At 63.3% G+C, this 56,600-nt stretch carries 52 protein-coding genes and 1 riboswitch (2 of these 53 cut by a window edge); of the genes, 42 read left to right on the top strand and 10 right to left on the bottom strand.

Annotated elements, in window-relative coordinates:
- A protein-coding gene (locus ACXZ1M_RS05650; RefSeq protein ID WP_459052209.1) for a universal stress protein crosses the window boundary here: on the bottom strand, nt 1–131 show its 5' portion. The gene continues 337 nt to the left of window position 1, outside the view; the window shows 131 of its 468 coding nt (coding positions 1–131); it begins with the start codon at nt 129–131; its stop codon lies off the left edge, out of view.
- Nucleotides 132–399: 268 nt separating this feature from the next.
- On the opposite strand from ACXZ1M_RS05650, the gene ACXZ1M_RS05645 reads away from it, so the two are divergent.
- The 12 genes from ACXZ1M_RS05645 (at nt 400) to trpA (ending at nt 14,349) form a co-directional block, all read left to right on the top strand.
- Nucleotides 400–1,236 (top strand): protein phosphatase CheZ, encoded by an 837-nt coding sequence (locus tag ACXZ1M_RS05645; protein ID WP_459052208.1) that lies wholly within the window; start codon nt 400–402, stop codon nt 1,234–1,236.
- Nucleotides 1,236–3,143 (top strand): chemotaxis protein CheA, encoded by a 1,908-nt coding sequence (locus ACXZ1M_RS05640; protein ID WP_459052207.1) that lies wholly within the window; start codon nt 1,236–1,238, stop codon nt 3,141–3,143. The genes ACXZ1M_RS05645 and ACXZ1M_RS05640 overlap by 1 nt, the downstream gene beginning before the upstream one ends.
- Before the next feature lie 197 nt (nt 3,144–3,340).
- Nucleotides 3,341–4,744: a 3-isopropylmalate dehydratase large subunit gene (gene leuC, locus ACXZ1M_RS05635; RefSeq protein ID WP_459053978.1), complete on the top strand. Its 1,404-nt coding sequence runs from the start codon at nt 3,341–3,343 to the stop codon at nt 4,742–4,744.
- 25 nt (nt 4,745–4,769) lie between these two features.
- Nucleotides 4,770–4,892 carry an entericidin A/B family lipoprotein gene (locus ACXZ1M_RS05630; RefSeq protein WP_160991549.1) on the top strand — a complete coding sequence of 41 codons (123 nt, stop codon included), beginning with the start codon at nt 4,770–4,772 and terminating at the stop codon, nt 4,890–4,892.
- Nucleotides 4,893–4,942: 50 nt separating this feature from the next.
- On the top strand, nt 4,943–5,590 hold the full coding sequence (leuD, locus tag ACXZ1M_RS05625) for a 3-isopropylmalate dehydratase small subunit (protein WP_459052206.1): 648 nt from the start codon (nt 4,943–4,945) through the stop codon (nt 5,588–5,590).
- A 10-nt stretch (nt 5,591–5,600) separates the two neighbouring features.
- Complete coding sequence (gene leuB / locus ACXZ1M_RS05620) at nt 5,601–6,671, top strand: 3-isopropylmalate dehydrogenase (RefSeq protein ID WP_459052204.1); 1,071 nt, start codon at nt 5,601–5,603, stop codon at nt 6,669–6,671.
- 26 nt (nt 6,672–6,697) lie between these two features.
- A complete protein-coding gene (gene asd / locus ACXZ1M_RS05615; RefSeq protein ID WP_459052203.1) occupies nt 6,698–7,825 on the top strand; it encodes an aspartate-semialdehyde dehydrogenase in 1,128 nt (375 codons plus the stop codon).
- A gap of 167 nt (nt 7,826–7,992) precedes the next feature.
- The gene (locus ACXZ1M_RS05610; RefSeq protein ID WP_459052202.1) at nt 7,993–10,782 is read left to right on the top strand and encodes a FimV/HubP family polar landmark protein; all 2,790 of its coding nucleotides are present in this window, start codon (nt 7,993–7,995) and stop codon (nt 10,780–10,782) included.
- A gap of 49 nt (nt 10,783–10,831) precedes the next feature.
- Nucleotides 10,832–11,635 (top strand): tRNA pseudouridine(38-40) synthase TruA, encoded by an 804-nt coding sequence (gene truA / locus ACXZ1M_RS05605; protein WP_459052201.1) that lies wholly within the window; start codon nt 10,832–10,834, stop codon nt 11,633–11,635.
- A 12-nt stretch (nt 11,636–11,647) separates the two neighbouring features.
- A complete protein-coding gene (locus tag ACXZ1M_RS05600) occupies nt 11,648–12,361 on the top strand; it encodes a phosphoribosylanthranilate isomerase (RefSeq protein WP_459052200.1) in 714 nt (237 codons plus the stop codon).
- Complete coding sequence (gene trpB / locus ACXZ1M_RS05595) at nt 12,321–13,541, top strand: tryptophan synthase subunit beta (protein WP_459052199.1); 1,221 nt, start codon at nt 12,321–12,323, stop codon at nt 13,539–13,541. Before ACXZ1M_RS05600 ends, trpB begins: the two co-directional genes overlap by 41 nt.
- Before the next feature lie 10 nt (nt 13,542–13,551).
- Nucleotides 13,552–14,349 carry a tryptophan synthase subunit alpha gene (gene trpA, locus ACXZ1M_RS05590; RefSeq protein ID WP_459052198.1) on the top strand — a complete coding sequence of 266 codons (798 nt, stop codon included), beginning with the start codon at nt 13,552–13,554 and terminating at the stop codon, nt 14,347–14,349.
- 49 nt (nt 14,350–14,398) lie between these two features.
- Here trpA and ACXZ1M_RS05585 read toward each other — a convergent pair whose 3' ends face one another.
- Complete coding sequence (locus ACXZ1M_RS05585) at nt 14,399–15,049, bottom strand: PEP-CTERM sorting domain-containing protein (RefSeq protein WP_459052197.1); 651 nt, start codon at nt 15,047–15,049, stop codon at nt 14,399–14,401.
- A gap of 247 nt (nt 15,050–15,296) precedes the next feature.
- Here ACXZ1M_RS05585 and accD point away from each other — a divergent pair, with 247 nt between their 5' ends.
- The 7 genes from accD (at nt 15,297) to ACXZ1M_RS05550 (ending at nt 22,434) form a co-directional block, all read left to right on the top strand.
- Nucleotides 15,297–16,169, top strand: a complete 873-nt coding sequence (gene accD / locus ACXZ1M_RS05580) for an acetyl-CoA carboxylase, carboxyltransferase subunit beta (RefSeq protein WP_373988325.1) — start codon at nt 15,297–15,299, stop codon at nt 16,167–16,169.
- Between the two features lie 150 nt (nt 16,170–16,319).
- Nucleotides 16,320–17,609, top strand: coding sequence for a bifunctional tetrahydrofolate synthase/dihydrofolate synthase (gene folC / locus ACXZ1M_RS05575; protein WP_459052196.1), 1,290 nt, complete (start codon nt 16,320–16,322; stop codon nt 17,607–17,609).
- 22 nt (nt 17,610–17,631) lie between these two features.
- A complete protein-coding gene (locus ACXZ1M_RS05570) occupies nt 17,632–18,651 on the top strand; it encodes an SPOR domain-containing protein (protein WP_459052195.1) in 1,020 nt (339 codons plus the stop codon).
- Nucleotides 18,652–18,664: 13 nt separating this feature from the next.
- A complete protein-coding gene (locus tag ACXZ1M_RS05565) occupies nt 18,665–19,153 on the top strand; it encodes a CvpA family protein (protein ID WP_459052194.1) in 489 nt (162 codons plus the stop codon).
- 38 nt (nt 19,154–19,191) lie between these two features.
- On the top strand, nt 19,192–20,718 hold the full coding sequence (gene purF, locus ACXZ1M_RS05560) for an amidophosphoribosyltransferase (protein WP_459052193.1): 1,527 nt from the start codon (nt 19,192–19,194) through the stop codon (nt 20,716–20,718).
- A 19-nt stretch (nt 20,719–20,737) separates the two neighbouring features.
- The gene (locus tag ACXZ1M_RS05555; RefSeq protein WP_459052192.1) at nt 20,738–21,982 is read left to right on the top strand and encodes a cystathionine gamma-synthase family protein; all 1,245 of its coding nucleotides are present in this window, start codon (nt 20,738–20,740) and stop codon (nt 21,980–21,982) included.
- 2 nt (nt 21,983–21,984) lie between these two features.
- The gene (locus ACXZ1M_RS05550) at nt 21,985–22,434 is read left to right on the top strand and encodes a hypothetical protein (RefSeq protein WP_459052191.1); all 450 of its coding nucleotides are present in this window, start codon (nt 21,985–21,987) and stop codon (nt 22,432–22,434) included.
- Here ACXZ1M_RS05550 and lexA read toward each other — a convergent pair.
- Together lexA and ACXZ1M_RS05540 are read right to left on the bottom strand one after the other, a co-directional pair.
- The gene (gene lexA, locus ACXZ1M_RS05545) at nt 22,361–22,999 is read right to left on the bottom strand and encodes a transcriptional repressor LexA (RefSeq protein ID WP_459052190.1); all 639 of its coding nucleotides are present in this window, start codon (nt 22,997–22,999) and stop codon (nt 22,361–22,363) included. The two genes, ACXZ1M_RS05550 and lexA, sit on opposite strands and share 74 nt — an antisense overlap.
- A gap of 110 nt (nt 23,000–23,109) precedes the next feature.
- A complete protein-coding gene (locus ACXZ1M_RS05540) occupies nt 23,110–23,859 on the bottom strand; it encodes a DUF5695 domain-containing protein (protein WP_459052189.1) in 750 nt (249 codons plus the stop codon).
- 161 nt (nt 23,860–24,020) lie between these two features.
- On the opposite strand from ACXZ1M_RS05540, the gene rpsF reads away from it, so the two are divergent.
- The 7 genes from rpsF to ACXZ1M_RS05505 all read left to right on the top strand — a co-directional run bounded on the left by rpsF (nt 24,021) and on the right by ACXZ1M_RS05505 (nt 28,747).
- A complete protein-coding gene (gene rpsF, locus ACXZ1M_RS05535) occupies nt 24,021–24,401 on the top strand; it encodes a 30S ribosomal protein S6 (RefSeq protein WP_459052188.1) in 381 nt (126 codons plus the stop codon).
- A 21-nt stretch (nt 24,402–24,422) separates the two neighbouring features.
- Complete coding sequence (gene priB, locus ACXZ1M_RS05530) at nt 24,423–24,728, top strand: primosomal replication protein N (protein ID WP_373992155.1); 306 nt, start codon at nt 24,423–24,425, stop codon at nt 24,726–24,728.
- 15 nt (nt 24,729–24,743) lie between these two features.
- Complete coding sequence (gene rpsR / locus ACXZ1M_RS05525; protein WP_154373712.1) at nt 24,744–25,034, top strand: 30S ribosomal protein S18; 291 nt, start codon at nt 24,744–24,746, stop codon at nt 25,032–25,034.
- Nucleotides 25,035–25,061: 27 nt separating this feature from the next.
- On the top strand, nt 25,062–25,514 hold the full coding sequence (gene rplI, locus ACXZ1M_RS05520; protein ID WP_373988316.1) for a 50S ribosomal protein L9: 453 nt from the start codon (nt 25,062–25,064) through the stop codon (nt 25,512–25,514).
- 124 nt (nt 25,515–25,638) lie between these two features.
- Nucleotides 25,639–27,024 carry a replicative DNA helicase gene (locus ACXZ1M_RS05515; protein ID WP_459052187.1) on the top strand — a complete coding sequence of 462 codons (1,386 nt, stop codon included), beginning with the start codon at nt 25,639–25,641 and terminating at the stop codon, nt 27,022–27,024.
- A 61-nt stretch (nt 27,025–27,085) separates the two neighbouring features.
- The gene (locus ACXZ1M_RS05510) at nt 27,086–27,712 is read left to right on the top strand and encodes a DUF47 domain-containing protein (protein ID WP_161075949.1); all 627 of its coding nucleotides are present in this window, start codon (nt 27,086–27,088) and stop codon (nt 27,710–27,712) included.
- A 21-nt stretch (nt 27,713–27,733) separates the two neighbouring features.
- Nucleotides 27,734–28,747 (top strand): inorganic phosphate transporter, encoded by a 1,014-nt coding sequence (locus ACXZ1M_RS05505; RefSeq protein ID WP_459052186.1) that lies wholly within the window; start codon nt 27,734–27,736, stop codon nt 28,745–28,747.
- A gap of 27 nt (nt 28,748–28,774) precedes the next feature.
- On the opposite strand, the gene ACXZ1M_RS05500 is transcribed toward ACXZ1M_RS05505, so the two are convergent.
- Entirely contained in the window at nt 28,775–29,224 is a 450-nt protein-coding gene (locus tag ACXZ1M_RS05500) for an AbrB/MazE/SpoVT family DNA-binding domain-containing protein (RefSeq protein WP_459052185.1), read from the bottom strand.
- Nucleotides 29,221–29,640 carry a hypothetical protein gene (locus tag ACXZ1M_RS05495; protein ID WP_459052184.1) on the bottom strand — a complete coding sequence of 140 codons (420 nt, stop codon included), beginning with the start codon at nt 29,638–29,640 and terminating at the stop codon, nt 29,221–29,223. The genes ACXZ1M_RS05500 and ACXZ1M_RS05495 overlap by 4 nt, the downstream gene beginning before the upstream one ends.
- A 105-nt stretch (nt 29,641–29,745) precedes the next feature.
- Between ACXZ1M_RS05495 and ACXZ1M_RS05490 the strand changes: the two genes are divergently transcribed.
- The 6 genes from ACXZ1M_RS05490 to ACXZ1M_RS05465 all read left to right on the top strand — a co-directional run bounded on the left by ACXZ1M_RS05490 (nt 29,746) and on the right by ACXZ1M_RS05465 (nt 34,601).
- Entirely contained in the window at nt 29,746–30,129 is a 384-nt protein-coding gene (locus ACXZ1M_RS05490; protein ID WP_459052183.1) for a hypothetical protein, read from the top strand.
- Between the two features lie 117 nt (nt 30,130–30,246).
- Nucleotides 30,247–30,975: a Crp/Fnr family transcriptional regulator gene (locus tag ACXZ1M_RS05485; RefSeq protein WP_459052182.1), complete on the top strand. Its 729-nt coding sequence runs from the start codon at nt 30,247–30,249 to the stop codon at nt 30,973–30,975.
- The gene (locus ACXZ1M_RS05480) at nt 30,972–32,669 is read left to right on the top strand and encodes an ATP-binding response regulator (RefSeq protein WP_459052181.1); all 1,698 of its coding nucleotides are present in this window, start codon (nt 30,972–30,974) and stop codon (nt 32,667–32,669) included. The genes ACXZ1M_RS05485 and ACXZ1M_RS05480 overlap by 4 nt, the downstream gene beginning before the upstream one ends.
- The gene (locus ACXZ1M_RS05475) at nt 32,666–33,490 is read left to right on the top strand and encodes a response regulator (protein WP_459052180.1); all 825 of its coding nucleotides are present in this window, start codon (nt 32,666–32,668) and stop codon (nt 33,488–33,490) included. The genes ACXZ1M_RS05480 and ACXZ1M_RS05475 overlap by 4 nt, the downstream gene beginning before the upstream one ends.
- A 24-nt stretch (nt 33,491–33,514) precedes the next feature.
- Nucleotides 33,515–33,973 carry a GNAT family N-acetyltransferase gene (locus ACXZ1M_RS05470; RefSeq protein WP_459052179.1) on the top strand — a complete coding sequence of 153 codons (459 nt, stop codon included), beginning with the start codon at nt 33,515–33,517 and terminating at the stop codon, nt 33,971–33,973.
- 70 nt (nt 33,974–34,043) lie between these two features.
- On the top strand, nt 34,044–34,601 hold the full coding sequence (locus ACXZ1M_RS05465) for a hypothetical protein (protein ID WP_459052178.1): 558 nt from the start codon (nt 34,044–34,046) through the stop codon (nt 34,599–34,601).
- On the opposite strand, the gene ACXZ1M_RS05460 is transcribed toward ACXZ1M_RS05465, so the two are convergent.
- The 4 genes from ACXZ1M_RS05460 to ACXZ1M_RS05445 form a co-directional block, all read right to left on the bottom strand.
- The gene (locus ACXZ1M_RS05460; RefSeq protein WP_459052177.1) at nt 34,590–35,045 is read right to left on the bottom strand and encodes a hypothetical protein; all 456 of its coding nucleotides are present in this window, start codon (nt 35,043–35,045) and stop codon (nt 34,590–34,592) included. The genes ACXZ1M_RS05465 and ACXZ1M_RS05460 overlap by 12 nt on opposite strands.
- Nucleotides 34,978–35,604 (bottom strand): nucleotidyltransferase family protein, encoded by a 627-nt coding sequence (locus ACXZ1M_RS05455; protein WP_459052176.1) that lies wholly within the window; start codon nt 35,602–35,604, stop codon nt 34,978–34,980. The genes ACXZ1M_RS05460 and ACXZ1M_RS05455 overlap by 68 nt, the downstream gene beginning before the upstream one ends.
- 64 nt (nt 35,605–35,668) lie before the next feature.
- On the bottom strand, nt 35,669–37,984 hold the full coding sequence (locus tag ACXZ1M_RS05450) for an ATPase, T2SS/T4P/T4SS family (protein ID WP_459052175.1): 2,316 nt from the start codon (nt 37,982–37,984) through the stop codon (nt 35,669–35,671).
- A gap of 19 nt (nt 37,985–38,003) precedes the next feature.
- Entirely contained in the window at nt 38,004–38,900 is an 897-nt protein-coding gene (locus ACXZ1M_RS05445; RefSeq protein ID WP_459052174.1) for an MBL fold metallo-hydrolase, read from the bottom strand.
- 232 nt (nt 38,901–39,132) lie between these two features.
- Here ACXZ1M_RS05445 and ACXZ1M_RS05440 point away from each other — a divergent pair, with 232 nt between their 5' ends.
- The 10 genes from ACXZ1M_RS05440 to ACXZ1M_RS05395 form a co-directional block, all read left to right on the top strand.
- The gene (locus ACXZ1M_RS05440) at nt 39,133–40,749 is read left to right on the top strand and encodes an HD domain-containing phosphohydrolase (protein WP_459052173.1); all 1,617 of its coding nucleotides are present in this window, start codon (nt 39,133–39,135) and stop codon (nt 40,747–40,749) included.
- Nucleotides 40,749–43,028 (top strand): CHASE2 domain-containing protein, encoded by a 2,280-nt coding sequence (locus tag ACXZ1M_RS05435; RefSeq protein ID WP_459052172.1) that lies wholly within the window; start codon nt 40,749–40,751, stop codon nt 43,026–43,028. The genes ACXZ1M_RS05440 and ACXZ1M_RS05435 overlap by 1 nt, the downstream gene beginning before the upstream one ends.
- A 175-nt stretch (nt 43,029–43,203) precedes the next feature.
- Nucleotides 43,204–44,784 (top strand): ShlB/FhaC/HecB family hemolysin secretion/activation protein, encoded by a 1,581-nt coding sequence (locus ACXZ1M_RS05430; RefSeq protein WP_459052171.1) that lies wholly within the window; start codon nt 43,204–43,206, stop codon nt 44,782–44,784.
- A gap of 14 nt (nt 44,785–44,798) precedes the next feature.
- Nucleotides 44,799–50,198 carry a beta strand repeat-containing protein gene (locus ACXZ1M_RS05425; protein ID WP_459052170.1) on the top strand — a complete coding sequence of 1,800 codons (5,400 nt, stop codon included), beginning with the start codon at nt 44,799–44,801 and terminating at the stop codon, nt 50,196–50,198.
- Nucleotides 50,167–51,012: a FecR family protein gene (locus tag ACXZ1M_RS05420; protein WP_459052169.1), complete on the top strand. Its 846-nt coding sequence runs from the start codon at nt 50,167–50,169 to the stop codon at nt 51,010–51,012. The genes ACXZ1M_RS05425 and ACXZ1M_RS05420 overlap by 32 nt, the downstream gene beginning before the upstream one ends.
- Nucleotides 51,013–51,080: 68 nt before the next feature.
- Nucleotides 51,081–53,468: a heavy metal translocating P-type ATPase gene (locus tag ACXZ1M_RS05415; RefSeq protein WP_459052168.1), complete on the top strand. Its 2,388-nt coding sequence runs from the start codon at nt 51,081–51,083 to the stop codon at nt 53,466–53,468.
- A complete protein-coding gene (cueR, locus tag ACXZ1M_RS05410; protein WP_459052167.1) occupies nt 53,465–53,851 on the top strand; it encodes a Cu(I)-responsive transcriptional regulator in 387 nt (128 codons plus the stop codon). The genes ACXZ1M_RS05415 and cueR overlap by 4 nt, the downstream gene beginning before the upstream one ends.
- Nucleotides 53,852–53,855: 4 nt before the next feature.
- Nucleotides 53,856–54,071: riboswitch (cobalamin riboswitch) on the top strand.
- Between the two features lie 138 nt (nt 54,072–54,209).
- Nucleotides 54,210–54,776 (top strand): MotA/TolQ/ExbB proton channel family protein, encoded by a 567-nt coding sequence (locus ACXZ1M_RS05405; protein ID WP_459052166.1) that lies wholly within the window; start codon nt 54,210–54,212, stop codon nt 54,774–54,776.
- A gap of 1 nt (nt 54,777) precedes the next feature.
- Nucleotides 54,778–55,113 carry a DUF2149 domain-containing protein gene (locus tag ACXZ1M_RS05400; protein ID WP_373988295.1) on the top strand — a complete coding sequence of 112 codons (336 nt, stop codon included), beginning with the start codon at nt 54,778–54,780 and terminating at the stop codon, nt 55,111–55,113.
- A protein-coding gene (locus ACXZ1M_RS05395) for a cobaltochelatase subunit CobN (RefSeq protein WP_459052165.1) crosses the window boundary here: on the top strand, nt 55,100–56,600 show its beginning. The gene runs 2,525 nt beyond the window's last position; the window shows 1,501 of its 4,026 coding nt (coding positions 1–1,501); the start codon lies at nt 55,100–55,102; the stop codon falls past the right edge of the window. The genes ACXZ1M_RS05400 and ACXZ1M_RS05395 overlap by 14 nt, the downstream gene beginning before the upstream one ends.

Raw genomic sequence — 56,600 nt, 5'->3', positions numbered from 1 at the left:
TACTGGTATTCTGGCGCCACGTACAACACCAGTACTTCCGCGCCCAACTGCTCGGCGAACTGCACGCCGGCGCAGGCGGTTTTGCTGGAGACGGAAGAACCGTCGGTGGTGATCAGGATTTTGCGGTACATGATGGACCTCCTTTCTGAATCAGCTCACAATTTCATTGTAGTCGCGATTTACATTATTGATACTATGGAAAGACTTGATATTTATCAAATAAAACCGCTTTATGCGGTGTCGCAGGGTGTGGACTTTTATGCTTACAACAGCTTTTTTTTGCACTAAAGCACTACTTTTGTGTCACGCGGCATACTCCGTTGTTCTATCCAATGTTAGTATCACCAAATACAGATAGTTTAGGGCAGCAAATTTACCAAATATGGAGAAGCAGGGATTATGACTAACGCCGCTGACGATTTCGACGCATTATTTGAAGAAGTGTCTGCTCAGAGCAAATCCGCAACGCCCGCTCCAGCACCCGCACCCGCGCCGGCCGCTGCTGCGGAAGATGACCTGGAAAGCCTGTTTGAAGAAGTCGCCGCATCGCGGCCGGCCGACGCGGCGCCCGCCGCTGCGGCGGCCCCTGCTGCGTCCGCCGATTCCGGCGCGGCCCCCGCTGCCGGCGCCGAAGGCGATGGCAACGTCATGTTCGAGCGCCTGGGCGGCATCGTGCGCTTGCTGCACGACTCGCTGCGCGAACTGGGCTACGACAAGGCGTTGACCGAAGCGGCGACCCAGATCGGCGACGCCCAGGACCGCCTGGAATACGTGGCCAGCCTGACCGAGCAGGCCGCCAACAAGGTGCTCAACACGCTGGACGAGGGCATGCCCGAGCAGGACGTGCTGTCCAAGCAGTCCAAGGACATGGAAAACCGCTGGGCCGACCTGTTCGCCGGCAAGCTGAGCCTGGACCAGTTCAAGCAACTGGCCGGCGATTCGCAGAAATTCGCGGTGGCCGTCTCGGCCGCCACGGAAGCGGAAAAAGCCCGCCTGCTCGACATCATGATGGCGCAGGACTTCCAGGACATCACCGGCCAGCTGATCAAGAAAGTGGTTCTCATCACCAAGACCGTGGAGCAAGAGCTGGCCCAGCTGCTGAAAGACAACGCGCCGGCCGGCGTGCGCGAGAAGATTGCGCAGAAGGAAGTGTCCCTGATGTCTGGTCCATCGGCCCCGGCCGTTGCGCTGAACCAGGATAGTGTTGACGACCTGCTTGCCGATCTGGGGTTCTAATGGACGATATGCTGAAGGATTTCGTCGTCGAGGCGATGGATCTCGCGGTCAACGTCGAGGAGCACCTGCTGCGCCTCGAACGCGACCCGGACAATAAAGAGACGCTCAACGCGGTGTTTCGCTCCTTCCATACCATCAAGGGCGGCGCCGGTTTCATGGGCTTGCCGGCGATGGTCACCGCTTGCCACCTGACTGAAAACCTGTTCGACGCGCTGCGCACCGGCGCCGCGCCGGTGACCCCGCTGGCGATCGAAGCGGCGCTGCAAGCCTCGGGCTTCGTGGCCGACCAGCTCGCCGAACTGAACAACGGCGCCGAACCGGCCAGCCTGCCTGCGCTGCCGGACAACCTGGAAACCCTGCTCAACGACGCCATCGCCGGCAAGGCCGACTCGGCTCCCGCCGCCGCGCCTGCTCCAGCCCCGGCCGCTGTGGCCGCGCCGGTTGCCGCCGCCCCTGTCGCTGCGGCCGCACCAGCCGCCGCGCCATCGGCCGACGGACTGGACTGGGAAGGCATGTACGAAGCCGTGATGCCGGCCGGTAGCTATACCCGTCCGGCCGTCAGCGCGGCACCAGCACCGGCTCCGGCCGCCGCCGTGCAAGCGGCACCGTCGGCGCCTATCCCGGCCGCCGAAATCGCCGCCGTGGCCGCCGCCGTGCAGGTGGCGCCGCGTACCCGCGAAGCCAGCACCGAAAAACGCGAAGAGCGTCCGCACGCCGCGCCGGCCAAGGAAGAATCGATCCGTATCGACGCCGTCAAGCTCGACGCGCTGCTGGAAGTGGCTGGCGAATCGGTGCAGGCCGCCAACCAGGCCGCCGTGTTGCTGGAACGCCTGCTGCAATTCAAATTCGAAGGCCAGGCCCAGACCCTGATGGCCACGTTGGCGGAAACGCTGGAACGCGCCTCGCGCTATTCCACCGAACTGCAGCGCGCCACCCTGGCGACCCGCATGCAGCCGGTCGGCCGCCTGTTCCAGAAATTCCCGCGCCTGGTGCGCGAGCTGGCCAAGGACCTCGGCAAGGAAGTCGAACTGAACATCGAAGGCGCGGAGACCGAAGTCGACCGCGTGGTGGTCGATTCGCTGTACGATCCGCTGGTCCACATGCTGCGCAACTCGCTCGACCACGGCGTGGAAACGCCCGAAGAGCGTGCGGTGGCCGGCAAGCCGATCAAGTCCTTCATTCAGCTCAAGGCGTGGCAGGAAGCCAACAGCGTCATGATCGTGCTGCAGGATGACGGCAAGGGCATGGACCCGGTGCGCCTGCGTCAAAAGGCGCTGCAGAAGGGCCTGATCTCCGAATCCGCGCAGCTTTCCACCGACGATTGCCTGCAACTGGTATTCTTACCGGGTTTCTCGACCAAGGAAGTGGCATCGAGCGTGTCCGGCCGTGGCGTGGGCATGGACGTGGTGAAGACCGCCGTGGAGAAAAACCGCGGCGCGATCCAGATCGAGTCCGAGCTGGGCAAGGGCACCAAGTTCTCCATCCGCCTGCCGATCGAGCTGTCGATCGTGCCGACCATGCTGGTATCGACCTCGGGCGCCGCGCTGGCGTTGCCGATGGCCGTGGTCCAGCGCGTGGTCGAGCTGCCGGAAGTGTTTATGGAAGTGGGCGGCGCCCCGGTCCTCAAGGATCAGGGCCGTCCGCTGCCGGTGCGCTCGCTGGCCGACTCGCTCGGCTACGACAGCTGCCGCGAGAAGGTGGGTATTGTTGTCTCTGCACCACAGCCATACATCCTGGCCGTGGAAGCGGTGGACGGCACCGCCGACCTGGTGATTAAACCGATGACCGCGATTACCGTCGAGGGCATTACCGGCACGGCGCGCTCCGCAGAGGGCGAGCTGGTGCTGGTGGTAGGCCTATCGTTCCTAATGGACGGTTGTCGAGGAAGTGTACGCATGGCGGCTTAGTCGGAAGACTGGGCCAGGAATCTCAAAAGCCTGCGTTGATACGCAGGCTTTTTTTTGCAGCAAAAAATTTAGGGGTCATACCGAGTGAATGGGTGGGCAGAAGGCGTCGGGCTCAAGAGGCTGGACAGCGGTGGCTGCTATTGCATTGCACAATATGGCATAATCAAGTTGGATAATAGTAGCAGTAGCGAAAAGACATCATGAAGACGCTTTACGACAAACTCTGGGAATCCCACGTCGTCCGCACGGAAGACGACGGCACCACGATCCTCTACATCGACCGCCACCTGGTGCACGAAGTGACCAGCCCGCAGGCTTTCGACGGCCTGCGCGCCGCCAATCGCCAGCCGTGGCGCCTGTCGGCCAACTTGGCCGTGGCCGACCACAACGTGCCGACCACCTCGCGCGCCGACGGCATCGCCGATCCGATTTCGCGCCTGCAGGTCGAAACGCTGGACAACAACGCCAAGTCCTACGGCCTGACCTACTTCAACATGAACGACAAGCGCCAGGGCATCGTCCACGTGATCGGCCCTGAGCAGGGCGCTACCCTGCCGGGCATGACCGTGGTCTGCGGCGACTCGCACACCTCGACCCACGGCGCCTTCGGCGCGCTGGCGCACGGCATCGGCACCTCGGAAGTGGAGCACGTGCTGGCCACCCAGACCCTGCTGCAGAAGAAGTCCAAGGCCATGCTGGTGCAGGTCGACGGCGCGCTGCCGGCCGGCGTCACCGCCAAGGACATCGTGCTGGCCATCATCGGCAAGATCGGCACCGCCGGCGGCAACGGCTACTGTATCGAATTCGGCGGCTCGACCATCCGCGCGCTGTCGATGGAAGGCCGCATGACGGTCTGCAATATGGCGATCGAAGCGGGCGCGCGCGCCGGCATCATCGGCGTCGACGACACCACCATCAACTACGTCAAAGGCCGTCCGTTCTCGCCGGCCGGCCCGCATTGGGACCAGGCCGTGGGCTACTGGCGCACGCTGCACACCGATCCGGGCGCCAAGTTCGACCTGGTGGTGACCTTGAACGCCGCCGAGATCAAGCCGCAGGTCACCTGGGGCACCTCGCCCGAGATGGTGCTGCCGGTCGACGGCCGCGTGCCGGACCCGGACCACGAAAAAGACAGCGTCAAGCGCAGCGCCATCGAAAAGGCGCTGGTGTACATGGACCTGAAGCCGAACACGGCCATCGAAGACATCCGCATCGACAAGGTGTTCATCGGCTCCTGCACCAACTCGCGCATCGAAGACTTGCGCGCGGCGGCGGCGGTGGTGCGCGGCAAGCAGCGCGCCTCCAACGTCAAGCTGGCGCTGGTGGTGCCGGGCTCGGGCCTGGTCAAGGAGCAAGCCGAACGCGAAGGCCTGGACGTGATCTTCCGCGACGCCGGCTTCGAGTGGCGCGAGCCGGGCTGCTCCATGTGCCTGGCGATGAACGCCGACCGCCTGGAACCGGGCGAGCGTTGCGCCTCGACTTCCAACCGTAATTTTGAAGGACGCCAAGGTCAAGGCGGTCGCACCCATCTGGTGTCGCCCGCGATGGCTGCGGCAGCCGGTATCGCCGGCCATTTCGTCGACGTGCGCGCATTGCACTGACACCCATTATCCATCGGGAACCACCATGAAAAAACTGATCGCTCTGACTCTCCTCGCTATCGCTATCACCGGCTGCAACACCATTGCCGGCATGGGCAAGGATGTACAGAAAGCCGGCCAGGCGGTGCAGGGCGCCGCGGGCCATTGATACCCGACCCGGCCGCGCGGCCACGCCGCGCGGCTCACTTATGAAGCATCATGGAAAAATTTACGATTTATGAAGGACTGGTGGCGCCGCTGGACCGCGCTAACGTCGATACCGACGCCATCATTCCAAAGCAGTTCCTGAAGTCCATCCACCGCACCGGCTTCGGTCCCAACCTGTTCGACGAATGGCGTTACCTGGACCACGGCGAACCGGGCATGGACAACAGCAAGCGTCCGCTGAATCCGGACTTCGTGCTGAACGAAGCGCGCTATCAAGGCGCCTCGATCCTGCTGACCCGCAAGAATTTCGGCTGCGGTTCCTCGCGCGAACACGCGCCGTGGGCGCTCGACCAATACGGCTTCCGCGCCGTGCTGGCGCCGTCGTTTGCCGACATCTTCTTCAACAACTGTTTCAAGAGCGGCTTGCTGCCGATCGTATTGACCGAAGCGCAGATCGATCATCTGTTCAACGAAGTCAAGGCCTTCCCCGGATACAAACTGGTGGTCGACCTTGAGCAGCAACGCATTTCCACCAGCAATGGCAGCATCTCCTATCCCTTCGAGATCGACGCCTTCCGCAAATACTGCCTGATGAACGGACTCGACGATATCGGCCTGACCCTGCGCCACGCCGACACCATCCGCAGCTTCGAAGAGCGCCATCTGGCAAACCAACCATGGTTGGCTAACGTCATCTAAAGATAGAACTATGAAAATCGCAATCCTCCCGGGCGACGGCATCGGCCCGGAAATCGTCACGCAGGCAGTCAAGGTACTGAATGTGCTGGGCGAGCAATTCGAGATGGAAACCGCGCCGGTCGGCGGCGCCGGCTATGAAGCCAGCGGCCATCCGCTGCCGGAAGCCACGCTCAAGCTGGCCCAGGACGCGGACGCCGTGCTGTTCGGCGCCGTCGGCGACTGGAAGTACGACACGCTGGACCGTCCGCTGCGTCCCGAGCAAGCCATTCTGGGCCTGCGCAAGAACCTCGGCCTGTTCGGCAACCTGCGTCCGGCCATCTTGTACCCTGAGCTGGCCAACGCTTCGACCCTGAAGCCGGAAATCGTCTCCGGCCTGGACATCCTGATCGTGCGCGAACTGACCGGCGACATCTACTTCGGCCAGCCGCGCGGCGTGCGCGAGTGCCCGGACGGCCCGTTCAAAGGCCAGCGCGAAGGCTTCGACACCATGCGCTACGCCGAAGGCGAAATCCGCCGCATCGCCCACGTGGCGTTCCAGGCGGCGCAAAAGCGCGGCAAGCGCCTGACCTCGGTGGACAAGGCCAATGTGCTGGAAACCTTCCAGTTCTGGAAAGACATCGTCACCGACGTCCACAAGGAATATCCGGACGTGGCGCTGGACCACATGTACGTCGACAACGCCGCCATGCAACTGGTGCGCGCGCCGAAGAAGTTCGACGTCATCGTCACCGGCAATATGTTCGGCGACATCCTGAGCGACGCCGCCGCCATGCTGACCGGTTCGATCGGCATGCTGCCGTCCGCTTCGCTGGATGCCAACAACAAGGGCTTGTACGAGCCATCGCACGGTTCGGCGCCGGACATCGCCGGCAAGGGCATCGCCAATCCATTGGCAACGATTCTGTCGGCCGCCATGATGCTGCGCTTCTCGCTGAACAAGGCCGAGCAGGCCGATCGCATCGAGAACGCCGTGAAGAAGGTGCTGGCCCAGGGCCTGCGCACCGCCGACATCTACGAAGAGGGCACCACCAAGGTGGGCACCGAAGAGATGGGCAACGCTGTCGTTAAAGCGCTGGCATAAAAAATCAAAGACAAGGAAGAGCAAAAATGAAACTCGTAGGCTTGGTAGGTTGGCGCGGTATGGTAGGTTCGGTCCTGATGCAGCGCATGCAGGAAGAGGGCGATTTCGCCCACATCGAACCAGTGTTCTTCACCACTTCGAACCCGGGCGGCAACGCCCCGGCGATGGCCAAGAATGAAACCAAACTGAAAAGCGCCACCGACATCGACGAACTGAAAAAGTGCGAGATCATCATCTCGTGCCAGGGCGGCGACTACACCACCGAAGTGTTCCCGAAACTGCGCGCGGCCGGCTGGAACGGCTACTGGATCGACGCGGCGTCGACCTTGCGCATGGACAAGGACGCGGTCATCGTGCTGGACCCGGTGAACATGCACGTCATCAAGGACGCGCTGGGCAAGGGCGTGAAGAACTTCATCGGCGGCAACTGCACCGTATCGTGCATGCTGATCGGCCTGGGCGGCCTGTTCCAGCACGGCCTGGTCGACTGGATGACCTCCATGACCTATCAGGCGGCATCGGGCGGCGGCGCGCAGCACATGCGTGAACTGCTGACCCAGTTCGGCACCATCAACGGCGCCATCAAGCCGCTGCTGGACGATCCTGCCTCGGCCATCCTGGAAATCGACCGCCAAGTGCTGGCAACCCAGCATGGCCTGTCGGCCGACGAGACCAAGCAGTTCGGCGTGCCGCTGGCCGGCAACCTGATCCCTTGGATCGACAAGGACCTGGGCAACGGCCAGTCGAAGGAAGAGTGGAAAGCCGGCGCCGAGACCAACAAGATTCTGGGCCTGGGCGCGGACTTCGGTTCCAAAGCGATTCCAGTGGACGGCCTGTGCGTGCGCATCGGCGCCATGCGTTGCCACTCGCAAGCGCTGACCATCAAGCTGAACAAGGATGTGCCGCTGGACGAAATCACCGACATCATCGCTTCGGCCAACCAGTGGGCCAAAGTGGTGCCGAACACCCGCGAAGCGTCGATGAAAGACCTGTCGCCGGCCGCCGTCACCGGCAGCCTGACGATTCCGGTCGGCCGCCTGCGCAAGATGAGCATGGGTCCGGAGTACCTGTCGGCCTTCACCGTCGGCGACCAGCTGCTGTGGGGCGCGGCTGAACCACTGCGCCGCATGCTGCGCATCGTGCTGGATCAGTAAGTCTTAATTCGCACAAGAGAAGGGCTTTTTCCTATGTGTTCTCATAGGGGAAAGCCCTTTTGTTGGTTTACAGTGGTGCAAAGCTTGCATGCTCCTGAGCATGATGTTATGTTGGTAAATCCGGGAAAGTAACATTTTCTCTCTGACAATCACAAAATCGCCCCACTATGCCAGTACACAATCGCCCTTATGTTTCGTTCGCGTTGAAGTCCATCACCAGCGCGGTGGCCAGTACTGTGCTGTTGGCGGCCTCTGCAAATGCAGCGGGACTGGGCAAGCTGACCGTCCTGTCCGCACTGGGGCAGCCGCTGCGGGCGGAGATCGAATTGACCGCCGTCACGCAGGATGAGGCCAGCGCGCTGATCGCCAAGCTGGCGCCGGCCGAGGCCTTCCGCAGCGCGAATATCGATTTCAATCCGGCGCTGCTGTCGCTGCGTTTCGACATCGAGCAGCGCAACGGCAAGCAGCTCATCAAGATCAGCTCCAGCCAGCCGATCAACGAACCCTTCGTCGACATGCTGCTGGAATTGAGCTGGACCGGCGGCCGCATGGTTCGCGAATACACCTTCCTGCTGGACCCGCCCGACCTGCGCGCCACGCAGGCGCCGCAAGTGACCGCGCCGGTGGACCTGGGCATCCGCCCGGCGCCCGCGCCGGCACCGGCGCCGGCAGCACCGGCACAAACACCAGCACCGGCGGCCGCACCGGCACCGGCGCCTGCCGCAGCACAGCCGGCTCCAGCCGTACGCCCAGCCGCGACGGCCAAGGCCGCCGCCAGTGAATACGCCGTCAAGTCCGGCGACAACCTGACCCGCATCGCCAACCAGGTCAAGCCGGTCGATGTGTCGCTGGACATGATGCTGGTGGCGCTGTACCGCGCCAATCCGGAAGCGTTCAGCGGCAGCAATATGAACCGCCTGAAATCGGGCCAGATCCTGTCGGTGCCGGATGCGGACGCCGTTCGCAGCAACGCCGGCGGCGAAGGCGAGGCGCGCAGCGTCGTGGTCGCCCACGCGGCCGATTTCAACGCCTACCGCGCCAAGCTGGCCGGCCAGGTTGCCGCCGCGCCGGCAAGCGCCGAGCCGGATGCCTCGCAGAACGTGTCGGGCAAGATCACGGCCAAGGTCGAAGAGAAACCGACCGCCACCAATACCGCCAAGGACAAGCTGACCTTGTCCAAGGCTACCGACAACGCGCCGCAGCAGGGCAAGACCGGCGCGGCGGCGGTGGCGGAAGAAAAGCTCGCCAAGCAGAAGCAGGTGGATGAAGCGGCCAGCCGCGTCAAGGAACTGGAAAAGAACGTCAACGACCTTGAGAAGTTGATGGCCCTGAAGAACAAGGCCGCCGCCGAGGTCAAGCATCCACCGGAAGCGGCCGCCAGCGTGCCGGTCATCGACAACACCCCGGCCGAAGTCAAACCGAAGCGCACGCTGGTGCTGCCGCCGAAGAAGCTGGTTGAGCCTAGCCTGTTCGAAATCCTGATGGACAACATCACCTACGTGGGCGGGGCCGCAGCGGCTTTGCTGTTGGGCGCGCTGGGCATCATGGCTTCGCGCCGCCGCAAGAAATTCGTGGTGCCGCAGGAGGAGTCGTCCATCCTGGGCGAGACCGCGCTGCCAGCGCCGACCCCGCTGATCGCCGATGCCGGCGGCCAGAGCGTGGACACCAACAACAGCGTGTTCAATTCCAACTTCGCGCCATCGGCCAGCCAGCTCGATACCAATGAAGTCGATCCGGTGGCGGAAGCCGATGTGTATATCGCCTACGGCCGCGACGCCCAGGCCGAAGAGATCCTGAAGGAAGCGCTGCGCACCCATCCTGAGCGCCACGTCGTGCGCCTGAAGTTGCTGGAAATTTACGTGGCCCGCAAGGATGCGCGTTCGTTCGAGACCCAGGCCTCCGAGCTGTATGCGCTGACCCGTGGCCAGGGCGACGAGTGGGAGCAGGCCGTCACCATGGGGCGTGGCATCGATCCGGGCAATCCGCTGTACACCATGGGCAAAGATGGCGGCGATGCGCAGTTCGGCGCCGCGCCGGTGGTTGCGGCAGCCGCTGCGGCCGGTGTGGCTGCGGCTGCGGCCGAGCCGGACTTCGGCAGCGATTTCAGCAAGGACTTCAGCAACGATTTCAGCAACGACGCCGCCAGCACCTACGCGCCGGCCGAACCCTCGGCGCTGGATCTGGACCTGAGCCAGGATGCCGCACCGGCGCCGGCCGCGATTCCAACCATCTCCACCGATCCGCTCGACTTCGGCGCCGACATGGACACCGCGCTGCCGCAGGCGGCCGACGCTTCGATCTCGCCGGCCTCGGTGGCCGCCGAAAACGACAACCTGATGGACTTCGATCTGGGCGGCCTGAGCTTCGAGCCGGTCTCCGCACCGGCGCCGGCCATCGAAATGCCGGCCCCGACGGAAACCGTGGCGCCTGCGCCGGCCCCAGTCGACGACATGAGCATGGACTTCGGCCTCGACCTGCCGGCCTCGGCCACGCAAGTCGCGGACACCAAGCCATCGGCCGCCACCGATCCGCTGGACCTGGACCTGGCCGGCTTCGACATTCCGGAAGTGCCTGCCTTCACCGAGCCGCCGCAAGCGCCTGCCGCGCCGCTGGACTTCGACACCAGCCTGGAACTGCCGGCCGAGGTGGAAAACATCACCGCCGCGCCGCCACCGGCCGCACCGGAGTTCGACCTGTCGAGCATCGACCTGGACCTCGACAGCTTCGGCGAGTCCGCGCCAGCCGCAGCGCCGGCCGACGCAGCGCCGGCCTCCTCGGGCAGCAACGAGCCGCTGTCCGCGCACCACATGGAAATGGACACCAAGCTGGACCTGGCTATCGCCTATCAGGAAATCGGCGACAAGGAAGGCGCGCGCGAGCTGCTGGACGAAGTGCTGCGCGGCGGCAGCGACGAGCAGATCGCCAAGGCCAACGCCATGAAGGCCCAGCTAAGCTAATTCAGCGCCGTTATATAATGGCTGATTCAGACTTGTGGATTGGGCAGTAGTGAAACGGATAGCAATCGGGCTTCAGTACGACGGCCAGGCCTGGCACGGATACCAGAAACAGGAAAGCGGCCTGACCGTGCAGAACAAGCTGGAGCAGGCGCTGCAGTCGTTCGCCACGGTGCCGCTGGCCACCACCTGCGCCGGCCGCACGGATGCCGGCGTGCACGCGTCCGAGCAGGTGGTCCATTTCGATACCGAGCTGACCCGTGTGCCGCACTCCTGGGTGCGCGGCATCAACGCCTTCCTGCCGCCGTCCATCTGCGTGCGCTGGGCCAAGGAACTGGAAGGCGATCCCAGCGTGGACGACTTCTTCCATGCCCGCTTCAGCGCCCGCGCCCGCACTTACCACTACGTGTTGTATAACCATTCCACGCGTTCGCCGTTGCTGCACGGCCGCGCCGGTTTCTATCACTGGCCGCTGGACGTGGAGCGCATGCAGGAAGCGGCCCAGGCGCTGGTCGGCACGCACGACTTCAGCACCTTCCGCGCCGCGCAATGCCAGGCCAAGTCGCCGGTCAAGCTGATGCACGAAGTGCAGGTGCGCCGCCATGGCGACCTGATCGTGTTCACCCTGAAGGCCAGCGCCTTCCTGCACCACATGGTGCGCAATGTGGTCGGTTCGCTGGTCTACATCGGCCAGGGCCGCGAGGAGCCGGGCTGGATGGCCGAGCTGCTGGCGTCGAAGAACCGCAGCCTGGCCGCGCCCACCTTCATGCCCGACGGCCTGTACCTGGCCAAGATCGATTACGATGAAAAATGGGGACTGCCGCTGGAGACCAGCAGCGGGCTGCCCTGGTTCTAAAAGGATGGAAGCATGCGCACCCGTATCAAAATCTGCGGCCTGACCCGCGAGCAAGACGTGCAGGCCGTGGTGGCCGCCGGCGCGGATGCGATCGGTTTTGTGTTCTATCCGAAAAGCCCGCGCTACGTCACGCCCGAGCGCGCCGCCGAATTGATCGCGGTCGTGCCACCATTCATCACCACCGTGGGCCTGTTCGTCAACGCCACGCCGGAAGAGGTGGCGGCCGTGGTGCGGGTGGCGCCGCTGTCGTTAATACAATTGCATGGCGACGAAACGGTGGAGCAGGGCGCCGCGATTGCCGCTGCCGCCGGGCGACAGTATATGAAGGTGTTCCGCGTCAAACCTGACACGCGCCCGGATGAACTGCTAGAATACGAGCAGGCAAACCGCGCCGCCAGTCCCTTGTTCACCAGCCTGTTGCTGGATACCTATGTGGATGCTTACGGTGGCGCAGGAAAGGGTTTTGATTGGTCTCTCATTCCAAAAGATCTCGCGCCTCGGGTCGTTTTAAGTGGTGGCTTGAGCGTACACAACGCGACTGACGCGGTGGCAGGTGTACGCCCCTACGCCGTCGACATCAGCTCTGGTGTCGAAGCGTCCAAGGGAATCAAGGATGCCCGCAAGATCGCCGACTTTGTCGCGGCGGTGCGGGCGGGAGATACCATTTTAGAAAGCGCAGCCCATCATGAAACCTCTGTTTCACGCCAAGGATTACCCACTTCCTGACGCCAAAGGCCACTTTGGCCCCTACGGCGGCAGCTTCGTCGCCGAAACCCTGACCTACGCGCTGGCCGAGCTGAACGAAGCCTACGAGCGCTACAGCAAAGATCCCGAGTTCCTCGAAGAATTCCGCTACGAGCTCAAGCACTTCGTCGGCCGTCCGTCGCCGATCTATCACGCCAAGCGCTGGTCCCAACAGGCCGGCGGCGCGCAGATCTACTTCAAGCGCGAAGACCTGAACCACACCGGCGCCCACAAGATCAACAATGTCATCGGCCAGGCTTTGCTGGCCAAGCGCATGGGCAAGCCGCGCATCATCGCCGAGACCGGCGCCGGCCAGCACGGCGTTGCCACCGCCACCATCTGCGCCCGTTTCGGCCTGGAATGCGTGGTCTACATGGGCAGCGAAGACGTCAAGCGTCAGGCGCAGAACGTCTACCGCATGAAGCTGCTGGGCGCGACCGTGGTGCCGGTGGAGTCCGGCTCCAAGACCTTGAAGGACGCGCTGAACGAAGCCATGCGCGACTGGGTCACCAATATTGAAAACACCTTCTACATCATCGGCACCGTGGCCGGCCCGCATCCTTACCCGATGCTGGTGCGCGACTTCCAGTCGGTGATCGGCGAGGAGTGCCTGGTGCAGATGCCGGAAATGACCGGCCGCCAGCCGGACTATGTGATGGCCTGTATCGGCGGCGGTTCCAACGCCATGGGCATCTTCTATCCCTACATCGACCAGAAGAGCGTAAAGCTGATCGGCGTGGAGGCGGCGGGCGAGGGGCTGGATGGCTCCAAGCACGCGGCTTCGCTGACCAAGGGTTATCCGGGCGTCTTGCACGGCAACCGCACCTATCTGCTGCAGGACGAAAACGGCCAGATCATCGAGACGCATTCGGTCTCGGCCGGGCTGGACTATCCGGGCGTCGGCCCGGAGCACGCCTACCTGAAGGACATCGGCCGCGCCGAGTACGTGTCGATCACGGACGAGGAAGCGCTGCAGGCCTTCCACGATTGCTGCCATATCGAAGGCATCATTCCGGCGCTGGAGTCGTCGCACGCCCTGGCCTACGCGGTCAAGCTGGCGGCCACGCTGCCCAAGGATAAGATTATTTTGGCCAACCTGTCGGGCCGTGGTGACAAGGACATGCATACGGTCGCAGAGCGTATGGGTCTGAACTTCAACTAAGGAAACCGACATGTCCAAAATTGCAGCAACTTTCAGCGCCCTGAAGGCGCACAACAAAACCGCGCTCGTTACTTTCATCACCGCCGGCGATCCGGGCAAGGCATCGACCGTGCCGCTGATGCACGCGCTGGTGGCCGGCGGCGCCGACATCATCGAGCTGGGCGTGCCATTTTCCGATCCGATGGCCGAAGGCCCGGTGATCCAGCGCGCCTGCGAGCGGGCGCTGGCCAACGGCGTCGGCATCAGGGATGTGTTCGCTTATGTGGCGGAGTTCCGCAAGACCAACCAGACCACCCCGGTAGTGCTGATGGGCTACGCCAATCCGATCGAGCGCATCGGTCCCAAGGCCTTTATCGAGCAATCGGTGGCGGTGGGCGCGGATGGCGCCATCGTGGTGGATTACCCGCCGGAAGAGTGCGAAGAGTTCGCCGCCGACATGCGCGCGGCCGAGCTGGACCTGATCTTCCTGCTGGCGCCGACCTCGACCGAGGAGCGCATTGCCCAGGTGGCCAAGGTGGGTGGCGGCTTCAGCTATTACGTTTCCTTGAAGGGCGTGACCGGCGCTGGAAACATCGACGTCGCCGACGTCGCCAGCCGTTTGACGGCGATCCGCAAGCACGTGAAATTGCCGGTGGGCGTAGGCTTCGGCATACGCGACGGCGCCACGGCGCGGGCGGTGGCGGAAGTGGCCGATGCGGTGGTGATCGGCAGCCGCATCATCCAGGAGATCGAAAGCGCGGGGGAGGCGGGGGCGGTGGCTGCGGTGCAGGCCTTCGTGGCCGGCATACGCTCGGCGCTTGATGCCTAAATAAAAAAAGGATCCGCGAGGATCCTTTTTTTTGTGCTGCCGGAGTTGCTTAGTTGCGGCGGCGGCGGGCGACGAAGCCCAGCATGCCCAGGCCGGCCAGCAGCATGGCGTAGGTGGTTGGCTCAGGTACGGCCGAGGTCAGCGAGATCTGGTCGACGGCGAAGTCGTTGCCGTGGTAGTCGGTGGTCAGGTTCAGCAGCTTGATTTGGACGCTGGTTGCGCTTTGCACGTTCAGCACGCCCGAGAAGGTGTCCCACTGGCCAACGGTGCTGCCCAGCTGTACGCCGCCCAGCGCGTAGTCGGTGCCGCCGATGGTGGCGATGGCGATCACGTGCGATGGGTTGCTGCCGTAGGTGCTGGCGGCGGCGGCGCTGAAGTCGTAGCTACCGGCTGCCAGGTTCAGGGTCTGCGACCACACCAGGTTTTGCGTGCCAACGATGCCGCCGTTGACGATCAGCATGTTGCTGCCTTCCAGGGCGCCGAAGCTGCCCCAGGCGCTGTGGAAGCTGTTCGGGTTGCCGCCGATGGTCACGATGGACGGATCGTACAGGTTGCCGGCCTTGGTGTAGTCGGAAGTGAAGCTGGCGTAGCCAGTCGCGCTACCATCTTCGAAACCACCGTTGGTGATCAGGTTGGCAGCGCCGGCGCTGAAGGAGGCGAAGGCAGTGGCTGCCAGCAACAGAACTTTAAGTTGTTTCATGGTAATCTCCGATGTCAATTTGGAACGTCTTTACGATGGGCAGATAGTCTCACGATGTTTGTGGATAGTCAAGATAAAGTAATTTAAGACAACACTGTTTTTGTGGTGGCCTAGCAAACCGTAGTGGTTTTCCTCTAAAAACGCAGTGATGACATGACGGCGGCGCCGAACTGATGTAATGCAATGTTCGACAGGTCGGCGGGAAACGGCTACACTTCGGCCCACAAGATAGCTGCAAGGAGAATTTATGAGTTGGTTGGAAAAACTGCTGCCCCCACGTATCCAGCGTTCCGACGCCGGCGCTCGCAAGACGATGCCGGAAGGCCTGTGGGTCAAGTGCCCATCGTGCGAAGCCGTGCTGTACCGTACCGACCTGGAGTCGAACCTGCACGTTTGCCCGAAATGCGACCACCACATGCGCATCCGCGCGCGCGAACGCCTCGACAGCCTGTTCGATGCCGGCGGCCGTTATGAAATCGGCATGGATACCCTGCCGGTCGACACCCTGAAATTCAAAGACAGCAAGAAATACCCTGACCGCCTCAAGCAAGCCATGGAAGCCACCGGCGAGACTGATGCGCTGATCGTCATGGGCGGTTCCATCATGAGCCTGCCGGTTGTGGTGGCCTGCTTTGAATTCGAATTCATGGGCGGCTCCATGGGTTCCGTGGTCGGCGAGCGCTTCGTGCGCGGCGCCCAACAGGCCCTGGAACAGAAAGTGCCGTTCATTTGCATCACCGCCACCGGCGGCGCCCGCATGCAAGAGGGCCTGCTGTCGCTGATGCAGATGGCCAAGACCACCGCCATGCTGACCAAGTTGTCGGAAAAGAAACTGCCATTCATCAGCGTGCTGACCGACCCGACCATGGGCGGCGTGTCCGCGTCGTTCGCCTTCATGGGCGACGTGGTGATCGCCGAGCCTAAGGCGCTGATCGGCTTCGCCGGCCCGCGCGTGATCGAGAACACCGTGCGCGAGAAACTGCCGGAAGGTTTCCAGCGCGCCGAGTTCCTGGTGACCAAGGGCGCGGTCGACATGATCGTGGACCGCCGCAAGATGCGCGAAGAAATCGCCCGCCTGCTGGCCCTGCTGCAGAATCAACCAGTCGAAGTGCTTGCATAAGCCCGTCATTCCCGCGCACGCGGGAATCCATGCTGCGCCGACAGTCTAGCGTTCTATGGATTCCCGCCTGCGCGGGAATGACGTTACACGCAACGGCGCGCAATCGGATATCATCCGGCCTGCGCGCCGTTTTCATTTCAGAGTCTCCTCATGTCGAACCTCCCAACTACTTTGCCCGCCTGGCTTGCGCTGCTTGAATCGCGCCACGCCGAAACCGTCATCAACATGGGGCTGGACCGCGTTCTCGCCGTCAAGGAACGCCTGCAACTGGGCTTTGGCTGCCCCGTCATCATGGTGGCCGGCACCAACGGCAAGGGTTCGACCTGCGCCATGCTGGAATCGGTGCTGATGCGCGCCGGCTACAAGGTCGGCCTGTACATCAAGCCGCACTTCCTCGACTTCAACGAGCGCGCCCGCATCAACGGCGAGCTGGCCAGCGACGAGGTGTTGGTGAGCGCCTTCAACGCGGTGGAAGCCGCGCGCGGCGATACCACGCTGACCTATTTCGAGTTCACCACCCTGGCCATCATGAAGCTGCTGTCGGAAGCCGGCATGGATGTGGTGATCCTGGAGGTGGGCCTGGGCGGCCGCCTGGACGCCGTCAACATCGTCGATGCCGACGTCTCCATCGTCACCAGCGTCGATATCGACCACACCGACTACCTGGGCGACACCCGCGAGAAGATCGGCTTCGAGAAGGCTGGCATTTTCCGCGCCGGCAAGACCGCGATCTGCTCCGACCCGGTGCCGCCGCAATCGCTGATCGACCATGCCGAAGCCATCGGCGCCGACCTGTGGCTGATGGGCCGCGACTACAACTATTCCGGCGACAAGCAGCAGTGGAACTACGGCGGCCGCAGCCAGCGCCGCAATTCGCTGGCCTATCCGAGCCTGCGCGGCGCCAACCAGATCCTCAACGCCTGCGCCGTGCTGGCCGCGCTGGAAGCGCTCAAGCTGGTGCTGCCGGTCGGCGCCCAGGAAGTGCGCACCGGCCTGGTGACGGTGGAGCTGCCGGGCCGCTTCCAGGTGCTGCCGGGCCGCCCGACCATTATCCTCGACGTGGCGCACAACCCGCACGCCGCCGCCGCGCTGAACCAGAACCTTGGCAACATGGGCTTCCACCGTTACACCTACGCCGTGTTCGGCTCGATGCATGACAAGGATATCGACGGCGTGATCGCCGCCATGTCCGAGCATATCGACCATTGGTGCCTGGCCACGCTGCCATCGCCGCGCTCGGCGAGCGCCTCGGAACTGGCCGCCAAGGTGCCGCTGGTGCAGACGGAACGCGATGAACGCAGCATCAATGTGTTCGACGATCCGGGTGCGGCGTACGCAAATGCCGTCAGCCGGGCCGGTGAGGATGATAGAATTGTGGTCTTTGGATCTTTCCTGACCGTTGCCGGTGTCATGGCGGCGCGAAAATCCTCACTCCACTGAACGCACAGGACTGAAATCACGCATGGGCTTGTTCTCGAAACTCGGTAAAAACAAGCAGGATTCGGCCGGCGCTGGTCAAGACAGCGGCTATTACACCAGCGCTGATGACCGGGCGGCGACGGAGCGCGCCCGCTCCAAGCGTGCCTCCACGGCCGAAGGCGGCGCCACCAAGCGTCGCGCCCGCGACCGCGAAGAGGACGATCCGATATTGCCGGAAAAGAAACGCGCGCGCCGCCGCCTGGTCGGCGCGATCGCTATCGCACTGGCGGTGGCCGTCGGCCTGCCGATGGTGCTCGATTCCGAACCCAAGCCGCTGTCGTCCGACATCGACATCAAAATCCCTTCCAAGGACAAGCCTGCCGAGGTAGCCGCCGCGCCGGCACCGTCCGCTGCGCCGGTGGCGCAGAGCGCCGCACTCGATAGCAAGGAAGAAATCGTCGAAGACGTCAAGCCGGCCGCCAAGCCTGCTCCTGCTTCCACCGCCGCCGCGCCCGTGGTGGCTGCCGTCGACACCACCAAGGCCGACGCCAAGGCGGAGGCCAAGGCCGAGCGCGAGCTGAAAGCCCGCCAGGAAGCCGACTACCGACAGGAAATCGAACGCAAGCAGGCCGAGGTCAAGGCCGACGCCAAGCTCAAAGCCGAGAAACAGGAAGCCGAACGCAAGCTGGCCGAAGCCAAGGCCAAGGCCGCCGAGAGCGCCAAAGCCGCTGACGCCAAGCCCGCCGACACCAAACCGGCGCACGGCGCGGCGCCGGCCAAGTCGGAAGACGCGCGCGCGCTGGCCATCCTGGAAGGCAAGCAAGCCGCCGCGCCAAGCGGCGAGAAATTCGTGCTGCAAGTGGCGGCCCTGAGCGATCAGGCCAAGGTCGACGAACTGCGCGCCAAATTGAAGGGCGCCGGGATCAGTTCCTTTACCCAGAAAACGCCGTCGGGCGACATCACGCGCGTGCGCGTGGGGCCGTTCAGCAGCAAGGAAGAGGCCGAAAAGGTCAAGGCCAAGCTGGCCGGCATGGGCCTGAGCGGCCGCCTGGAAACCGTCTGATCCGCAGCGCCACGTGACGATCTTCGACTACCTGGTGATCTTCGTGCTGGTCACGTCGGTCATCATCGGCGTGGTGCGCGGCCTGGTGAAGGAAGTGCTGTCGCTGGCCGGCTGGGTGGTGGCCTTCGTGGTCGCCAACGCGTATGCGGCGCAGCTGGCGCAAATGCTGCCGGCGGCCGTGCCGGGCGAGGTGCTGCGCCTGATCCTTGCCTTTATCGCACTGTTTATCGGTGCGCGGATTTTAATGGGCCTGTTGTCGCTGGCGCTGGACGCCTTGCTCGACGCGGGCGGCCTGAGCATGATCGACCGCCTGCTGGGCGTGGTCTTCGGTCTGGCGCGCGGGCTTGTAATTGTGTTGGCCGGCGTCATCTTGTGTGGGATGACCTCGCTGCCGCAACAGCCTTTTTGGAAGGAGGCGCTGTTGAGCCCTTACGCGGAAGTCGGTGCGCGCATGGTCAAGGGCTTCCTTCCCGCTGCGATGGCGCAGCATGTGAATTTTTGAATTCTTTAAATCTGTAGTACCAGTCCAGGAGCATCATCATGTGTGGCATTGTCGGCGTCGTCTCCCATCAACCTGTTAACCAAATGCTGTATGACGCCTTGCTGCTGCTGCAGCATCGCGGCCAGGATGCGGCCGGTATCGCGACCAATCACAGCAGCATGTTCGCCATGCACAAGGCCAACGGCCTGGTACGCGACGTGTTCCGCACCCGTAACATGCGTACGCTACAGGGTAACTCGGGTATCGGCCACTGCCGCTATCCGACCGCCGGTTCGTCGAGCGAGGAAGAAGCGCAGCCGTTCTACGTCAATGCACCGTTCGGCATCACGCTGGCCCACAACGGCAACCTGACCAACTGGGAACAGCTCAAGAAAGAGATGTTCGAGAACGACCGCCGCCACATCAACACCGATTCCGATTCGGAAGTGCTGCTGAACGTGCTGGCGCATGAAATCGAAAAAGCCACCGTCGGCATTTCCATCGATGCTGAAACCATCTTCAACGCCGTGACCGTGCTGCATCGCCGTGTGCGCGGTGGTTACGCCGCCGTGGCGCAGATCGCCGGCGTCGGCCTGCTGGCCTTCCGCGATCCGTACGGCATTCGTCCGCTGTGCCTGGGCATCAATGAAACGCCGGAAGGCGTGGAATACCTGATCGCTTCGGAATCGGTGGCGCTGGAAGGCATGGGCTTCCGTTTCGTGCGCGACATCGCGCCGGGCGAAGCGGTCTTCATCGACAACGACAAGCAGCTGCACGCGCGCCAGTGCGCCGACAATCCATCGCTGAATCCGTGCGTGTTCGAGTTCGTATATCTGGCGCGTCCCGATTCGGTGATCGACGGCGCCTCGGTGTACAGCACCCGCCTGAAAATGGGCGAGTACCTGGCCGAGAAGATCAAGCGCGAAGGCCTGGCCGACGACATCGACGTGGTGATGCCGATTCCGGACTCGTCACGTCCTGCCGCGATCCAGCTGGCGCTGGCGTTGCACAAGGAATACCGCGAAGGTTTCATCAAGAACCGTTACATCGGCCGTACCTTCATCATGCCGGGCCAGGCAGCGCGCAAGAAATCGGTGCGCCAGAAGCTGAATGCGATTCCGGACGAGTTCAAGGGCAAGGTCGTGCTGCTGGTGGATGACTCCATCGTGCGCGGCACCACCAGCCGCGAGATCGTGCAGATGGCGCGCGATTCGGGCGCCAAGAAAGTGATCTTCGCTTCGGCCGCGCCACCGGTGATCTACCCGAACGTGTACGGCATCGACATGCCGACCCGTGACGAGCTGATTGCCCACGGCCGCACGGTGGAAGAGGTGTGCCGCGAGATCACCGCCGATGCGCTGGTGTACCAGGACATCGACGCGCTGAAACGCGCCATTTCGGATGTGAATCCGGCGCTTACCAGCTTCGAGGCTTCGTGCTTCGACGGCATTTATGTGACGGGCGACGTGACCCGCGAGTATCTGGATAAACTGGAGTACGCGCGCCACCACCCGACCAAGGCCAAGGCGCCGGAAGATGCAGGTCGTTCGCAACTGAACCTGAACCTGGCCGCGACCGAAGCGTAAACCCGAAGCGTAACAATCCATGAACGACAAGAAGAACTACGGTTTCACCACCACCATTCTGCACAACGACCGCCTGAAGGGCATCGAGCACGGTTCGCTGCACAAGCCTATCCATACCTCGGTGGCCTTCGGCTATGCCGACGCGCGTCAGTTGGCCTCCGTATTCCAGGGCAAGGAGCCGGGCTTCCGCTACGGCCGTCAGGGCAACCCGACCATCTCCGCGCTGGAAGACAAGGTCAACAAGATGGAGCAGGGCGTCGGCACGATCTGCTTCGCCACCGGCATGGGCGCCATCGGCGCCGTGGTGCAGGCGTTGTTGCGCACCGGCGACCACGTGGTGTCGTCGGCCTTCTTGTTCGGTAACACCAACAGCCTGTGGCAGACCGCCATGAGCCAGGGCATCGGCGTGTCCTTCGTGGACGCCACCGATGTGGCCAACGTCGAAGCGGCCATCACCGAGAACACCCGCGTGGTCTTCGTCGAGACCATCGCCAATCCGCGCACGCAAGTGGCGGACCTCAAGCGCATCGGCGAACTGTGCCAGAAGCGCGGCATCCTCTACGTGGTGGACAACACCATGACCACGCCTTACCTGTTCCTGCCGAAGGCGGTGGGCGCGGGTCTGGTGGTCAACGCGCTGACCAAGTCGATCGGCGGCCACGGCAATGCGCTGGGCGGCAGCCTGACCGACACCGGCGCCTACGACTGGACCCGCTTCCCGAACATCTACGAGAACTACAAGAAAGCCGCGCCGCTGCAATGGGGCCTGGCGCAGATCCGCGCCAAGGCGCTGCGCGACTTCGGTTCCTCGCTGGCGCCGGACGCCGCGCACCACATCGCCGTCGGCGCCGAAACGCTGGCGCTGCGCATGCAGCGCACCACCGCCAACGCGCTGGCGCTGGCGCAGATGCTGGAAAAAGATGAACGCGTGGCGGCCGTCTATTATCCAGGCTTGACATCGCACCCGCAGCACGGCATCAGTTCGGAACTGTTCCGCGCCCACGGTTCGCTGCTGAGTTTTGAGTTGAAGGACGGCCTCGATTGCTTCGACTTCCTGAACCGCCTGAAGCTGGCGATTCCGGCATCCAACCTGGGCGACAACCGCACCCTGATCATTCCGGTCGCGCACACCATCTTCTTCGAGATGGGCGCCGAGCGCCGTGCGTCGATGGGCATCGCCGAATCGCTGATCCGCGTGTCGGTCGGCATCGAAGATACCGACGACCTGCTCGACGACTTCTGCACGGCTCTCGAAGGCTGCTGACGATGCGCGCGCTGATCGCTTCCAGCCTGATGATGGCAGCCACCGCTGCCCAGGCCGGCGATCACCGCGTCGATATCGATTACTACACCAATCACTACAACGGCGCCGACATCGCGCTGTCGCGCTTCCACTGCGGCGCGGCCGGCGCCATGCGCACGGCCGAACAGCGCAGCGCCTGGCTGGCCTGCTATGACCGCTTTGCCGTCAACTACAAGAAAGCGCTGCCGGTAGGGCGCAGCATTCCAGCCGACGTGGCGCAAGCCATGAGCGATGAGGAACTGGCCGCCGCGCAGCAATTGATGAATCAGGTGTTTGTGCAGGTCGCACAAGAGGCACGCCAGCAAGCCGATCTGGTCTTGCTGGCGCAGGGTGAAGTGCTTAGTGCCAGGTCCGCATCAGGCCTACTGCCAAGCCTTCCAGCGCAAACTCATCGGCCTCCGGATCAACCTTGATGATCTTGAAGTCCGGGTTCTCCGGCAGCAGCTCGATGGTCGAGCCGGTTTTGCGGTAGCGCTTGACGGTCACTTCATTGCCGATGCGGGCCACCACGATCTGGCCGTTCTTGGCGCTGTCCACTTTCTTCACAGCCAGCAGGTCGCCGTCCATGATGCCGGCGTCGCGCATCGATTCGCCGCGCACCTTCAGCAGGTAGTCGGGCTTGGAGGCGAACATGGCTGGATCGACGTTGTAGCTCGCTTCCAGATTCTCTTGCGCCAGGATGGGCGAACCGGCAGCCACGCGGCCGATCAGCGGCAGCGACATCATCAGCGCGGCCGGCACTTTCGGCGTGGCCGGTTCGGCGTGCGCGCCCAGCAGGCGGATGCCGCGCGAGGTGCCGGCGGCGATTTCGATCGCGCCTTTGCGCGCCAGCGCCTGCAAATGTTCCTCGGCCGCGTTGGCGGATTTGAAGCCCAATTCGTTGGCGATCTCGGCGCGGGTCGGCGGGAAGCCGGTGTTCTCGATGGCGTCCTTGATCAGATTCAGGATTTGTTCCTGGCGTGCGGTGAGCTTGAGCATGGGTACAGTGGGCTGTGTATATAGACAGTCTGTATTTTTGTACAGTACGCTCCTTAATGCAAGGGAATTTATTGTATTCAGCGAAATAATGTGAAAAAAACTGTTGGCCGTTATCTCGTAGCGCCATTCGGGCGGACCGTGAAGCGCAGGCCGATGTCGCGCCTCGCGCCCGGCTTGAGCGTGAAGCCGCCGGTGACCCAGCTGGCGTAGTCTTCGCCGGCGGCGCGCTGTTCGGCGGGCGGCTGCCAGCTGGTAAGGGGCGTCTTGCCGTCAGGCGCCACGCGCAGCGCCAGCGGCACGCCTTCCAGCCGCGCGACGTCGGCATAGCCACGGTCGCCCGGATGCGGCTTGACGCTGTTGCTGCCGAAGTCGAACACCATCGGCATGCCGGCCTCTGCCACCTCCACCGCCTGCTTGCCGCGGTTGATCAGCGTGTAGCGCAGCACCAGCGTGCCCTTGTCGTTGAGCCAGCGGCGCTCCACCGTCAACGGCAGGCCGGCGCCCATGGTCGGCGTGAGGTCGGCGGCTGCCAGAACACGCACCGCCGGCAGCACGCGCACCGGTTTGCGCTGCGCATACGAAGTCCAGCTTTGCCAGTCGCCGCCGCCCACGCGCAGCTTGAGGCTGAGGTCGCCAAGGTGGCGGTAGCCGTCGAACTGGCGCTCCTCTTCGCGCGGGCCGGGCGTGAAGTCGTGGCTCGGGTCGGCCACCGGCGTCAGCCGTGCCAGGGTTTGGGTGTCGGTGCGCAGCGCGAACAGCAGTTGCGGCGTGCTGTAGGCCTTGGTCTTGATGGCTGGGTAGTCGGCGGCCAAGGCGGGCAGAGTGGTCAACGCGGCAAGCAAAAGGAAGTGTGGCTTCATGGTCAATCCTGTCGTCAATGCAATCAAAACCGGACTGTAGCATCGACAACGCCGGGCTGGCGTTCCGCTTGAAAAGCTGATATAGTCGCGGGCTTACCTCTTCCCACACCTGTCTTGACGCCAGGGTGGGCTATATTCACAAGTCCTTAAGGGAGTTATACATGCGTCACTACGAAATCGTATTTATCGTCCATCCGGACCAGAGCGAGCAAGTGCCCGCAATGATCGAGCGTTACAAAACCACCGTAACGACCCGCGGCGGCGCCGTTCACCGTGTTGAAGATTGGGGCCGTCGTCAGATGGCTTACTCGATCCAGAAACTGGCGAAAGCACACTACATCTGCCTGAACATCGAGTGCGACAACGAGACCCTGGTCGAGCTGGAAACCGCATTCAAATTCAATGACGCCGTTCTGCGTCACCTGACCGTCAAGCTGAAGAAAGCCGAAACCGCTCCTTCGCCTATGATGAAGTCGGTACAACGCGAAGATGCAGCGAAATCGCATCGCGCAGAAGCTGCCGCTGCTGCTCCTGCCGCTTAATTGTTCTGAGAAGGAACCGAGCTGAACCAGCTCCAGTTTGTCGCCCTCATCACCGAACGGGATGCAATTCGTTACACCCCGGCCGGTATGCCGATCGTGAATGCTGTACTCCAGCACCGGTCGCAGCAGATGGAGGCAGGCATCGCCCGCTTGTCCGAGTTTGAAGTGTCCGCGATTGCCGCGGGCGAGATTTCAAGCCGGTTCAGCCAGGCGCCACTGGGAGGCTTGTACCAGTTCTCCGGTTTCCTCAACAAGAAAAGCCGCAATAGCAGAAGTCTGGTGTTTCACATCATTGATTTTAGTGCTGTCACAGACAGCTCAATTTAAATACAGGAGCCTAAAATGGCATTCGGTAAAAAGTTCGACAAAAACAAGCTCAAGCTGAAAGAAAAGCGCAAGCAACAAAACCCACTGTTCAAGCGTAAGAAGTTCTGCCGCTTCACCGCTGCAAACGTAGAACAAGTGGACTACAAAGACGTAGACACCCTGAAAGACTTCGTCCAGGAAAACGGCAAAATCATGCCAGCACGTCTGACCGGCACCAAGGCGCACTACCAGCGTCAAGTTGACACCGCAATCAAGCGCGCTCGCTATCTGGCCCTGCTGCCGTACACCGATCTGCACAACGCTTAATCGCGGCAGAGTAACTGGAGAAGAACTATGCAAATCATTCTGTTGGAAAAAGTTGTCAATCTGGGCAACCTGGGTGAAGTCGTTAAAGTTAAAGACGGCTACGCACGTAACTTCCTGATTCCACAAAAAATGGCCCGCCGCGCTACCGCAGCTGCCATCGAGGAATTCGAAGTCAAGCGCGCTGAACTGGAAAAAGCTGCTGCCGCCAAGCTGGCCGCCGCTCAAGCCCAAGGCGAGAAACTGAACGGCATGACCGTGACCGTTTCGCAAAAAGCTGGTGTTGACGGCCGTCTGTTCGGCTCGGTAACCAACTTCGACATCGCTGAAGCCCTGAGCAAAGCTGGTTTCGCCGTTGAAAAAGCTTCGGTACGTCTGCCAACCGGTCCTCTGAAGACCACTGGCGAGTTCCCAGTAAGCGTTGCTCTGCACACCGACGTGGTGGTAGAAGTAACCGTTGCTGTAGTAGGCGAAGCTGCCTAAGACTAGACCGGGCGGCAACGCCTGTCTGGTTGAGCAACACCCTTGAAAAAGCCGGGCTTATCCCCGGCTTTTTTCTTGTCATAAACTTGTAATCTGGCTCCGGCAAGCAGGTATAATTCGCGCCATGAACGTCCCCTCCGACCCGCAACTCGACTCGCTCCGCGTCCCGCCGCACTCTATCGAAGCAGAACAATCCGTCATTGGCGGCTTGCTGCGCGATAACTCGGCGTTCGACCGCATTGCGGACATGATGCAGCCGGAAGACTTCTACCGCTACGATCACCGTATCATCTTCGAGCAGATCGTCCGGATGATCAACGCGTCCAAGCCGGCCGACGTGATCACGGTGTTTGAAAACCTGACCCAGCTGGGCAAGGCCGACGACGTCGGCGGCCTGACCTACCTGAACGCGATGGCGCAGAACACGCCGTCGGCGGCCAATATCCGCCGCTATGCCGAGATCGTGCGCGACCGCTCGGTGCTGCGCCAGCTGATCACCGTGGCCGACGATATTTCCGGCCAGGCCTTCAGCCCGCAGGGCAAGGAAACCAAGGAAATTCTGGACGAAGCCGAATCGCGCATCTTCGCCATCGCCGAGCAGGGCGCCCGTGGCGCCGCCGGCTGGCTGGCGGTGCAGCCGCTGCTGACCCAGGTGGTCGAGCGCATCGACGAGCTGTATTCGCGCGACAACCAGTCCGAGATCACCGGCGTGCCGACCGGCTTCATCGACCTCGACCGCATGACCTCCGGCCTGCAGGGCGGCGACCTGGTCATCGTGGCCGGCCGTCCTTCCATGGGCAAGACCGCATTCTCGGTTAACATCGGCGAAAACGTTGCCATCGAAGCCGGTTTGCCGGTGGCGATCTTCTCGATGGAGATGGGCGGCACCCAGCTGGCGATGCGTATGCTGGGTTCGGTCGGCCAGCTCGACCAGCACCGCCTGCGCACCGGCCGCTTGAACGATGAGGATTGGCCGCGCCTGACGCACGCCATCCAGAAGATGAACGACGCCCAGTTGTTCATCGACGAAACCCCGGCGCTGAACCCGATCGAGATGCGCGCCCGCGCGCGCCGCCTGGCGCGCCAGTGCGGCAAGCTCGGCTTGATCATCGTCGACTACCTGCAGCTGATGCAGGGTTCCAAGGCGGGCGACAACCGCGCCTCCGAGATCTCCGAGATCTCCCGATCATTGAAGGGCCTGGCCAAGGAGCTGGGCTGCCCGGTGATCGCGCTGTCGCAGCTGAACCGCTCGCTGGAACAACGCCCCAACAAACGTCCCGTCATGTCCGACCTGCGCGAATCCGGCGCTATCGAGCAGGATGCCGACGTCATCATCTTCCTGTATCGCGACGAGGTCTACAACGCCGACTCGCCCGATAAGGGAACGGCCGAGATCATTATCGGTAAGCAGCGTAACGGTCCGATCGGCGCGGTACGCCTGACCTGGATCGGCCAGTACACCAAGTTTGGCAACTACTCTGGTAATTTGGCTGTTTACCAGGGCGACTAATCTTTACGCCGGACGGGCCACCCCCACCGGCGCTCAGCAGTAATCAATAAACGGAGAAATTATGTTTGGACGCTTGATGCCCACCGAGGGCAAATTCTTTGACCTGTTTAATCAGCACGCCGAGCTGTGCGTCAAAGGCGCAAAAGAGATGGTGGGCCTGATGTCCAATTTCGATGACCTGGAAAATCGCGTGCACGCGATCGAAAGCATCGAGAAACAAGCCGACAAGATCACCTACCAGACCGTCGACCTGCTGCACAAAACCTTCATCACCCCGATCGACCGCGACGACATCCACAAGCTGATCACCCGCCAGGACGACATCCTCGACCTGCTGGAAGACGCGGCCCAGACCGTGTCGCTGTACGACCTGCACTCGGTCACGCCGGAAGCCAAGCGCCTGGCCGAACTGGTGCTGGCCTGCGCCGAGAAGGTCAAGGAAGCCGTGGCCCTGCTGCACAACATGGACAACTCGCGCCAGATCGTCGCCATCTGCGAAGAGATCGACCGCCTGGAATCGGACGCCGACCACGTGATGCGCGCCGCCATGTCCAAGCTGTTCCGCGACGAACCGGACGTGCGCAACCTGATCAAGATGAAGGCCATCTACGAAATCCTGGAAACCGTGACCGACCGTTGCGAGGATGTGGCCAACATCATCGAAGGCATCATCGTCGAAAACGCCTGATAATAAAAAGACTGATCTGACATGCATACCCTACAAATCAGTATCTACGTGCTGGGCGGATTGATTTTCCTGGCGCTGATATTTGACTTCATGAACGGCTTCCACGATGCCGCCAACGCGATCGCCACCGTGGTCTCGACCGGCGTGCTCAAGCCGCAAACCGCCGTCGCCATGGCGGCCGTCTTCAACTTCGTCGCGATCTTCGTGTTCCACCAGCTGACCGTGGCCGCCACGGTGGGCAAGGGCACCATCGATCCCGGGGTGGTGGACCAGTACGTGATCTTCGGCGCGCTGGTCGGCGCCATCGTCTGGAACATCTTCACCTGGTACTACGGCATTCCATCGTCGTCCTCGCACGCGCTGATCGGCGGCCTGGTGGGCGCGGCCGTCGCCAAGAGCGGCACCGGTGCGCTGATCTCGGCCGGCCTGATCAAGACGGTGGTGTTCATCGTCCTGTCGCCGCTGCTGGGCTTCATCTTCGGTTCGCTGATGATGTTGCTGGTATCGTGGGTCTTCGTGCGCTCGACGCCGCGCCGGGTCGACAAATGGTTCCGCCGCCTGCAGCTGCTGTCGGCCGCATCGTACAGCCTGGGCCACGGCGGCAATGACGCGCAAAAGACCATCGGCATCATCTGGATGCTGCTGATCGCCGCCGGTTACTCGAGCGCCGGCGAAGCCGAGCCGCCGCTGTGGGTGATCGTGTCGTGCTACACGGCGATCTCGTTCGGCACGCTGTTCGGCGGCTGGCGCATCGTCAAGACCATGGGCCAGAAGATCACCAAGCTCAAACCGGTGGGCGGCTTCTGCGCCGAGACCGGCGGCGCCATCACGCTGTTCACCGCGACCGCGCTGGGCGTGCCGGTATCGACCACGCACACCATCACCGGCGCCATCGTCGGCGTCGGTTCGGCGCAGAAGATGTCGGCGGTGCGCTGGGGCGTGGCGGGCAACATCGTCTGGGCCTGGATCTTCACCATTCCGGCCTCGGCCTTCGTGGCCGCCATCGCCTGGTGGATCGGACACCACATCATGTAAATCAAAAGGGAGCTTCGGCTCCCTTTTTTACGCCCGCTGATGCGGCCGGATGCGCAGTTCGTCGCCCACGCGCTGGATGTCCAGCTCGATGTCTGGCTGCTCATACGCGATCTCGGAGGGGATGGCGATGGCTTGCGCTTGATCGGCTTTGAACAACCTGGTGGTGTGGCGGCGAAGCTCCCATAGGTTCGCGGTGTGGCTTGGCATGGGAACCCGGTAATGTGCTTGCGGCGGGAGCCCGAGTTGCGCGTAAGCGCGTCGCATGGTGTCTTGCTGTTCTGCCTCTGGCATATCGGGTGGCAACACGACGACTGCCTTTTTGCCGCCCTTGGCCTTGATGTAAAAGGTGTAGTCGTCTTCCGGCTTGTACGGAAAATAGCGGTCGCGAATGACCGGTAGCACGATGCTCAGCGTTGTGGTGACGATGAGCGCGAGACCCAACATGGCGAATGCCTGCCCCAATATCTCCCAGCTCATGGCTTTCCTCCCCGCAGAAAATCCACTCCGACTGCGCATAACCAAAGTATAAGTCCAATCAAAATAGAGGTTCGCACCCCATCCACATTGGGAAAATACGGGCTTCCATGATGAATTCCCAGATACAGACTAGTGGCCCACGCCGTTAGCCCGACCCACAGCAAGATATTAATGCTTTGCGCCCAGTGATGATCGCTCATATACACCTTGCCGGTATTGGTTTGGACGGAATTCTGATCGGCCGGCTCGTGCGAAATCTTGACGCGTGTGAATGGCAAAAGCATGCCTAATGCTGCACCGCCGATTGTCGGCCCGATAAATTCATATGGATCTTTGCCGCTTGCACTGGCGCGCAACAAGAACTCAAGCACAGCCATCAACAACGGGAATAACCATGTCAGGATTCTCAGTTCCATAAGTGCGCGCTTGATGAGGGAGTCTCCAATATAGGTTGGTTCACCTGCAGATGACTTGATCTGGATTGCAGTAGAATCAGAAATCGTCTTTAAGGGTGGATCAGGATGGCAATCGATTTTGCGGGTTTGAAGCAGTTGGCGGAGGAGTCGGCGGCGGTGGCTGCGCCTTGCAGCTGCGATGATGCGGCGCTGCTGGCTTGGCAGGCGGTGCCTTTGAGCCTGGAGCTGGATCAGTTCGAGGAAGTGGCGACCCTGGTCGAGGATCCGTTTGCCGAGCCTACCTTCGACGAGTTCCATCCGGCCGGCACGCGCATCGACAGCGACGACGCGCCCATCGCGCCGCGCTACTATCCGTACAACCGCAGCCATGTCGCGCGCTGCGGGAAGTGTGGCCGCCACTACCTGCGCTACACCGAAGCAGGCGGCTACTTCAGCGAGCTGCGCATGCGCGCGCTAAGGCCGCAGTTGCTGGCCGACGCCGCACTGTAGCGGCCGGAATCGCACATTTAGCGATGGGTGGAGGCAGTGTGTGTTACCCTGCGACACGGTCATCGTTTGCCGTCTCTGCCGCACACCTAGTTGACGACTGGAACAACGATTGTTTCCATGCGTCTCAACGACCCCAATCAAAACCACCTGCTCGCCGCGCTGCTCGATGCCGAGTTCGAGCGGCTGTCGCCGCACCTCGATCCGATCATGATGCGCCTCGGCGATGTGCTGTATGAATCCGGCGGCAAGCTCAATCACGTTTATTTCCCGACCTCCGCCATCGTCTCGCTGCACTACGTGCTGGAGAACGGCAGTTCGTCCGAGATAGCCGGCGTCGGCAACGAGGGCATCCTCGGCATCTCGCTGTTCATGGGCGGTAACACCACGCCTAGCCGCGCGGTGGTGCAGACGGCCGGTCACGGCTACCGCCTGAAGTCGCACATCCTGATGGAGGAGTTCAACCGCGCCGGGCCGGTGATGCGCCTGCTGCTGCGCTACACGCAAGCGCTCATCACGCAGATGTCGCAAACCGCCATTTGCAACCGCCATCACACGCTCGACCAGCAGCTGTGCCGCTGGTTGCTGCAGACGCTGGACCGCTTGCCGACCAGCGAGCTGACCATGACCCAGGAACTGATCTCCAACATGCTCGGCGTGCGCCGCGAAGGCGTGACGGTGGCTGCCGGCCGCCTGCAAAGCCAGGGTTACATCAGTTGCCGTCGCGGCCACATCTCGGTACTCGACCGCGCCGGGCTGGAGATGGACGTCTGCGAATGCTACGACGTAGTGAAAAATGAATTCGCGCGCCTGATGTCAGACGTACGCCAACGCCAGGGAATCAAATGAAATCCGTTCACATCCCGGAAAGCACGCTGCTCAAGGCCGACGCGCTGCAGCTGGCCATCCACAATAGCGCCAATTTCTCCAGCATCGCCACCGATGCGCAGGGCGTGATCCAGATCTTCAACGTCGGCGCCGAGCGCATGCTGGGCTACAGCGCCGCCGAAGTGGTGAACCAGATCACCCCGGCCGGCATCTCCGATGCGCAGGAGATCATTGCGCGCGCCGCCGCCCTTAGCCTGGAGGCGGGCGTGACCATCCGGCCGGGCTTCGAGGCCCTGGTGTTCAAGGCGTCGCGCGGCATCGAGGATATTTACGAGCTGACCTATGTCCGCAAGGACGGCAGCCGTTTCCCGGCCATCGTCTCGGTCAGCGCGCTGCGCGATGCGCAGGAGAAGGTGATCGGCTACCTGCTGATGGGCACGGACAACACGGCGCGCAAGCAGGTCGAGGCGGAACAGGCTTTGCTGGACCAGCGCCTGCGCGAACAGCAACTGGCGCTGCAGGACACCAACGTGGCGCTGGAAGCGGCGCGCGCGGCGGCCGAGAAGGCCAATCACGCCAAGTCCGATTTCCTGTCCAGCATGAGCCACGAGTTGCGCACGCCGCTGAACGCGGTGCTGGGCTTCGCGCAGTTGCTGGCTTCCGATAATCCGCCGCCAGGCCCGTCGCAGCAGCGCTCGCTCGATCAGATCCTGAAGGGCGGCTGGTATCTGCTGCAACTGATTAACGAGATCCTCGACCTGGCCATGATCGAATCGGGCAAGGTGCTGATGTCGCAGGAGTCCATGGGGCTGACGGAAGTGCTCAAGGATTGCCAGGCGATGATAGGCCCGCAGGCCGACAAGCGCGGTATCCGCCTGACTATGCCGAGCCTGAACCGGCCGTACTTCGTGCATGCGGACCGCACGCGCGTGAAGCAGGTGATGATCAACCTGCTGTCCAACGCCATCAAGTACAACCGCCGTGGCGGCATGGTGATAGTGGAGTGCAGCGAGGAGCGTCCCGGCACGGTGCGCATCAGCGTGACCGACAACGGCGCCGGCCTGCCGCCGGAGCAAGTGGAAAACCTGTTCCAGCCGTTCAACCGCCTGGGTCAGGAGGATGGCGCCGAGGAGGGCACCGGCATCGGCCTGGTGGTGACCAAGCAGTTGGTCGAGCTGATGGGCGGCAGCATCGGCGTGCACAGCACGGTCGGCGTCGGCACCACCTTCTGGGTGGAGCTGGTGGCCAGCGAAGAGCCGGTGCTGGAGATGGCCGATTTCGACGGCATGGTGTCGCCGGGCACGTCGGAGGCCGCGTCGCTGCGGACCTTGCTCTACATCGAGGACAATCCGGCCAATTTAGCGCTGGTGGAGCAGCTGATCCTGCGCCGCAGCGATCTGAAGTTGTTGACCGCCATCGACGGCCACACCGGCATCCAGCTGGCGCGCACCTATCATCCGGACGTGATCCTGATGGACATCAACCTGCCGGGCGTGAGCGGTTTCGGCTGCCTGAAGATGCTGCGCGACGATCCGTCGATGACGGCCATTCCGGTGCTGGCCTTGTCGGCCAACGCCATGCCGCGCGATATCGAAAAAGGGCTGGAGGCCGGGTTCTTCCGCTATCTGACCAAACCGATCAATGTGGTCGAATTCATGCGCGCGCTGGACCTGGCGCTGGAGTTCGCCGAGAAGCACACAGGAGTTCCATCGTGATCGCCCCAACCGAACTACTGCAGGCGGCCATTCTGATCGTCGACGACCAGGAAGCCAACGTCATGTTGCTGGAGCAAGTGCTGAGAAAAGGTGGCTACACCAATGTCAGCAGCACCATGGATCCGTACACGGTCTGCGGCCTGCACCAGCGCAACCACTACGACCTGATCCTGCTCGATTTGCAGATGCCCGGCATGGACGGTTTTGCCGTGCTGGAGTCGCTTAAGGACGTGGAGCCGGACGGCTACGTGCCGGCGCTGGTCATCACCGCCCAGCCCAACCACAAGCTGCGCGCGCTGCAGGCCGGCGCCAGGGACTTCATCGGCAAGCCGTTTGATCTGGTGGAGGTTGAAACGCGCATCCACAACATGCTGGAAGTGCGGCTGCTGCACCGCAAGCTGGATCGTCACAACCAGCAGCTCGAACATACGGTGCTGGAGCGCACGGCGCAGTTGCGCGCGAGCGAAGCGCGCTTCCAGCGCTTTGCCGAACTGTCGACCGACTGGTATTGGGAGCAGGATGCCGAAGGCAACCTCACCAACTGGTCCGGCCCGGTGGCCGACATGGTGGGCATCGGCGGCAAGGACACCGGCGGCTGGAACGTGACCGAACGCGCGCTGCTGGAATCGAACATTTCCGAGCGCAAGCCTTTCCTGGACTTCGTCTACAGCCGGACCGCCGCCTCGGGCGTGGTCCAATACCTGCAAGTGAGCGGCGAACCGATGTTCGACGAAGCCAGCCGTTTCATCGGCTACCGTGGCGTCGGCCGCGACGTGACCGCCATGGCGGCGATGTTCACCGGCAAACTTGCTCTACAATAGGACTCCCATTCTGGAGAGCCTGCCATGACCAACGATATCCAACTTGCAGCGGAAGATCCGGGCTCGGCCGATTCGGTTGCGTTGATGGCGGAGTTGTCGACGGCGCTGGAGGCCATCACCGGCGACGGCGGCAGGTCGTCGTTCGATGTCGAGGATGTGCGCGGGCCGATGGCTTGTTTCGTGGTGGCGCGCGACGACAGCGGCGCGGCGCTCGGTTGCGGCGCCTTCCGGCCGCTGGAGCCGGGCGTGGCCGAGATCAAGCGCATGTATGCACGCCACGGCACCAGCGGCGTCGGCAGCGCCTTGCTGCGCTTCCTGGAGGCCGAGGCGGTCATTTGCGGCTATCAGGCCGTCTGGCTGGAGACGCGCCTGGTCAACCGCCGCGCGGTTGACTTCTACGAGGCGCGCGGCTACCGCCGCATCGCCAACTACGGCAAGTACATCGGCAATCCTTTGGCCGTGTGTTTCGAGAAGCAGCTGTAAGTCTGGTCTTACAAAACCTTGCGGCGGATGCTGCTTACGGACGGGCTCCGCAAGCGGCACAATGGCTGCCATGAAAATCATAGATCAACGCTACCTGGAGAGCGGCAACCGTTACTCTACCCAACCTTGCCTGTTGAGCATCGTTGAACTTGAGCCGGTGACTCCGGAACAAACCGAACAACTGCAACACCGGCTGTACGCCGCCTTGCCCGGCCTGCGTCGCCTGCACGGCCTGGTGGGCCGCCGCGCGGACGAGGTGCCTGTCATCATCGAACTGCTGCAGCAAACCGCCATCGAACTGCGCCGTCTGGCGCTGAACGAGGTTACTCTGGCCTTCGTCGGCGTGGTGCCGCGCATGGCCGGACGCTATCGCCTGGTACTGCCGTACAGCTCGCAAAGCGCCGCCGCGCCGTCGATCGCGCTGGCCACCGAGCTGGTCGGCGCCATGCTGGCCGGCCGCTCGTTCAACCTGAAAGCCGGCTTGGCGCGACTGCGCGCCCTGGCCGACCGCCGCAGCAAGCCGCGCGGCTACTTGATGCACACCGCCCGCACCATCTTGATGTCGGTGATCCCAAAACGCACTTTCTCGATGCCTGCCATCTTTCCGGTGAGAGCGTCAGGGATGTAGCAGCAGCGGGTGTTGCTGCGTGAGCCAATCTATGGCATCCCGATGGAATTTTTCCGCGATCAAAATCGCATCGTCTACGTCTGCCCGCGTGGCCAATGTCCCGCCGTATTTTCGATTGCGCCATCGACGCATGGACTCGATTTCATCGTATCGATGCACCGATAAGCCTATTGCACAACATGCGCCTTCAAGCGTAACTTCATGGTGGCCTGGCTTGGAAGTAACGCGGTACCCGCAGGCCGAAACCACTGCTAGTGCAGTAAGAAATACGACATCGTAGGCTGCTTCCATGCGCGTGCTAAAGGAGTTCTCGGCCCGTTTGGCATCTGCCAGTTGCTCGCTGCTGGTACGGAGCCATTGGTGGACCTGAATTTTATTAGTCGCTTGTGGAGCCAGCGGTGTGTCGGACTTCTTTCTTAATGTTGCCAAGGGTTGAAAAGCCATGCGGATTTCCCTTCAAGACGAGGGTGGGACCGCTGAGCAGTGTAGCAATGAACTCGTCCTCTTGATCCAGCAATTGACTGATTGTTGATCTGGAAAAAACCGAGGCGTTAAATGCGCGCGCGAATTGGCGTTCCAACGGCTGCAACAAGGCGTTTATCCGGATCTCAGAGATGTCGCCAATAACCAGAATATCGACATCGCTGCCTGCGGTTTGTTGATGGCGAGCCACGGAGCCGAATATGGCTGCGGCATCTACGCCTTGCAGTTCGGTGAGCAATTCTTTGATTTGCGTAATCATTGCGCTGGATTGCTGGAAAAGCTGCGCGAGTGGTTGAAGCGCGGGGTCTTTCGAAGCGCGATAGCGGGCTTTCTCTGGCTGCTGTACCAAGCCAACTTTACTCCAGCGCTGCAACCAGCGGCTCAGATTGCCCGAATCCACTTCAGCCTCCGCAGCGAGTTCACGCAGCCCGAAGATTCGTTCAGGCTCTTCGAACAGACATCGTAACGCGCGGAAGCGTGATGCTCCGCCAAAGAGTTCTGCAAACATGGAGATATTCATGGCAAGCTCGATCAACAATGAGTGCTGTTGATAATACAGCGCTTGCTGTTCAATGTACAGCGTATCACTTGATGCACACCGCCCGCACCATTTTGATGTCGGTGATCCCTAAAAGAACCTTTTCGATGCCGTCCATTTTCAGGGTCAGCATGCCGTCTTCCAGCGCGGCGGCCAGCAGTTGAGCGACGCGGGCGTGTTCCTGTAGCAGCTTCTTGATCTTGTCGGTGCCGATCATCAGTTCATGCAGGCCGACGCGGCCACGGTAGCCCTTGGTGCAGTCGTCGCAGCCCACCGCGCGGTACAGCGTGAACTTGCCGTCCTTGGTGTACTGCTGGCGCCAGCGCGCCAGCACGGTGGGCTGGTCCAGCAGTTCTTCGCAATATTCTCCTAGCAGTGCATCTAGTTCTTCCGCCGACGGTTCGTAGGCTTGTTTGCACTTGCCGCACAGGCGCTTGGCCAGGCGTTGCGCCAGGATGCCCAGCAGCGCGTCGGAAAAATTGAACGGGTCCATGCCCATGTCCAGCAGCCGCACGATCGATTCCGGCGCGCTGTTGGTGTGCAGTGTGGAGAACACCAGGTGGCCGGTCAGCGAGGCTTCGATGCCCATGCTGACGGTTTCCTTGTCGCGCATCTCGCCGACCATGATGATGTCCGGATCGGCGCGCAGAAACGCCCGCATCACGGTGGCGAAATCGAGCCCGGCCTTGCGGTTCACCTGCACCTGCCGCAGGCCTTTTTGCGTGATCTCGACCGGGTCTTCGGCGGTCCAGATCTTGGTGTCGGGCGTGTTCAGGTAGTTCAGCACCGAGTGCAACGTGGTGGTCTTGCCGGAGCCGGTCGGACCGCAGACGAAGAACAGGCCGTAAGGCTTGCTCACCGTGGCGCGCAGCCGCTCCAGGTTGAACGGCAGCACGCCCAGCTTGTCGAGCGGGATCGGTTCGCCGGCCGCCAGGATCCGCATCACGATGTCTTCCACGCCGCCCGATGAGGGAATGGTCGCCACCCGTAACTCGATGTCGAGCGGGCCGTATTTCTTGAACTTGATCTTGCCGTCCTGCGGCTTGCGGCGCTCGGAGATGTCGAGGTCGCACATAATCTTCACGCGCGCCACCAGCGCCGCCCGGTAGCTGGCCGGGATTTCGATGTAGGGCACCAACGTGCCGTCCTTGCGGAAGCGGATGCCGGTCTTGCCCTTGCCCGGCAGCGGCTCGATGTGGATGTCCGACACGCCCTGGCGATAGGCGTCCATGATGATCTTGTTGAGCAGCTTGACCAGCTCATTCTCCACCGCCTCCGATAGCTCGCCGGAGCCGCCTTCGCCATCCTCGTCATAGACGTCGTCCATGCCGGACAGCAGGTCGCCGACGCTGCCGCTGTCGCCATGCCCGTAGTACAGCTCCACCATCTGCCGGAACTCGCGCTGGCTGGTCACGCGCAGCAGCGCCTTGGCGCGCGGGAAGATCTGCTCGACGATGTGGGTGTGCGCCACCCGCTCCGGGTCCAGTGCCGCCACCAGCAGGCCGTCCTTGCCATCCTCCAGCGGGAGCCAGCCCGATTCCTCCACGTACTGGCGTTTCAGATTCTTCAGCAGCTCCACCGGCTTCAGCCGGTCCGCACGGAAGTGCTCGTACGGCACGCCGAAATGCTTTTCCAGCGACACGCCGATGGCGGCCGGCTTGATCTCGTATTCCTCGATCAGCACGTCCTCGATGTCGAGCTCGCGGGCGCGGGCGCTGCGCGTGGCCTGCTCCAGTTCCTGGGCCGAGATCAGCGCCGCTGTCACCAGCCCGTCATACTTGGTGCGTACCATCTGCGGTGGCTTCATGCGCTGCGAAAACGCCACCGACAAGGTTTCGCACAGCTCCCTGACGCCGTCCTCGGCGATGCTGGAGAAGGGGACGCGGTCGCGGTTATTGATGAACTGGACCACGCCGAGCAGCTCGCGCGATTGCACCGAGATCAGCGGCGCCACCAGCATCTGCTTGGTGCGGTAGCCGGTGCGCTGGTCGACGCCCTGCTGGAAGCGCAGCTCGGGCGAATAGCGTCCCAGCTCGGCCTGGTCGTAGACGTCGGCCAGGTTGACGGTCTTGCGCGTCAGCGCCACGTAGCCGGCGATGCTGGCCGGGGTGATCGCCAGTTTCAGGTCGCGGAAGGAAGTCAGGCCGGTCTTGACCTTGGAGACGATGTAGTCCTTCTGCACGTCCATCGCGTACAGGGTGAAGCGGTCGCAGTTGAACAGGTCGCAGAATTCCATGCCCAGGTCGAGCATGATCTCGTCCAGGTTGCTGGTGGCGTGGATTTTCGTGGTGACGGTTTGCAGCTTTTGAAAGAACGCCAGCCGCAGATCGACATCACTTGGTCGTACGCCGGCGTCATTCATGATCGCTCCGCTAGGTGGGCTACGTCAGAGTCACTTCCATGCCTTCGTAAGCCAGGAAGACCTGCAAATCGCCCAGCAAGGGGGCGTGGCGCGCCATGACGTCGGCAAACACGGCTTCGAGTTCATCGTCGCTGCGCGTCGGTTCGTGATGGGTGCAGTATAGCGCCTTGGCGCCGGTGCGCAGCGCCAAGGCGAACGCCGAGTCGAAGGTGCCGTGGCCCCAGCCCTGCTTGGCCGGATATTCCTCGCGCGTGTAGGAGCAGTCGACGATCAGCGCGTCCACGCCTAGCACGACGGCGTCGATGGCGGCGCTGCGCTGTTCGATCCATAGGCCGTAGTCGGCGTGTTCCGGATGGTCGGCCGGGTGGATGTTGTAGTGCGGCTCGTGGTCGCCAGTGAAAAACACCGAGCGGCCGTTGCATTCGATGCGGTAGCCGAGGTCGGTCACCGGGTGGTTCATCACCACGTTGCTGACCACCGCGTCGCCCACCGCGATGGGCTGGTCCACTTCCAGTGTGCGGTACTCGATGGTGGCGTCCATCTGGGTTTCGCTGACCGGGAAATAGCTGTTCTGCAGTTGCACGCCCATCACGTGTTCGATGCCGTTGCCGGTCACCGGGTCGGTCACGCCGTGCAGGCGCACGCGGCTGCCACGGATGAACAGCGGCGTGAAGAAGGGCAGGCCGTGGATGTGGTCCCAGTGGCTGTGCGTGATGAAGATGTTGGCGTGGATCGGCTTGGATTTATCCTGGATCAGCGACTGCGCCAGCGAAAAAATGCCGGTGCCGCCGTCGATGACTATCAGGGTGTCGTCGTCGGTGCGAACTTCGATGCAGGTGGTGTTGCCACCGTAGCGCGCCGTGCGCGGGCCGGGGGACGGGATGGAACCACGAACTCCCCAAAATTTGAATTTCATACGACGGATCCCTGATGTGCTCTTATTGTTGTTGTGATTTGTTGTTTGTTGCCCGCTTATCTACAGCCGATGATAGCTTTTTTTTCTGCCAAGAGGGAAAAGCCGATGCAAATTCGTCGCATAGGCAATTTCCTTATGTACAACAGCTTGCGCTGGAGCTACACTCCCTAACTGCGCTTGCGAGTCGCGCACTGTTTGTGCCTCGTCCAAAACGTTGTCAAGAATAACAACCATGCAAGAGTTGAATCAAATCCAAATCTCCCAGCGCCTGGACCAGCTGACCGAACTCAGCGTCCAGCTGGGCAGCAATCACGATACCGATTCCTTGCTGGAGCGTATCCTGCTGGTCGCCAAGGGCATGACCAATGCCGATGGCGGCACACTGTACCGTCCCAGCGAGGACAAGCAGCAACTGAATTTCCACATCCTCATCAACGACACGCTCAACACCCACCAAGGCGGCTCCGGCACTGAAGCGCCGAGCGGCGGCGTGGCGCTGTACGACGACAAGGGCGAGAAGAATCTGTCGGCGGTGGCGGCCTACGCGGCCCACTTCGGCCTGTCGGTCAACATCGAGGATGTGTACAAGGCCGACGTCTTCAACTTCTCCGGCATGGTCAAGTTCGACCAGCTGCGCGGCTACCATTCGCAGTCCTTCCTGACGGTGCCGATGAGCGACCACGAAGGCGAACTGGTGGGCGTGCTGCAGCTGATCAACGCCAAGGACACCGAAACCGGCGAGATCCGCGCCTTCACCCAGACCGACCAGCGCTTCATCGAAGCCCTGGCCGCGCAGGCGGCGGTGGCGCTGACGCACCAGCGCCTGATTTTCCAGCTGGAAGAACTGCTGGAATCGCTGGTCAACCTGATCAACATCGGTATCGACGAAAAGTCGCCATACACCGGCCGCCACTGCCAGTTCGTGCCGGAACTGACCATGATGCTGGCCGAGGCCGTGCACGAGACGGACAGCGGCCCGATGGCCGATTTCCGCATGAGCGACGCCGACCGCAAGGAATTGTGGCTGGCCGGCCTGCTGCACGACTGCGGCAAGATCACCACCCCGGTGCACGTGGTGGACAAGGCCACCAAGCTGGAAACCATCTTCGACCGCATCGCCGTGATCGACACCCGCTTCGAGGTGCTGCTGCGCGACGCCGAGATCGCCGCGCTCAAGCGCAAGCTCGAGCCGGGCGCCAACGCCGCCGTCATCGACGAGGAACTGGCGCAGCAACAGGCCGCGCTGCGCGCCGAGCGCGAGTTCATCCGCGTGGCCAACGTCGGCGGCGAGGGCATGAAGCCGGAAGACCAGGAACGCGTCAAGGTGATCGGCAAGCATCGCTGGACCGGCCCGGACGGCGTCGAGCGCGACTTCCTCGACGACAACGAGCTGATGAACCTGACCATCAAGTTCGGCACCCTGACCGACGCCGAGCGCAAGGAAATCAACAACCACATCGTCATGAGCATCAAGATGCTGGAGGCGCTGCCGTGGCCCAAGCACCTGAAGAACGTGCCCGAATACGCCGGCGGCCACCACGAGCGCATGGACGGCAAGGGCTATCCGCGCGGCCTTACCAAGGAGCAGATGTCGGTGCAGGCGCGGGTGATGGCGATCGCCGACATCTTCGAGGCGTTGACCGCCAAGGACCGGCCGTACAAGAAGGGCAAGATGCTGACCGAGTCGCTGCGCATCCTGGGCAACTTCGCGCTCAACGGCCACATCGATCCGGACCTGTTCGATATCTTCATCCGCAAGAAGATCTACATGGAATTCGCCCATAAGAATATGGACGAGAAGCAGATCGACTTCATCGACGAAGCCAAGATTCCAGGCTACACGCCCTGATGCGCTTGCTGCCTGCGAAATGGACCAAGGTCCTGCTCAAGTACGGCCCGCGCTGGCTGCTGGGCATGCTGATCACCTTCATCGGCGTCGCCTATGCGCTGGCCTGGTTCGGCAACAACACCGTGGCCCGCCTCGACAACCTGTGGGCCGGCGAACGCATGAAACTGCAGGCGCCGGTGCTGGACAAGCGCATCGTCATCGTCGACATCGACGGCAAGTCGCTGACCGAGTTCGGCCGCTTTCCGTGGAGCCGCAACGTCCAGGCCAGCCTGATCTCGCAGCTGACCAACCACTATCAGGTCAAGGCGGTCGGCTACGATATCTCGTTCCCCGAGCCGGACACCAGTTCCGGTTTCAGCGTGCTGGACAAGCTGTCCAAAACCACGTTGAAGGACGTGCCGGCGCTGCGCCAGCGCCTTGATGAACTCAAGCCGCAGATGGACTACGACGGCGTGTTCGCCAGCGCGCTGGAAGGCAAGCAGGTGATCCTCGGCTTCAACCTGTCGCCCGACCAGATCAAGGGCGCGCTGCCCAAGCCGCTGTTCTCCGAGGCCGACCTCAACGGCCGCGAGCTGACCGCCTACAACGCCCCCGGCTACGAAGCCAACGTGCCGGTGCTGACGCAGGCGGCGGCTGGCGCCGGCAGCTTCTCGGTGGTGACCGATCCGGACGGCATCGTCCGCACCGCCTACCTGATCCAGCAGGTCGGCGACGACTATTACCCGTCGCTGTCGCTGGCGACGGCATCGCTGTACCTGAACGCACTGGCGGTCAAGCCGCTGCTGGCCGAGAACGTCGACGAACTGTCGCAGTCGCAGCTCGACAGCGGCGGCTACGATTACCTGACCATTCTGCTGCCGGGAAAAAAGCAGCGCCTGATCCCGGTCGGCGAGGCGATGAGCACGGTGGTGCAATACCGTGGCGTCGGCGGCCCGCACGGCGGCTCGTTCCGCTATGTGTCGGCGGCCGACGTGCTGACCAGCCGCGCACCGGTGGAGCTGCTGAAAGGCACGGTGGTGCTGATCGGCACCACCGCGCCGGGCCTGGTCGACTTGCGGGCCACGCCGGTCAACCCGGAATATCCGGGGGTGGAAATCCACGCCAACATGATCCGCTCCATCCTCGACAACCGCTTCAAGTCCCGTCCGTACTGGGCTTTCGTGGCCGAGGCCGGCGAGATCCTGCTGGTCGGCCTGGCGCTGAGCTTTGCGCTGGCGGCGCTGTCGCCGTTGCGCGCCATTTTGCTGGGCGTGGCGGTGCTGGCCGCCGCCGTCGGCTTCAATTATTACCAGTACGCCGAGCAGGATTTGATTTTTAATCTGGCCATGCTGGTGATCGTGATCGCCAGCGTGTTCGTCGTCAATGTCGCCTGGGGCTATTTCTTCGAGGTGCGCAAGGGCGCGGCGCTGGTGTCGCGCTTCGGCGAATACGTGGCGCCCGAACTGGTGGCCGAAATGGCCGAAGATCCGGAAAAATACAATATGGACGGCGAAAGCCGCGAGCTGACCGTCATGTTCGTCGACGTGCGCGGCTTCACCACCATCTCCGAAGGCCTGACGCCGAAGGCGCTGCGCGAATACATCAACCTGTACCTGACGGCCATGTCGGAAGACATCCGCAGCGCCCACCAGGGCACGCTGGACAAGTACATCGGCGACGCCGTGATGGCGTTCTGGGGCGCGCCGGTGGCGTTCAACGACCACGCCAGCCGTGGCGTCGCCACCTCGCTGCTGATGCAGGCCAGCGCCAAGCGCCTGAACCAGGACTTCCTGGCGCGCGGCTGGCCGGAGCTGAAGATCGGCATCGGCCTCAACACCGGCATGATGCACGTGGGCGACATGGGCTCCAACATCCGCCGCGCCTATACGGTGATGGGCGACGCCGTCAACCTCGGCTCGCGCCTGGAAGGCATCACCAAGGTTTATGGTGTGGGCATCGCGGTGGGCGAGACCACCCGCGCATCGGCGCCGGAATTCACTTACCGCGAACTGGACCTGGTGCGGGTGAAGGGCAAGAATGAGCCGGTGGCGATCTTCGAACCGGTGGCGCTGGTGCAGGATACCGACGCCGCCACCAGCGCCGAGGTGCAGCGCTGGCACGAGGCGCTGGCCGGCGTGCGCGGGCAGCGCTGGGACGAGGCCTCGGCCATCCTGGCCGAGCTGCAATCCTTGTCGCCGCAGCGCGGCCTGTACCAGTTGTATGTCGAGCGCATCGCCTATTTCCGCGACCATCCGCCGGGTGCGGACTGGGACGGCGTCACTACTTTCGACACCAAATAGGTGGCGAAACTGCAATCATGAAGGCGGTATAAGGCAGAAATCCAACACTTGCCGCAGTGCGCGGAAAGATCGCCGCTGGATCGCTCTCAGCGCTTGATGGCTATGCTAGCATCGGGGAAAGATTGTTATTGTAAAATAACAATAAATCTAGATTAACACCACGAGTCCAAAAAAAATGAGATATAGCCTAACGCGCCTGCTCGCAGGTTCCGTTCTTGCCGTCGCCGTTGCCTCGGCGTGGGCGCAAGCGCCTGATGACAGCGCCATCCGCTTTGAAATTGCCCGCTTCGAAGTCAGGGGCAACACGCTGTTGTCGCAAGCCGAGATCGACACTCTGCTGGCCCGCTACAGCGGCAAGCAGCGCGATTTCGGCGACGTGCAGCGCGCACTGGAAGCGTTGGAGGCAGTCTATCATCAGCGCGGCTATAACGTCGTCACGATTGAATTGCCGGAACAGGAACTGAATGGCGGCGTGGTGGTGTTGCGCGTGGTGGAGACCAAGATCGGCCGCGTGACGGTCAAGAACAACCGCTATTTCGACGAAGCCAATATCCGCCGCAGCTTGCCTTCGCTGCAGGAAGGCAAATCGCCGAACCTGAAGGCCGTCTCGGCCAACCTGAAGCAGGGCAACGAGAATCCATCCAAGCAGATCACCATGAAGCTGCAAAGCGGCGAGAAGGACGATGAAGTTGACGCCGTGCTGGACGTCAAGGACGAGTCGCCATGGAAGGTGCTGGCCAACGCCGACAACACCGGCACTTCGTCCACCGGCAAGACCCACGTCGGCGTGGTGCTGCAGAACGCCAACCTGTTCGGCCGCGACCACCTGGCGTCGCTGCAATACACCACCTCGGCGGAAGAGCCGGGCCGCGTCAAAGTGTATGGCGCCGGCTACCATATCCCGCTGTACCAGAGCGGCGACTCGCTGGACTTCTTCGCCAGCTATTCGAACGTCGATTCGGGCAACGTCAGCGCCGGCGCCTTCAACCTGGCCGTCAGCGGCAAGGGCGCGGTTTACGGCGCGCGCTACAACCAGGCGCTGGCCAAGCGCGGCGACATCGACTCGCGCCTGACCTACGGCTTGGACGTGAAAGCGTTCAAGAACAGCGTGCAGCTGCTGGGCACGGAACTCGGCAACAACGTCACTGTGCATCCGGTCAGCATCAGCTACCAGGCCAGCACGCCGTTTAAGCAAGGGGAGATGGGCGGCCAGGTGACGCTGTTGCGCAATATCTCGGGCGGCTCCAACGGCAGCCAGGACGCCTTCACCTTGGCACGCACCGGCGCCAAGGCCGACTACACCATCGTGCGCGTGGGCGGCAGCATCACGCGCGCGCTGAGCAACGAATGGCAGTTGCGCGCCATCGTCAACGGCCAGTACTCGCCGGACGCGCTGATTCCCGGCGAGCAGTTCGGCGCCGGCGGCGCCACCTCGGTGCGCGGTTTCCTGGAGCGTGAAATCTCCAACGATTCCGGCCTCGGCGCCAATCTGGAGGCCTACACGCCCAACCTGTGCACGCGCGCCAACTGGAACTGCCGCCTGCTGGGCTTCTACGATACCGCCTACGTGCGCCGCAACAAGGCGCTGCCGGGCGAACTCGAAAGCACGTCCATCGCCAGCGTTGGCGTCGGTGCGCGCTTTGTGCTGTCGACCTATGTGAACCTGCAACTGGACTACGGCCATGTCGTCAAGGCCGGGGCCACGCTGCGCTCCGGCGCCGACCGCCTGCATGTCCGCCTCGGCCTGGCTTATTGATTGAGAAGAATACGATGAAACCGCAAACCTATAAACTGCGCCGCAAGGTGCTCGCCGTGGTGGTGGCCACCGCTTTCAGCGCCGCGCAAGCCGCGCCGGTCGCGCCCACCGTGGTGCACGGCATGGCGACCTTCAATCAGCAAGGCAGCCTGTACTCGATCACCAACACCCCCAACACCATCATCGACTGGCGCAGCTTCTCGATCGGCGCCGGCGAGGTGACCCGCTTCATCCAGCAAAGCAGCGACAGCAAGGTGCTGAACCGTATCACCGGCCAGGACCCGAGCCAGATTCTCGGCTCGCTGCAGTCGAACGGCAAGGTGTTCCTGATTAACCCGAACGGCGTGCTGTTCGGCGCCGGCTCGCGGGTGGACGTCAACGGCCTGGTCGCTTCCAGCCTGAATATCTCCAACGCCGATTTCCTGGCAGGTAAAAACAACTTCGACGGCGCCGCCGGCGCGGGCAAGGTCAGCAACCAGGGCACGATCACCACGCCGTCCGGCGGGCAGATCTTCCTGATCGCGCCGGCGGTGGAAAACAGCGGCGTGATTTCCTCGCCCAACGGCGACGTGGTGCTGGCCGCCGGCAGGAGCGTGCAGCTGTTCGACTCGGCCGATCCGAACGTGCAGGTGGTGGTGTCGGCGCCAAGCGACCAGGCGGTCAACCTGGGCAGCATCGTGGCCCAGGGCGGCCGCGTGGGCGTGTTCGGCGCGCTGGTCAACCAGCGCGGCAACATCAATGCCAACAGCGCCGTGCGCGGCGTCAACGGCAAGATCGTCCTGAAGGCCAGCGGCACGACACTGGTGGAGCAGGGCAGCACGACCACCGCCACCGGCAGCAACCTGAACACCGGCGGCGACATCCTGCTGCTGGGCGCGCAAGTGGGCGTGACGGGCAATGCCGTGGTCGACGCCAGCGGTGAGGCCGGCGGTGGCAAGGTGCTGGTCGGCGGCGATTACCAGGGCAAGAATCCGGCGCTGCAGAACGCCAGCGCCGCCTTCGTGGGCCAGGACGCAGTGATCCGCGCCGACGCCGGCCGCAGCGGCGACGGCGGCACGGTGGTGGTGTGGGGCCAGGACACGGCGCGCGTGCACGGCACGCTGTCGGCGCGCGGCGGGGCCGACAGCGGCAACGGCGGCAAGGTGGAAACCTCGGGCGACTACCTCGACATCGCCGGCGCGCGTGTGAACACCCGCGCAGCCAAGGGCCAGACCGGCAGCTGGCTGCTGGACCCGTTCAATATCGACATCGTCGACGGCCGCGGTGGCGACATCGACGCCGGCAAACCGTTCGGCAGCGCCACCAGCGGCACCAGCGCGATCGGCGCCGATCTGCTGTCCGAAGCGGAAACCGGTATCCTGCTGCAGGCCAGGAACGACATCACCTTCAACAGCCGCATCGACAATGAGCAGGGTGTCAGCCTGACGGCGCAGGCCGGCAACAACATCGTTGTCAACAAGCCGATCTTCATGACGGGCGACGTCAACCTGATCGCCAACGATCCGGCGCACGCCACCGGTCTCGGCGGCGTGACCATCGCCAAGTATTCCGACGAGGGCATGATCCGCACCGGCGGCGGCGATCTGACCTTGAAGGGCGCCTACGTCACCATCAACGACCGCCTGGTTCTGACCAGTTACGACGATGGGGGCAACCTCATCAAGAACGGCAACCTCGATGTGCGCGCCACCGTCAGCAATGGTTTCATCACCATGGGCGCGGATAGCGCAGTGCGCGTCGACAGCGCAGGGCCGGCATTGCTGTCCTTCATCGCCGACAATATCGCCCTCAACGGCAGCAGCGGCAGCATCGGCAGCGGCGACAGCAACGGCCAGGATGCGGTCTCGCTGGCGGCGTTCAGCGGCAACCGCGACATCGTCTTCGGCGGTTCCGCCACGGGCAAACTCAGCCTCACCGAAGCGGGGCTGAACACCATCGGCACCGGCAGCCTGTCGATCGGCCATAGCGGCGCCGGCAACATCACCACCGGCGGCAACGTCCATCTCGATGAGATCGGCAGCCTGACGCTGGAAAGCGGCAAAAACCTCACCGTGAGCCATGCGTTGAGCGGCCCGGGCGGCATCATCCTCAGCGTCGACGGCACCGGCACGCTGAAAGCCGACGCCGGCGCCGACGTCGGCGCCGCCTCGCTCTATCTGATCGGCAATAAGATGGACCTGAATGCCGCCGCCAAGTTCGAGGCGGAGAGCATTTCTGTCAACACCTACGGCAGCACGACCGACATCAGCCTGGGCGCGGAAACCAGCGGCAAGCTGAGCCTGTCGCAGGCCGAACTGAAAACCCTGGGTTCCTACCTGGTGAGCATCGGCGACGGCGAAGGCTACAACGGCAACATCTCGGTCGACGGGGTGGTCGATCTGAGTGGCGGCCTGTCCGGCGCGCAGCTGTCGCTGGTCGGCAAATCGATCACCGTGACCAAGGCGTTCACCACGCCAAGCAGCCTGTACCTCGACGGCAAGACCGGCGCCATCAGCGGCGCCGGCGTCATCACGGCCAGCAACCTCAACCTGTACGCCGGCTCGGTTTCGTTGACCGGCGCCAACGTCGTCAGCGGCGGCATCAGCGGTCACGCCAATAGCGGCAGCCTGGCGTACACGGCCGCCGGCGACCTGAATGTCACCGGCAACCTGAGCGGCGCCACCGGCATCACCCTCAAGGCCGGCAAGGATATCCACCAGAGTAGCGGCGCGGCGATCACCACGCCGTCGCTGACCGTGACCGCGCCGGGCGCGGTATCGCTGGGCGGCATCACCAACCATATCGGCGCGCTGGCGGCCACCAGCGTGGGCGCGCTGTCGATCCACAATACCGACGCCCTCACGCTCAATGCGATCACGCTGAATGGCCTCTATCCGGAGGGGGGCGTCAGCCTCACCAGCGATCAGGCGATCACGGTGACGGGCGCGCTCAACGGCTTGGCGGACTATGTCTCGTTGAGCGGCAGCAGTGTCACCGGCACCGGCGTCATCACCGCCGGTCACCTGACTGCGACCGCCAGCGGCGGCGCCGTCAGCCTGACCGGCGCCAACAAGGCCACCTCGGTGGGCGGCTCGGCGAATGGCGGCTTTACCTACAACGGCGCCAGCGCATTCAATCTGAACACCATCAGCACGCCCGGCGCCATTACGCTGACCGGTAGCGGCAACATCACTCAGAACTCCAGCAGCAGCTATCTGAACGCGGCATCGGTGAGCGTGACGACGCCGGGCGCGGTCAGCATGCTGAGCGCCACCAACCAGATCGACGCACTGAGCGCGAGTAGCGTCGGCTCGCTGAGCGTCAAGAGCATTGACGATCTGCAGCTGAACGGCGTCACGCTGACCGGCTCGTTCACCGGCGGCCTGGTCAACATCACCGCGCCGAATGTTACGGTGGCGCAGGCCATCAACGGCAAAACCCAGCGCGTAACGCTGAACGGCAGCACGGTGACGGTCGGCGCCGCCAGCAGTGCCGGCATCTTCGAGATCGGCGCCAACACGCTGGCCTTGAACGCGAACATTACCGGCACCGTCGGCGCCAGCATCCATCCGTACAGCTCCGGCTACAGCATGGTGATCGGCGGCGGCGCGGGGTGCTCCAGCAATTGCCTGATGGTGGATAACCTGTGGCGTGTGGTGGCGCCGACGCTGAGCCTTGGTTCGGCCGATAGCAACCTGGCGGTGGGCAACATCACCGTCAACGGCATCACGCTGTTCTCGGGGGCCGGCCAGGAACAAGCCACCGATCTGAGTGCCAGCACGGTGCGCGTAGGTCTCTTGAGCGGTACCGGCAATATCACGCAAACCGGCGCCATCAAGGTGCGCGACCTGGGTCTGCGGACGTCGGAGTCGGGCAATATTACGCTGAACGATGCCACCAATAGCGTCACCAACCTGGCGGCCTCGCAAACCGGTTCCGGCGACCTGAGCTTCACCAACGCCGGCACTTTCGGCATCGCCACGCTGCTGGGCGGCACCACGGCTGCGCAGCTGTTCAATATCGCGGGCGTGAGCTCGGAAGGCGAGGTCACGCTGACTGCCGTCAACGGCGGAATCGTGAACAGCAGCGGTACAGTGCCGAGCGGCACGGTCGCCGCCAGCCACCTGATGTTGAGCACCACCGGCGGCGTCGGCACCGCAACGTCGCCGCTAAAGACCACGCTGGGTGAGCTGACGGCCACCAATACCGCCAGCAGTGGTTCGGCGCCCATCAACATCCAAAATACCAGCAACATTATTTACGACGGCATGTTCACCGTGAACAATGTGGCGCAGGCTGGCGCCGGCAACAATGGTTCGATCACGATAGACAACTTCGGCGCCATGACCATCGCCGGCGCCGTGTCGACCTCGACGGGGGCCATCAAGCTGCAAACGCATAGCCCGTTGTTCGTTGATGGTTCGGTCACTACGGTTTCCGGCAATATCACGCTGGCGGCTGGTGTCGGCTATGGCACGGACAACGTGCTGACCATTGGCAGCGGCGCCGTCGTCAATTCGTCCACCGGCAATGTGCAAATGACGGCTACCGAGTATGACAATCAGGGCGGTACGGTTACCGCCAATGGTGTGGCGGTGCAGCCGACCTTGATTCCGGAGCCAACGCCAACGCCGACCGAACCAACGCCGACGCCGACGGAGCCGACGCCTACCCCGACACCGACGGAGCCTACCCCGACACCGACGCCGACGCCGACGGAACCAACGCCGACGCCAACACCGACGCCGACGCCGACGGAACCAACGCCGACGCCAACACCGACGCCGACGCCGACGCCGACGCCGACAGAACCTACGCCTACGCCTACCCCGACGCCAACCCCGCCGACGCCGACGGAGCCGACGCCTACGCCTACTCCGCCTACACCGACGGAGCCTACGCCTACGCCGACTGAGCCGACACCTACGCCGACGCCGACTCCAACGCCGACTCCAACGGAACCGACGCCAGCACCAACGCCAACGCCGGCACCAACGCCAACGCCGGCACCAACGCCAACGCCGGCACCAACGCCAGTACCAACGCCGGTACCGACGCCGGTACCGACGCCAACGCCGACGCCAACGCCAACGCCAACGCCGCCGCCATCGGCTGACATCTGCACCATCGCGCCGAATTCGGCGCTGTGCCAGGTGTTGTCGCCGCCGACGGCATCTGAGCCGGTCAAGCCGGTGCAGCAGGCGTCCAACGAAATTATCAAAATCGTGACCGCCGCCAAGCCGAAGGCCCCGGAAGACCAACAATTCGTGGTCACCAACTCGTCCGGCGGCGGTGGATCGAGCTCGGGCGGCGCGGGTAACTCCGAGACGCCGGACGACTCGAAGTCCGACAAAAAATCGGATACCAAAGAAGTTGCATCCAACGAAAAGAGCGCAATCAAAAATGAACCAACTAAAAAACTCTACTGCAATTAAAGCGTTGATGCTGCTGGCGCTGTTCTGGATGGCCGGCGTAAGCTGGGCCGCCCAGGTGGCCGGCACCGTGGTGCAGCTGAGCGGGCCGTTGCTGGCCAAGAAGGCCGACGGTGCGGTGCGCATCCTCTCCATGAAGTCGGAGATCGAAAGCGGCGATACGCTGGTGACCGAAAAGAACACCTACGCCATGGTGAAATTCATCGACAACAGCGAGATCACGCTCAAGCCGTCGACCACTTTCAAGGTGGAAAACTTCAGCTTTGATGCGGGCAAGCCGGATGGCGACAATGCCTCGTTCAACCTGGTCAAGGGCGGGCTGCGCTCGGTCACCGGTTTGCTGGGCAAGCGCAACAAGGAAAAGTTCGCGATGAAGACGCCAAGCGCGACCATCGGCATCCGTGGCACCACCTTCATCGTGGACTGGATCGAACCGTCCGAGCAGGCGGTCGCGGTCGCAGCGGCCGCGCGCGAAGCCTGGATGATGGCCAGCACCGCCGGGCTGGGCGACAGCTATCCGGTGCAGCCGCTGATGCTGGCGCAGCTGAACATTCCAACTCCGGGCTTGACACGGGCGCCAGGCCTCTACGTGCAAGTGATCGACGGTTTGATCAACGTGTCCAACCCGAGCGGTGCCGTGAATTTCTCGGCCGGCCAGTTCGGCTTCACGCCGAGCTTCAAGCAGCCGCCCGTCATGCTGCCGGCGAATCCGGGGATCCCGTTCACACCGCCTCCGGCATTTTCGTCGTCCACCGGACCGCAGGGTAGCGGCGCCAACAAACCCAAGAGCAGCGAAGTGGATTGCGAAGTCCGCTAAAAATGTCTTGACCTTCCAATCGTGGGATACTTGATGCTGTAGTTGGTGAAAACAGCGTTGGGTGTCCCATGAATCAGCAAGCGATCAAAATTGAAGGCATGAGCTGCGCCTCCTGCGTCGGCAGGGTGGAGCGCGTGCTGGCGGCCGTGCCGGGCGTCGACAAGGTCAGCGTCAATCTCGCCACCGAGATGGCGCGGGTGGAGTCGGCCCAGGTGCTGGACTTTGCCGTGCTGGCGCAGGCCATCGACAAGGCCGGCTACCAGGCTTCGCAGCCCGAGCCGGCGTTCGCCGCTCCCGCCGCCACCTCCACCGGGACCGCGACCACCGCAACAGCCGCCACCGCGACCGCCACGACCACCGCCACCGCCACCGTCTCATCATCCCGTCGCGCAGTATTCTCCGCGCCGCGCGGCGGCCTCGCCGTCCTGCTGGCGGCGCTGTTCTCCCTGCCGCTGATTATCCCCATGCTGTTGGAACTGGCCGGCATCCACTGGATGCTGGACGGCCGCCTGCAATGGCTGCTCGCCACGCCGGTGCAGTTCTGGCTGGGCGCGCGTTTCTATCGCGCCGGCTGGCTGGCGGCGCGCGCCCGCAGCGGCAACATGGATCTGCTGGTGGCCATCGGCACCAGCGCCGCCTATGGCCTGAGCGTCTACCAGATGTTCGCCGCCGGCCCCATGCCGCATCTGTACTTCGAAGCCTCGGCGGTGGTCATCACCTTGGTCCTGTTGGGCAAATGGCTGGAGACGCGCGCCAAGCGGCAAACCGCCGAAGCCATTCGCGCCCTGCAAACGCTGCGTCCCGAATCGGCCCGCGTGCGGCGTGGCGGGCAGGATGTCGATGTCGCCATCAACGAGGTAAGCGTGGGCGACATCATCGTGATCCGACCCGGTGAGCGCATCGCGGCCGATGGCGAGATCACCGAAGGCGCCAGCCATGTCGATGAAGCCCTGATCACCGGCGAGAGCCTGCCGGTCGCGCGCCACGCGGGCGAGCGGGTGACGGGAGGCGCCATCAACGGCGAAGGCCTGCTGCTGGTGCGCGTGAACGCGGTCGGTGCGGAGAGCACGCTGGCGCGCATCATCCGCCTGGTGGAAGACGCGCAGGCCGCCAAGGCGCCGGTACAGCACCTGGTCGATCGCGTGAGCGCAGTCTTCGTGCCGGTGGTGCTGGTGCTGGCGCTGCTGACCTTTGGCGGCTGGTGGTTGTTCGGCGGCGACGCGCAGCAAGCCATCATCAATGCGGTGGCGGTACTGGTGATCGCCTGTCCGTGCGCGCTCGGGCTGGCGACGCCGGCCGCCATCATGGCCGGCACCGGCGTCGCCGCGCGCCATGGCATCCTGATCAAGGACGCCGAGGCGCTGGAGCTGGCGCATCGCATCACCACCGTCGCCTTCGACAAGACCGGCACGTTGACCGAAGGCCAGCCATCACTGGCCGAACTGGCGGCGGCGCCGGGCGTGGACGAAACGCGGTTGCTACAACTGGCCGCCGCCGTGCAGCGCGGCAGCGAACACGCACTGGCGCGCGCTGTAGTGCAAGCAGCGGAAGCCCGCTCGGCTGCCGCCACGGCCGCCACCGGCACCGGCACCGTCGCCGCCACAGCCTCCACCGCCACCACCGCCACTGGCACCGGCACCGGCACCGGCACCGTCGCCGCCACCACCGCCACCGTCGGCGCGGGCGTCGCGCCGCGGGCATCCGATGTCTCCGCCTTGCCCGGGCGCGGCGTGGCGGCGACCGTCGACGGCGCGCGGCTGGTGTTGGGCAGCACGCGCCTGATGCAAGAGCAGGGCGTCTCCTTGCAAGCCCTTGCATCGCGCGCCGAAGCGTTGGAGCACGCCGGCCACACCATCTCCTGGCTGGCCGACGCCAACACCCGCCAGCTAATCGGCCTACTGGCCTTCGGCGACCGCATCAAGCCACAAGCGCGCGCCGCCATCGAAGCGCTGCACGCCATGGGCATCGACACCGTCCTGCTCACCGGCGACAACCAGGGCAGCGCCGACGCGGTCGGTCAGCAGCTCGGCGTGCGCCGCATTGTCGCCAACATGCTGCCGGCCGACAAAGCCCAAGCCATCGCCGCCCTCAGGCGGGACGGCGCCACCATCGCCATGGTCGGTGACGGCATCAACGACGCGCCGGCATTGGCAGCGGCGGACGTCGGCATCGCCATGTCCAGCGGCACCGACGTCGCCATGCACGCCGCCGGCATCACCCTGATGCGCGGCGATCCAGCCCTGGTGGCGGCAGCCATCTCGATCTCGCGCCGCAGCTACAACAAGATTCGCCAGAACCTGTTCTGGGCCTTCATCTACAACCTGATCGGCATACCGCTGGCGGTGTGCGGGCTGCTCAACCCCATGGTGGCCGGCGGCGCCATGGCGCTCAGCTCCGTCAGCGTGATCAGCAACGCGCTGCTGCTGCGGCGCTGGAAACCGGAGCAGACCACATGAACATCGGACAGGCAGCATCGGCGACCGGCGTCTCGGCGAAAATGATCCGCTACTACGAAAGCATCGCCCTGATCCCGGCGGGCAGGCGCACCGACGCCGGCTACCGCATCTACGGAGAGAACGACCTGCACACGCTGCGCTTCGTCAAACGCGCGCGCCAGCTGGGCTTTTCGCTGGACCAGATCCGCGACCTGCTGTCGCTGTGGCAGAACAAGGGGCGCGCCAGCGCGGACGTCAAAACCGTCGCGCTCGGCCACGTGGAGCAGCTCAACCAGCGCATCGCCGAACTGACCGAAATGCGCGACACCCTGCAAACACTGGCCGGCTGCTGCCACGGCGATGACCGGCCCGACTGTCCAATCCTCCAAAGCCTGGCCAACTGACGTATAATCCTGCCACGTTTTGGTGCCCGCGCGTCCGTCCGGATGCGCAGTTAAACGGGAAACAGGGAGCCTTCACCGGCCAACCTGTGCTGCCCCCGCAACGGTAAACAAGCGTCGTTCACACGACAACCCGCTTCGCTATGCCACTGTGCCTCGTGCATGGGAAGGTCAGGCGGGAATGCTTGCCAGCCCGGATACCGGCCAAACAGGTGGAAATGCCGCAGGCATTTCTGTTCAAACCGCTCACGGGGAGGTGAGCGGTTTGCATCTGTAGTCAAATCATTTTTATGCACCTATTCAGCGCGACGCGGCTGTGCCGTCCGTGCGTCGCTGCGCGCTGCCTTTTCAGGACCCGTCCATGTTAAACCAGCCCGCCGACGCAGCCATCCACTCTATCGAGACACTGCTGTATTCCATTTCCAATGTGCTTTACCTGCCGGTCTTGCTCGGCATCGCCGCGCTGGTGCTGCACGTGCTGGTGTGCTTCGGCACCTTCGGCGCCGAATGGCTGGAACGCCGGCGCGGCGTGCGCGTGCTGGTCGCCACCGCCAAACAGCAGATGGCCGCCGCCTTGACCACGCTGCCGGGCGAGCCCGGACTTGATGCGCGCCTGGAGCGCGTGGTGCAGCACGCCGACGCCAGCGGCGTGCGGCGCCTGGATGGCGTGCGCTTCGTGGTGCGCGTCGGCCCGGCACTGGGCCTGATGGGCACCCTGATCCCGATGGGCATCTCGCTGGCCGGCCTGGCGCAGGGCAACCTGCCGAAGATGGCCGAGTCGATGACCACCGCGTTCACCGCCACCGTGGTGGGCCTGGCCTGCAGCGTTGCCGCTTACGTGTTGACGCTGGTGCGCGAGCACTGGCTGCGCAGCGACCTGACCGAGATCGCGTTTGCCGCCGAGTCGCTGCTGGCGTCGGAGGGCTGAGATGCGCTATCTGAACAAACACCGCTACAGCCGCATCGGCGAGCACGCGGAAGACCCGCTGTCCGGCGTGGCCAACCTGTTCGACGCCAGCATTGTGTTCATCGTGGCGATGATGCTGGCGCTGTTCTCGGCCTGGAACATGATGGATCTGCTGGACCCGAACTCCGAAGTCACGATCGCCAAGAAGACCGCCGACGGCCGCGTGGAAGTGCTGACCAAGAAGGGCGCGGAAATCAAGGTGAGCAAGGTAAGCGACCAGCCGCTGTCCGGCGCTGGCAAACGTTTGGGCACTGCATATCAGCTGCCGGATGGAAAGGTGATCTATGTTCCGGAATAAGTTATGGGCTGCGGCCCTGTGTTTGCTGACATTGCTGGCGCTGGGCCTGGGCGGCGTTGCGCGCACCGCGCCGGCGCCGCGCACCCTGGCCCTGATGCTGGGCGACGTGGAGTCGCGACCGACCGTGCTGGCGGTGCGCGGACTGCAGGATGAGCTGAAGCAGCTGAACGTCGCCATCCGCATTATCCCGGTGAACGGCCTGACGCCGGCTGACCGCGCCGCGCTGGCCGCCGCCGACGTGGCGGTGGTCAGCGTCAAAGGCCGCCAGGCCATGGCGGGGCTGACCGTCGAACTGCAAGCGCTGCAAAAGGCGCGCAAGCAGGTGTTCGCCGTTGGCGCCATCGACGACAGCCTGCGCGAGCTGGGTGTGCGCGACGACAAGGCCATCCAGGCGTATCACGCCGAAGGCGGCGTGGAAAACATCGGCAACCTGCTGCGCTACATCCTGCGCAACAGCTTCGGCTCCAGCGTTAGCGTGGCGCCGGTGCATGCGATGCCGGAATCGGGCCTGTACGATGTGCAGGCCAACCGCACCGTCAATACCTACGACGAGTACGTGCGCGGCTACGCGCATCACAAACCCGGTGCGCCGTGGATCGCCGTGCCGTTCTACCGTGCCAGTCTGGTGGCGGGACAAACGCTGCCGCTGGCGGCCATCGTGGCGCGGCTGGAGGCCAGCGGCTATAACACGCTGCCGGTGTTCGGCTATCCCTACGAAACGCCGCTCAAGCTGCTGCTCGATGAAAACGGCAAGAGCCGCGTGGAGCTGATCGTCGCGCTGGGCATGAAGGTGGGCGGCACCGCCAGCGTCGGCGCCATTCTCGACAAGATCGGCGTGCCGGCGATTAACGCCATCACCCTGAGCCAGCAAACGCTGGCGCAGTGGCAGGAGTCCAAGACCGGCCTCGATATCATCGAGCGCACCTGGCAGCTGGCCGGCGCCGAAGCGGCGGGCCTGATCCAGCCGACCGTGGTCGCCAGCCGCGAACGCATCAGCGATGCGCAGACCGGCCTGGCCTACGTTGAAGAGACGCCGATCGCGGAGCGCATCGAGCGCCTCAATGAGCGCGTTGCGGCCTGGCTGGCGCTGCGCAAGCAGGGCAACGGCGACAAGCATATCGCCATGATTTACTTTAATTATCCGCACGGCTCCGAAACCATCGGCGCGGCGTATCTGAACGTGCTGCCGGAAAGCCTGTGGCAGATCGTTCAACGGCTGAAGCGTGACGGCTACCGTGTCGGCGAGGCGGTGCCGGATTCGGAAGGTGCGCTGCAAGGCGAGATCCAGAAGTGGGGCAACTACCCTGGAAAATCCAAGGGCGACTACTTGGCGGGCCTGAAGCATCTAGCCGAAAGCGGCCAGGCCTTGCTGGTGCCGCTGGCCGATTACCAGCAATGGTTCGCGGCCTTGCCGCAGCCGCTGCGCGTGTCGATCGAACAGTCGTGGGGCCAGCCGGAAAAGGCGCCGGTCCTGTGGCGCAATGCGA

Source organism: Duganella paludis, from assembly GCF_054461335.1.
The sequence above is the reverse complement of the archived record's forward strand: the minus strand, read 5'-3'. Positions and strand labels throughout refer to the sequence as shown.

What these genes read in the sequence shown, in the direction of transcription:
- leuB (WP_459052204.1), top strand. Translation starts at nt 5,601, where the DNA reads ATGAAAATCGCAATCCTCCCGGGCGACGGCATCGGCCCGGAAATCGTC.
- asd (WP_459052203.1), top strand. Translation starts at nt 6,698, where the DNA reads ATGAAACTCGTAGGCTTGGTAGGTTGGCGCGGTATGGTAGGTTCGGTC.
- ACXZ1M_RS05485 (WP_459052182.1), top strand. Translation starts at nt 30,247, where the DNA reads ATGCGTCTCAACGACCCCAATCAAAACCACCTGCTCGCCGCGCTGCTC.
- rplI (WP_373988316.1), top strand. Translation starts at nt 25,062, where the DNA reads ATGCAAATCATTCTGTTGGAAAAAGTTGTCAATCTGGGCAACCTGGGT.
- ACXZ1M_RS05420 (WP_459052169.1), top strand. Translation starts at nt 50,167, where the DNA reads ATGAACCAACTAAAAAACTCTACTGCAATTAAAGCGTTGATGCTGCTG.
- ACXZ1M_RS05640 (WP_459052207.1), top strand. Translation starts at nt 1,236, where the DNA reads ATGGACGATATGCTGAAGGATTTCGTCGTCGAGGCGATGGATCTCGCG.
- lexA (WP_459052190.1), bottom strand. Translation starts at nt 22,999, where the DNA reads ATGCTCAAGCTCACCGCACGCCAGGAACAAATCCTGAATCTGATCAAG.
- leuD (WP_459052206.1), top strand. Translation starts at nt 4,943, where the DNA reads ATGGAAAAATTTACGATTTATGAAGGACTGGTGGCGCCGCTGGACCGC.
- ACXZ1M_RS05500 (WP_459052185.1), bottom strand. Translation starts at nt 29,224, where the DNA reads ATGAGCTGGGAGATATTGGGGCAGGCATTCGCCATGTTGGGTCTCGCG.
- ACXZ1M_RS05495 (WP_459052184.1), bottom strand. Translation starts at nt 29,640, where the DNA reads ATGGAACTGAGAATCCTGACATGGTTATTCCCGTTGTTGATGGCTGTG.
- ACXZ1M_RS05515 (WP_459052187.1), top strand. Translation starts at nt 25,639, where the DNA reads ATGAACGTCCCCTCCGACCCGCAACTCGACTCGCTCCGCGTCCCGCCG.
- rpsR (WP_154373712.1), top strand. Translation starts at nt 24,744, where the DNA reads ATGGCATTCGGTAAAAAGTTCGACAAAAACAAGCTCAAGCTGAAAGAA.
- ACXZ1M_RS05505 (WP_459052186.1), top strand. Translation starts at nt 27,734, where the DNA reads ATGCATACCCTACAAATCAGTATCTACGTGCTGGGCGGATTGATTTTC.
- ACXZ1M_RS05630 (WP_160991549.1), top strand. Translation starts at nt 4,770, where the DNA reads ATGAAAAAACTGATCGCTCTGACTCTCCTCGCTATCGCTATCACCGGC.
- ACXZ1M_RS05510 (WP_161075949.1), top strand. Translation starts at nt 27,086, where the DNA reads ATGTTTGGACGCTTGATGCCCACCGAGGGCAAATTCTTTGACCTGTTT.
- rpsF (WP_459052188.1), top strand. Translation starts at nt 24,021, where the DNA reads ATGCGTCACTACGAAATCGTATTTATCGTCCATCCGGACCAGAGCGAG.
- ACXZ1M_RS05470 (WP_459052179.1), top strand. Translation starts at nt 33,515, where the DNA reads ATGACCAACGATATCCAACTTGCAGCGGAAGATCCGGGCTCGGCCGAT.
- ACXZ1M_RS05550 (WP_459052191.1), top strand. Translation starts at nt 21,985, where the DNA reads ATGCGCGCGCTGATCGCTTCCAGCCTGATGATGGCAGCCACCGCTGCC.
- purF (WP_459052193.1), top strand. Translation starts at nt 19,192, where the DNA reads ATGTGTGGCATTGTCGGCGTCGTCTCCCATCAACCTGTTAACCAAATG.
- ACXZ1M_RS05435 (WP_459052172.1), top strand. Translation starts at nt 40,749, where the DNA reads ATGCGCTTGCTGCCTGCGAAATGGACCAAGGTCCTGCTCAAGTACGGC.
- ACXZ1M_RS05600 (WP_459052200.1), top strand. Translation starts at nt 11,648, where the DNA reads ATGCGCACCCGTATCAAAATCTGCGGCCTGACCCGCGAGCAAGACGTG.
- ACXZ1M_RS05490 (WP_459052183.1), top strand. Translation starts at nt 29,746, where the DNA reads ATGGCAATCGATTTTGCGGGTTTGAAGCAGTTGGCGGAGGAGTCGGCG.
- folC (WP_459052196.1), top strand. Translation starts at nt 16,320, where the DNA reads ATGTCGAACCTCCCAACTACTTTGCCCGCCTGGCTTGCGCTGCTTGAA.
- cueR (WP_459052167.1), top strand. Translation starts at nt 53,465, where the DNA reads ATGAACATCGGACAGGCAGCATCGGCGACCGGCGTCTCGGCGAAAATG.
- trpA (WP_459052198.1), top strand. Translation starts at nt 13,552, where the DNA reads ATGTCCAAAATTGCAGCAACTTTCAGCGCCCTGAAGGCGCACAACAAA.
- ACXZ1M_RS05540 (WP_459052189.1), bottom strand. Translation starts at nt 23,859, where the DNA reads ATGAAGCCACACTTCCTTTTGCTTGCCGCGTTGACCACTCTGCCCGCC.
- ACXZ1M_RS05465 (WP_459052178.1), top strand. Translation starts at nt 34,044, where the DNA reads ATGAAAATCATAGATCAACGCTACCTGGAGAGCGGCAACCGTTACTCT.
- ACXZ1M_RS05460 (WP_459052177.1), bottom strand. Translation starts at nt 35,045, where the DNA reads ATGGCTTTTCAACCCTTGGCAACATTAAGAAAGAAGTCCGACACACCG.
- ACXZ1M_RS05455 (WP_459052176.1), bottom strand. Translation starts at nt 35,604, where the DNA reads ATGAATATCTCCATGTTTGCAGAACTCTTTGGCGGAGCATCACGCTTC.
- accD (WP_373988325.1), top strand. Translation starts at nt 15,297, where the DNA reads ATGAGTTGGTTGGAAAAACTGCTGCCCCCACGTATCCAGCGTTCCGAC.
- ACXZ1M_RS05415 (WP_459052168.1), top strand. Translation starts at nt 51,081, where the DNA reads ATGAATCAGCAAGCGATCAAAATTGAAGGCATGAGCTGCGCCTCCTGC.
- ACXZ1M_RS05480 (WP_459052181.1), top strand. Translation starts at nt 30,972, where the DNA reads ATGAAATCCGTTCACATCCCGGAAAGCACGCTGCTCAAGGCCGACGCG.
- ACXZ1M_RS05585 (WP_459052197.1), bottom strand. Translation starts at nt 15,049, where the DNA reads ATGAAACAACTTAAAGTTCTGTTGCTGGCAGCCACTGCCTTCGCCTCC.
- ACXZ1M_RS05440 (WP_459052173.1), top strand. Translation starts at nt 39,133, where the DNA reads ATGCAAGAGTTGAATCAAATCCAAATCTCCCAGCGCCTGGACCAGCTG.
- ACXZ1M_RS05555 (WP_459052192.1), top strand. Translation starts at nt 20,738, where the DNA reads ATGAACGACAAGAAGAACTACGGTTTCACCACCACCATTCTGCACAAC.
- ACXZ1M_RS05610 (WP_459052202.1), top strand. Translation starts at nt 7,993, where the DNA reads ATGCCAGTACACAATCGCCCTTATGTTTCGTTCGCGTTGAAGTCCATC.
- ACXZ1M_RS05430 (WP_459052171.1), top strand. Translation starts at nt 43,204, where the DNA reads ATGAGATATAGCCTAACGCGCCTGCTCGCAGGTTCCGTTCTTGCCGTC.
- ACXZ1M_RS05450 (WP_459052175.1), bottom strand. Translation starts at nt 37,984, where the DNA reads ATGAATGACGCCGGCGTACGACCAAGTGATGTCGATCTGCGGCTGGCG.
- ACXZ1M_RS05400 (WP_373988295.1), top strand. Translation starts at nt 54,778, where the DNA reads ATGCGCTATCTGAACAAACACCGCTACAGCCGCATCGGCGAGCACGCG.
- ACXZ1M_RS05445 (WP_459052174.1), bottom strand. Translation starts at nt 38,900, where the DNA reads ATGAAATTCAAATTTTGGGGAGTTCGTGGTTCCATCCCGTCCCCCGGC.
- ACXZ1M_RS05425 (WP_459052170.1), top strand. Translation starts at nt 44,799, where the DNA reads ATGAAACCGCAAACCTATAAACTGCGCCGCAAGGTGCTCGCCGTGGTG.
- ACXZ1M_RS05570 (WP_459052195.1), top strand. Translation starts at nt 17,632, where the DNA reads ATGGGCTTGTTCTCGAAACTCGGTAAAAACAAGCAGGATTCGGCCGGC.
- ACXZ1M_RS05405 (WP_459052166.1), top strand. Translation starts at nt 54,210, where the DNA reads ATGTTAAACCAGCCCGCCGACGCAGCCATCCACTCTATCGAGACACTG.
- ACXZ1M_RS05645 (WP_459052208.1), top strand. Translation starts at nt 400, where the DNA reads ATGACTAACGCCGCTGACGATTTCGACGCATTATTTGAAGAAGTGTCT.
- trpB (WP_459052199.1), top strand. Translation starts at nt 12,321, where the DNA reads ATGAAACCTCTGTTTCACGCCAAGGATTACCCACTTCCTGACGCCAAA.